A 57671-nucleotide genomic window follows, 5' to 3' on the forward strand; every position below is an offset into this window, starting at 1 on the left:
GCTCAATTGGCTGGTTTTACACCTCAGCCCGGTGTTTTTTATTTTCTTGACGCAGGCTATTGTTGTATACTAGCTTTCAAACTATAATATTTTCATGGTTCGGCTCCTTTGAGGGTCGCTTTATCGCGTCCGTCTCTTAGGCACTTATTCAATATAGCTAACCTACAAGAGAGTGTCAACTGTTTTGGCAAAGTTTTTTCGCCTTTTTTTGTGATGTCGCAGTAACGCTTATAGGATGAGGGTTTTAGGCTATAGTATTCCTTGCGGTAATTAGGGAAGTATATAGAATTGTGAGTAAATATGGTGTTTTACCTCCTTGGTTGGTTTTAGATCCGTTATTACGGGGCTGGTTGTTGGAAGATGTTGGTCGGGGCGATCGCACTACAAATAGTTTGTTAGCGGCGGATGTGAATTTAGGATCGGCGAGGTGGGTAGCGAAAGCACCTGGGGTAATTGCTGGCTTACCTGTTGCAGCTAGGGTATTTCAGCTTTTAAATGAAAAAGTTAGCTTTGAGGCTATTGCTGGTGAAGGTGCGCTCTGTGAACCGGGACAGGTAGTGGCAGAAATGTCTGGTTCGCTTGATGCTTTGTTGATGGGGGAACGGGTGGCGCTAAATTTAGCTATGCGCTTGAGTGGAATTGCCACTCTGACTAATAAATATGTAGAGCAAATTGCAGATTTACCTGCTCAGTTGGTGGATACGCGCAAAACTACGCCAGGGTTGAGGCTGTTGGAAAAGTACGCGACTGCTGTGGGTGGGGCGACTAATCACCGTATGGGCTTGGATGATGCGGTGATGATTAAGGATAATCATATTGCGGCGGCTGGGGGAATTGGTGAAGCTATTACCCTTGTTCGTTCTCAGATTCCTTATACGTTAGCTATAGAAGTAGAGACAGAAACTCTTGAGCAGGTGAAGGAAGCTTTGGAATATCAGGCTGACATTATTATGTTGGACAATATGCCTGTTGATTTGATGCGTCAGGCGGTGCAGTTAATTCGTCAACAGGATGGTAGGGTGAAAATTGAAGCTTCTGGCAATGTGACTCTGGAAACTATTCGGGCTGTGGCTGAGACTGGTGTTGATTATATTTCTAGTAGTGCGCCAATTACTCAGTCGAGGTGGTTGGATTTAAGTATGAAGATTAGTTGAGGTGTTTTTTTCACGCAAAGGCGCATTCGCGTAGTGTCTCGTAGAGAAGGCGCAAAAAGAATTTGAGAGGTGTCGTCTTTCGTCAAGCTCTTGAAGTGATGCAAGGGTTATGTAAAAATTGTGGTCTTTGGCATCTGAGGAATTGAGACATGGCGCGTCTAGCACTGCTGAGTGTATCTAATAAAACTGGTTTGATTGACCTAGCCCGTCGCTTGGTTGAGGAATTTGAATTTGATTTAATCAGCAGTGGAGGAACGGCTCAAGCCCTCAAGGATGCGGGGTTGCCTGTGACGAAAGTTGCAGATTATACAGGTTCGCCTGAGATTTTAGGTGGACGGGTGAAGACTTTACATCCGCGCATTCATGGGGGGATTTTGGCTAGGCGGGATGTTGCTCAAGATGTGGCAGATTTGGAAAATAACCAAATTCGTCCTATTGATTTGGTGGTGGTGAATCTTTATCCTTTTGAAGAGACTATTGCTAAACCAGGGGTTACTTTGGCGGAAGCTGTGGAGCAAATTGATATCGGCGGCCCGGCGATGTTACGGGCTTCTTCAAAGAATTTTGCTCATTTGACTGTGTTATGTGACCCAGCACAGTATGATGAATATTTGCAAGAGCTACGTCAAAATAATGGGGAAGCTTCTTTAGAATTTCGTCAGCAGGCGGCTTTGAAAGGATTTTTACATACGGCGAATTACGATCGCGCGATCGCATCTTACCTCGCAGGTACACCACAGCACACCCTAAGCGGGACAGAATTGCAATCTCTGCGTTATGGTGAGAACCCCCATCAAAGCGCAGCTTGGTATCAAACTGGAACTACAGCCACAGGATGGGCGGCTGCTAATAAGTTGCAAGGCAAGGAACTTAGTTACAATAATTTGGTAGATTTGGAGGCTGCACGCCGAATTATTGCAGAGTTCGCTGATACCCCAGCCGCAACTATTATTAAACATACCAATCCCTGCGGTACGGCGTTGGGAGATACTATTGTTGAAGCTTATCAAAAGGCTTTTAATGCTGATGCTACTTCGGCGTTTGGGGGTATTGTCGCTCTGAACCGTCCTATTGATGCGGCTACTGCTAAGGAGTTAACCAAGACATTTTTAGAATGTGTGGTTGCACCTGAATGTGATGCAGAGGCGCAGCAAATACTGGCGAAGAAGTCTAATGTGCGGGTTTTGACATTGGCAGATTTGAGTAATGGCCCTAAAACATTGGTAAAACAAATTGCCGGAGGTTTTCTTGTGCAAGCTGCGGATGATATTGTGGCTGATACCAGTCAATGGCAAGTTGTGACCCAAGTGCAACCCACAGATGATCAGTTAGAGGAATTGCTGTTTGCTTGGAAGGTTTGTAAGCACGTTAAATCTAATGCTATTGTAGTAACAAGCGATCGCACTACTCTAGGTGTAGGTGCAGGACAAATGAACCGTGTGGGTTCTGCGAAAATTGCTCTTGAACAAGCAGGAGAAAAAGCGCAAGGTGCAATTCTCGCTAGCGATGGCTTTTTCCCTTTTGATGATACTGTCAGATCCGCCGCCGCCGCCGGGATCACTGCTATTGTCCAACCTGGTGGAAGTCGAAATGACCAAGATTCTATCAAGGCTGCTAACGAACTCGGTTTGGCGATGGTGATAACTGGTGTGCGTCATTTCTTACACTAAGCTGAGGTCGGTCATGGGTAATTGTCTGTTACCATTACCCATTAGCAAAATATGATAAGTGTTTAATACCATTTCTCGATAAAACTGCACTTCATAATCTAGAGTATTAAGCTCACGCAAAGGCGCATTCGCGTAGCGTCTCGTAGAGAAGGCACAAAGGAAGAAAGGATCAACATATTCTTAAGTGCATCATTACAGAGAACTGGTATAAGCTGACATGATATAACTGCTGAATATGGTGCAGTTAGTAAAGTGTCACTTCTAATACTCGCCTTGTTTTGAAAGCGATGTTATTCTCTAGTTGTGTGAGGAGCAAGTTGAAATTAAAAGCGCTGGAAGTGGAAACACGGTAACACTTTAGGCGCTTTTTAATTTATGGGAGGACTAAAGTCCTTATTACGAACTCAATCTGAGTTATATCATGTCCGCTTAATCACTTATCATATCTTGGGGGTTGGTAATTGGTAATTGCTAATTGCTAATGGTAGAAAACAATTACCTATTCGCTATTACCCATTACCGACCCTAGCAACTATATCGTCAGTAATTAGCCGGACTTGATATTATTTGTTTTGCATGACGTTAGCTATTACTGTTGCTAATTCTGATGGTTCTACGGGTTTGGTAAGATGCTGTTGGAAGCCAGCCGCCATTATCTTTTGGAAGTTAGTCTCGCCTGCAAAGGCAGTAAGGGCGATCGCTCTTAGCCTTGTATCTGATGCTACTTCCATATCCCTGATTTGCTTAATTAGCATATAGCCATCGATATCTGGCATACCAATATCACTTAATAATATATCTGGTTTGGTTTGGGCGATCGCTTGCAATGCTTCCCTTGCTGAACTTACTGCCTTGACTTCTATACCATACTGTTCTAAAATAAGGCTGAGTAATTGCAAGGTATCCGCATCATCATCTACAACTACCATCCGCAAGCCTTGTAAATTTGGGGTAATATCAGCGAAGAAATGCTTTTCATCTAAATGAGAAGTGACAATTATGGGTAAGGTGACTGTAAATGTTGCGCCTAAACCTTCTCCAGGGCTGGTTACTTGTACAGAACCACCGTGGAGTTCCACAAGATGACGGACTATTGCTAACCCTAACCCTAATCCGCCAAATTTTCTAGTTGTTACCTCATCAGCTTGGCGGAAGCGCTCAAATACATATGGTAGAAAATCGGAACTTATACCTTTTCCTGTATCGCTGACTTCAATTTGAGCTAAAGAATCAACTGTTTTTAAGGTGATTTCTACTCTACCACCTTCTGGGGTGAATTTTACGGCATTAGTCAGTAAATTCCAGACTATCTGCTGTAAACGGTTGGGGTCTCCTTCTACTTTACAGCTACGGTCAGTTAATTTAGTTACTATTTGTATAGATTTACCCTCAGCAGTAAGACGCACCGTTTCTAATGCAGCCTCAATGGTAGCTACTAAGTCTACTGTACAGACATTCAAACTCAGCTTACCGCGTAGGATGCGCGATACATCGAGTAAATCGTCTATTAACCGCGCTTGGAGTTTAGCATTGCGTTCGATAACTTCTAGGGCTTGATGAGTTTTGATGGGATCTAACTTGCGACTTTTGAGGAGTTTTGCCCAGCCTAAAATGGGATTAAGTGGCGATCGCAATTCATGAGATACTATAGCTAAGAAATCATCCTTCATCCGGTTGGCTTGTTCTAATTCTATCCGGGCGGCGCGTTCCCGTTCCCAAGCTTGGGCGCGTTCTTCAACTGCTAACTTTTGATCATGAATTTCAGTACAGGAACCAAACCATTTGATAATTTCACCATCTTGATTAATTAATGGCATTGCTCGTCCTAAATGCCAACGGTATTCTCCATCTGCACGGCGTAAACGAAACTCAGTTTCATAATCTTTGCCAGTTTCCAGGCTATTTTGCCATCTTGTGATGGTTGATCGCACATCATCGGGGTGTAATATATTCAACCATCCTTCACCTTGAGCTTGTTGTGACGTTTTTCCTGTATAGTCGTACCAGCGTTGATTAAAATACTCATGATAGCCATCTGGATGTGTAATCCAGAACATTTGCGGCATGGTGTTCGCTAATGTACGAAACATTAATTCGCTTTGTTGTAGTTGAGATATCAACTGCTGGCGTTCCGTAATATCGAGAAAGGCTCCAATTACGCCTCTGACATTCCCATCTGTATCACGTAAAGGGGCAGCTTTACCATAAATGTGTCTGACATCATCTGCACTAAAGACAAATTCAAATTCTGCTTCTACCTCCTTCCCAGTAATTCCCGCCTGCTGCATTGCCAACTCATTCAGAGGAATATCTTGACCATTTTTTTGAATTTTAAATAAGAAAGGGTATTCCCCACTAGCGGGAGTAGCTGTCATAATTGAGCCGGGTGGCATCCGCATCATTTCATAGGCTGCGCGGTTAACACTCATAGAATGGCACTGAGGATCATGTGCTATCCAGACAGCCGCCGGTACTGTCTCCATAATGGTTTCCAGCTCTTCTGCTCTGGCTTTGGCTATGGTTTCGCTCTGCCGTAGTGCTGCTTCTACCTGTTTGCGATGGCTAATATCTATGTTGACAGCGATCGCATTAATAATTGCTCCGGTTTCGTCTTTAATAGGGATAGCGGAGTTGAGAATAGTTTTCCTCTCCCCATCAAATGTTTCTATATCAATCTCTTCGCCAATTATCGCCTTACCTGTAGCTAAGGTACGGGCAAGCGTCCAATCTTGGGATGCCAGGGGTTTGCCTGTATCCGCCCACCATCCTTTATACTCATGGTATTGATTGATATTATCCAGTAAGGGAGCATCTTCACCCCAAATTGCTTTGACGGCTGGGTTGATTTCTAAAAGCTGTCCTTGAGGATCAGAAATTAATACGCCTACAGGTAAGATATCGAGGATAGCTTGTAGGCGCTGACGTTCAATGTCAGTTTTTGGTTGTCCTGGTGCTATCTCTTGGGCTTGCTGACGCTGTGTGATATCGGTAAGTACAGCCAGCACAGTAGAGAATTGGTGATCTTGATCTACTAGGTAACTAATGGAAACAATTACCCAAAGCGGCGCTTGATCTTGACGTTGTAAACGTAATTCCCACTGCTGTTTAGTTGGTTGATGGTGTGGTTGCTCTAGCCATTGCTGAATTACTTGTCGAGGCTGAGGTTCTATAAAATCAAAAATGGAGCGATCGCCCATTTGTTCAATACTATAATTTAGCATCTGGGCTAGTCGAGGGTTGACATACTCTGTCTTGCCTTGCTTGTCGAATATCCAAATACCTTCATGGGCTGTTTCTAATAAATGCTGATAGCTGACTTTTAGCTTCGCCAACTTTGCCTCTGATATTTGCTTAACAGTAAGTCTTTGTGAATTTAATAAACTAAATAGTAGTCCTAGTAAGCATAAAACAATTAAATTTATTACCTCATTCCCTTGACTAACTACTAGTGAGTTAAAAGGCTCAATCAAGAAGTAATCTTTAACTATTATAGCCAAAACTGTAGCAACTATCCCAGGTGCTAATCCACCGTACCAGCTACTAAAAATTTCACAAGCAAGCAAAAGTGGCGAAATTTCTAGTTTTAAAGACCCTTCCAGAATTATGCCAAGTAACAGCGCCAATAATACCGACACAATAGATATACTGTAACATTTTAAATGAGAGCGCTGGATATATGTCATACTGCATTTAATCCTTGGCAGTAACCTGTTTACAAGACATAGAGTTTTCTTCTTATAATGGTCAACAGTCTTAAGATATATATTTTACTTCTAATTAAAAATTAAATAATTCTGGATTTATTAAGTGAAGGGAGATCAATAAACTACTTTTGTATATTATTGGAATCCGATTTGACTAGTGAAAAAATCTCAGTGTATATAATAATATCTGTAGGGTGGGCAAGACCCAACGCTAATTGACGACAGTGACCTCAAGCCCGAAAACCTGAACAATGCAGGGCAACCCCTACCAATATTTGAGAGCTTCAAGTATGAATCTTATCACGCAGGATAAAAAGTCAACTTTATTAAGAAAAGTTAATTACTAGTACCGATTTTCAAACTTAATTTAAAGAATTTATGAAGAGTCACACATTATACTTGCCATTCCCCAAGACAAGTGATAGATTCTACTTGTGTGTGAGGAGCAAGTTAAAAGTAGAAAACGCCTGGGGTGGAAACACGGCAACACTCCCAGGCGTTTTTTCATGATTTCAAAAACCCTGCCTATTTTGTGCAGAAAACAAACTGTCACAGGATAGATTTACTTTTAATAATAACCAGTGCTATGTTTTATTTGTGTGTGAGGAGCAAAGTCAGAAATAAAAAGCGTCTGGGGTGGAAACACGGCAACACTCCCAGGCGCTTTTTATTTGTGGGCAATATTCTTTGTGCGGTTAGCAAAGTGTCACACAATATACCTACTTATGGAAATTAGGGGTGATATCTTCTTATTTGTGTGAGGAGCAAGTTGAAACTAAAAAGCGTCTGGGGTGGAAACACGGCAACACTCCCAGATGCTTTTTGATTGGTGTAGAATATACCAGCTATGAATAGTTATGGCAGTAGCCAGATAGGTGAGGACATAGTTAAATCATAAAATCCTCATAACCAAGCAGCTTTTGAACCTGTCCCCTGCTATATCTAACTTTTAATAAAAGTCCACTCTAGCACCTTAATTGGGGCGGTTTGTAGTGCTTTAGTGAGTTCGGCGTTACTTTTAAACTTGACTTTATGTAAGTCACAAGCTTCGACATTGACAGTGAACTTATCATCTTCAAAAGGCCAAGGTTCGACGGTGACTAGATTATCGCTACGTTGCATAATATCATAGCGTTTACCATCTGGGCCTTTACTAATTTCTAAGAAACGTTCATCTGCTGGTAACTCTTTTTGGCATAGGATGAGAGAGAGGCGATCGCACCACTGCATAAAAGCATAAGCCGCAACTGTGTCATCCTTTTCTATACCGAGTTCTTCACGGTAATGCTGTTGATTTTCTAGTTGTTCATCTAAAAATTTATCGAATGCAGCACACTGTCCCCGTTTACTTTCATTCAAACGGCTAATGTGCATAGAAATTAACATAGCTACCCAGCGTCCCCGATAACGAGCATTCTTAGCTAGATCAGCTAGTTTTTTAAATGATTCCTCCGTGCTATCTGGCGTTAAGGTATCATTAGTCATTAAAAAATCTTTAGGCGCACCTGCTTCAGTGAGATTATCCTCTTCCCATTCTTTTTCTAAGTCATCATGGTGAGAAATTGCGGCTAAGGTTTCGTAGATCCTGGGTGGAGAGTTTTTACGTTTCCATTGTCCCGCTAATTGAGCTGCTAATAAAGCATGAGCGCGATGATAAATAACTTCCCATCCAGTCGGTGTTGCATTTACAATCACAAATTAATCTCCTCTGTTTTAAGTTGTGATTCTTAAAATAGATTCTAGGCAAATAAAATATTTAATAAGTTAGTTCTTAAAAGGAAAATACGTTACATATAGGAATCTGATTTGATTTCTGAAAAATCTCAGTATATGTAGTATTTGTAGGGTGGGCATTGCCCACCATATCATGGCTTTGGTGGGCAATGCCCACCCTACCTAAAGTAGTCTTCTCAAATAGTTACCCATTAAAATAACGTGAGTTCGACAAGCGTTGTTTTGACCTCACCCCCAACCCCTCTCCTACGAGGAGAGGGGAGTAAGACAGTGATTTTTTTCATTTCTCCTCCCTCTCCTTTTAGGAGAGGGAGGTTGGGAGGGAGAGGTTCATCGAACTCAGGTTAAAATAGATTTGTTGGGTAACTTAATTGACAAGTTGCTTAACAACCCAAACCTGTAACTAACTGAAACCCCATATCTTGAATTAGGAGTGTTTTTCCAAGGGGTTAGCTACATAATTGAATGTTGGCTCTGAGTTCCAGGGGCCGCGTTCATCATGACCGTTGCCGTTGGATGATAAGTTGTAATAGAGCGCTACGGTTTCGTCAGGTTGGACATTGCCAAAGAAGGGATCTGTTAATTTACCCAGTGAATCTAAAGCTTTCATAAACATCTGGGTATGAGAGATTTCCCTTGTGAGAAGATGAACTAAAGTTTGCTTAGTTCCCTGATCTGGTGATAACTTAATTAACTCTTCGTAAGTTTGACGCGCTCCAGCCTCAGCTGCAATGTTAGCTCGCAAATCTCTAACTACATCGCCGCCTTCATTCAGATAATTTGCTGTCCAAGCATTACCTTGACTATCTAAGAAGTGAGGCCCCATACCTCTTACAGCAAAGAGGGTACTTTTATAAGCCTCTGTTTGATCCACATTCTTTGTATGTGCTTCGATGAGTTTACCAACCATCTCTAAATGACTAAATTCTTCGATGGCGATATCTTGCAACATATCTTTAATCCCAGCATTTTCAACGTGGAATGATTGCACCCAATATTGTAATGCTGCGGATAATTCTCCTGTTGCTCCTCCAAATTGCTCTAAGAGTAATTGAGCAAAACGAGGATTAGCTTCATCTATATTTACAACATGAATTGGTTCTTTCTTGTGGTAAAACATCAACTGCCTCTTTGGTTAATTTTCACAAGTAAAATACTAAGCAAATACTTAGTAACTACTATTTAAGTAATTACAGTTAGTAAAAAAGCTGATTATTGATTTCTGCATCAAAATACTGATATTTCAGAAAGCATTTGATGAGAAGCCAGTTATTTTAATTCTAAAGATAGAAAAGACTGGCTTCTTGCGTTTTGTGCATTTTGATTGCTAAAATTAGACGCTTCTGCTTCTGCTGAGTAGTCCCCAAAGATAGATAGCAATGATGGCCCCAATAACGGCAATTAGAAGACCAGGAAGACTTAAAGAAGTAGCTGCAAGTTGTAAACTTCCCGTGGAAAATAGGCTATATAAACTACCACCAATAAACGCACCAACAATACCTAAAATGATTGTGGAGAGAATACCGCCGCCTTGTGAACCGGGATAAATAGCTTTGGCGATCGCACCAGCTAAAAGACCTAATATTACCCAAGCAATAATATTCATAATGACCTCAAAAAATTAACTCGCTTCTGTATCCAGATTACTAACTCTGCTTTACAATTGTTTCTTCCAAATGAGATAAATGGGAAAAACCAGAAGATAGATATAGTAATTAGGCTGGTGATTAACTAGTTACTGGTTATAGATAGGAGTTTGTTTGGTAAGATAACTTTCCAACTTGAATAATAGAGCAAGAATCTGTAAGCTTATAACTTGAGTTACTAGCTTTCTACTAGTTGTAAGAAAAGTAGGATTTAAGTCTAGAGAGTAATTTGTTCTTTCAACCAGCTAGTTGCTGTCAATATTAATAATTATATACTTTCTCAGTAGTTTTTTATAAAACTTAATTTCACAGAAAAATAAGCTTTATTAGCCTTTGATATTAATAGGACTTACGCAAGTGTCATAATCAAATTAACTGTAGGGTGCGTCAGCCCCAATAATTTCCTACACATTCAAGGATTTTTCACATCTGACACACCCTACCCCATGTGCTGTAGGGTGTGTCAGCCCCAATAATTTCGTACATATTCAAGGATTTGTCACATATGATGCACCCTACCCCATATGCAAGTTGCGTAAGTCCTGATTAAGTCAGGCTAATTACTGACAACTAGAAATTATTGTCAATACTGCCGCGTAAATAAAGACTGGGACTGGGACTGTGTGACCAAGTTTTGTACAACCACAGTGTACTGACTAGGACTAAGAGTGAATTATAAATATATTGTGTCCATAATGGCAGTAATAAAATTAGAGGACGACCACCAAAGATAAAAAAGAAATTGAAAATTCCAAAGGTGGAAAGGGTATAAATACGATGACGAATTATATCTGAAGATAGATTGAGATTGTAGTGATGACTGTAAGCTTTTGCTTGTTTTTCCACAAAGTACCCTAAAAAATAGGTAAAGGCTGTAAATCCTCCCAGTGTTATAGGCACAGCTATTAATTTGGGTATGTTAAGTTCCTGTCCAAATAAATAGAATCCAGGTTTCAATACTAATGCAAGCTGGTTAGTTTGTCGCACCCAAGCACCAGAAAAGTAATATTCCCAATTGCCTGCATAAAGGTAGTAGTAAACAAAGTAACCAATGACTAAACCGACGTAGCTGTAACGTACAAAGGATTCAGGTGGCTTCTTCAATTCTTCCCAATAGGCTCGTTCAGCGTCGATATCAACACAAAGGCTTTTACACCCAACACAGGCACTTTTTTCTTTACCCTCTGGGGAAACAATACGGCATATTGACGGGGTAATTAGTTGATTATTGTTGTTAGCCTTACTACTAAATAATCCCCCAAATGGACTATAAATTTTTTCTACCGGAGCCATTGGACAGAAATAATTACACCAAGTTTTGCCGCTATACAGGTAGCCAATGCTAATAGCGAAAATAATCGTGAACAATAACCATAATGCCAGAACTAGGCGATCGGCATCGAAAAATAATAAGCGACCACATAGTCCGGTAAATAACCATCCGAACTGTAGGTAAGCGTAATTTTTCCCCAACCAGGATTTTGGGCTAACTTTTACTAATGTGTAGTATGTTTTCCCTGTCCTTGAATGCCTACATTTGGTTTGACGTTGCCAACCCAAGGCGCGAGGAATTTGTGAGAGAAAGCTGAGAGGACAAATACGCCGCCACAGTTCATGCCCAAAAACAAGGACAATAAAAATTGATCCAGGTACAATTACACCCCACATTAGGGTTGTTCCTGGGGAATTTGCTTGTTCCAATAAGCATTTACCTTGTAGTTGAATACAACTAGGCAGTTTTGGTGGGAGCAAAGTTTGATTGAGTATAGCTAATGCTGGGAGCCAAGGGTCATACAACAAAGAAGCAATTATTGTCAGCCATGCAGAAGCTAACATACAGCGCACCCAGTGCATCTGACGTTCAGATATGCAGAAAAGCATATATCTATCCCACCAATAGTATTTTGTTAATCTAAAGTCCGAATAAAGTTGCGGATAATTGTATAAAAATTTGCTAGAAATTTTTATATATAGCAGGAGTCAAATAACAGACTCAAAGCTTTTAGCTATAAGGATTTTATCGTTCCCTTCAATCCGAGCTTATCTAGCGACTGCTATATATAAGAGGGTTTGTTTTTGATGTCTGAATGACATTTAAGTGAAGTATTGTCTATTATTATGATTTTTTCGTGCGAATAGTCATCCTACAGTTAACAAAGTTGTTCAATCATTAAATTAAAAGGTTATAGTTGCATTTATTATGCAAATTAAAGACTTTAAAAAATAAGGGTAAATCCACTTAAATCTTTAATTTTTCCTTTTCAATCTCTTACTCACAATATTTAGTATTCTTTTATCAAGACTGTCAGTATATTCAACTAAGTAGGTGGCTGTGAATATTTCGTGTTGGGAGAAGGCAGTGGTTCTCCTTAACACAAAACAGTCATTTCAGAGACTCCGTTGTTTTTCCCTTGGGTGTAGCCTCAGAATGAGAGTGATCATTTTAGAGAAAACGTCCCTTGGAGAGTGGGAAAATCTCAAATGTGAACCTTGAGACCTGCACAACAGGCAACCCCTAACTAAATTCTGTCTGGAAACTGCTGAATATGGCAATTAATTTTCCGAAGTGGCTGGCTGTATTAGTCACCATCCTTGCTTTGAACCTATTTATGCCAGCAATGGCAGCACCATTGGGATTTCATACTCCCTTGAGCGCAATTCATGCCCCGGCTGCTAATTTGGTGACTGCATACCCTTCTTTTTCTGATTTGGATTTGACTCCTTTGCAGCGTCAACGACTGCAAGCTGTGCTGCAACGTAGGAATAAAGAAATCCAGGCAGTTTTAGATGTTTCGCAACGTGATGAACTGAGGCATCGACTACAATCTGGTGATGGCTTGAATGAGGGTTTGACTGCACTGGAACTGCAACCAGAACAGCAGCATCTGATCAAAGCCATAGAACAGTTAACAAATCTGAAACTGAGGGCGCTGTTATCTCGATACTCATTATCAGGTGTGAGTAATTAAAGCTTGTCTGCTGATTTTGGGAAAAAAGCGATCGCCTCTGAAGGTATGTAGGACTTACGCCAGTGTCATAATCAAACTAACTTTAGGGTGCGTCAGCACCAATAATTTCGTACATATTCAAGGATTTTCCACATCTGACGCACCCTACCCCAACTGCCAGTTGCATAAGTCCTGGTATGATGAGAGCGATCGCTTTTTATTGCACTTTTGATATCATCATTTTATGGGTTGTTATTACCAAGATATTTAGCTTTTAACTCTTCTAACTCTTGATCAATTTCGCTTTTATTGGCTGAGTTATTAGTGGTAGGTTGGGGTTGTATATTTTGCGGTTTTGGTTGGCCCCCTACTAAAAATTGAGTTTTTAATTCTTCCAATTCTAAATCAATTTGGCTTTGAGTTTTGGCTACCGCTTTTGGGGGAGTGGGTTGTGGTGTTGGCGGAATTGTTGTTGCTGGGGGATTTTGTGCTGGAGACTTTTGGTTTAAATCCTTCAAGACTTCATCTACAGTTTGATAGCGCCTAGCGGGAATACTTTCTAACATCCTGTTGATGATTCGCTGTAAATCGCTACTAACTGGTGTTGCTAAATATTGCTGCCAAATCCAAGTACCATGATTAGTATCATAGGAATCGAAAGGCGATCGCCCAGTTAATAAATTAATACAAGTCGCCCCTAAACTATATATATCACTGGCAAACATTGCCCTACCTCTAATTTGTTCTGGGGCGACATATTCAGGTGTACCGATACTTGTACCAGTGTGACTCAAAGCTGTGCCAGTGGCAGATTTAGAAGCACCAAAATCTACTAATACTAATTTGCGATCGCTACTACGTAAAATAATATTTTCTGGTTTAATATCTCGATGAATTACTTGCCGAGCATGACAAAATTGTAGTACAGGTAATAAATCATTGAGTAACTGCCTAATCTGCGTTTCATTAAAAGCACCTTTGTGTGCTAGTTCCTGTGCTAAATTTAACCCGTCGATAAATTCTTGTACCAAATACTGGCGATCGTCTTGGGTAAAATAAGCTAAAAGTTCGGGTATTTGTGGATGTTTACCCAATTCATCCAACTGCACCGCTTCTTGGTTAAATAACTCCACCGCCTTTTGGACTGTGTTAGTACCTTGGGCTTGGGGATAGAATTGCTTAATTACACATCGGGGTTTGGACGGCTTATCCTCATCCACAGCCAAAAAAGTCCTACCAAAACCACCTTGTCCAATTGGCTTAACGGCGCGGTAGCGTTCTTTGAGGAGTAGCTTAGAACCACAACTCTGGCAAAACTTCACATCGTGAGGGTTTTCGGGTTTTGAACAACGGGGGTTAAGACAGTAACTCATTAGCAGGATGGCGTTTTAGTTCGCGCTTACTGTCTTTATTTTGCCCTGTGCTAGACAAGAGTGGTTATGTTCGCCAATGATATATAGTAGGGGACAGGTGATAGGGGACAGGTGACAGGTTAAAAAGCTGCTTTTTATTTGGATACATGACAACTTTTGCTACCCCAGAAATTACTTGATAAATCATTTCTTAATCAATACTAGAAGCACTATCACTAGAGGACAGCATCACCGGCTGCTGGTATAGGGGTACTGTGAAGGTGACTGTAGAACCTAGTCCTTCACCCAGGCTGTAAAAATGCACTTCGCCGCCCATCGTCTCTACAAGTTTCTGGGATATGGCTAGCCCTAAACCTGTACCACCATACTGACGGGTGCGGGAACCATCTACTTGAGAGAATAGTTGAAATAGTTTGTCTTGTTGATCTAAGGAAACGCCAATACCAGTATCGGCTATTCTGACTCTTACCATGCCAGGGAATTGCTTTTCTGGAAATTTTCCTTTTTTCAATACAACATCGGCGGTGACAGTAATACCGCCTTCATGAGTAAATTTAATGGCATTACCGACTATATTTAACATGACTTGCAGCAACCGTTGGTAATTGCCTTCAACGACAATTTCATCTGAGGTATGGGGTAACTGCATTCGGAAACTGAGATTTTTGACCTCTGCTTGTGGGCGCATGAAGTTGTCTACATCACAGAATAGCTCTTGTAGCTTGACGGGAGCGCAAACTAACTCCATTTTGCCGGCTTCAATTTTGGCTATGTCTAGGATGTCGTTGATAATGTTGAGCAGATGTAAAGATAATTGATGGGCTTCGGATAAAAATTGATTTTTTTCTTCAGCATCATCTGCCATACCCTCTAAAATCAGCTTGAGGAAACCTATCATACCGTTTAGGGGGGTGCGAATTTCGTGGGAGACGTTAGCGAGAAACTCACTTTTGAGGCGGGAGGCTTCTTCGGCTTTTTGTCTGGCTGCTTCTAATTCTTTATATAAGGTAGCATGAGCGATCGCAGTTCCTAACTGATCCGCTACTTCCTTAGCTAGTTCTATTTCGCAGTTAGTTAGGGGATAACATTCATCTTGCAAGCTGATCGCAATCAAACCATTAGCTTGGTCTTGATAACAGGTGGCTACTACTAATATGTTTTGTTGGGGACAAAGATCATAACCTGGAACTTCCATAATTATTGGTTCCAAGGTTGATAAAGCTTGAGCAAAGGCTTGTTCAGTAGTCACATCTATTTCCAAACCCAACATTGAAGCGCGGTCTGGTTGATGATATTCGGCAATTACACGCACTTTTGAGCTAGAGGGCTGGTAGGGACAGATAATACAGCGTTCTAGCTTGAGTGCTTTGCCTAGAGAGTCTACTGTTTGCTGCCAAATTGCGTCTAAATCTAATGTCCGGCGAATATTTCTGGTAATTTTGTTTACGAGTCTTTGGTGTTGCTGCGATCGCAATACTAGGTCTATTTGAGTTGGCGTAGTAATTGCTACATTCACTTCCTGGTTGTTCGCCTTAACTTGTAATAACCTTCCCATGACTAGGACAGTAGTAGCTGCCGTTCCCAACGGTGTCATAATCGGACTAATCACCAATTCCAACTCGAATAGATTTTGATGACAACTAAACCAGAAGGGAAACTTTTCTGGAACCAAATTTGTCATCACTTGATGCAATCTTTCCATATAGGAAACCTTGTCCACTGGGGCAAAGATTTCTTGTGAATTGCCATCAGCTACTATCTGCTCTGGGTTGAAACCCAAAAGTTCGCTTTTCTGCCAAAAAAAGGACAGGTAACGCCCTGTCCCATCCTGCACATATACCAACTCAGCGCCGAGGGTAGCTAATAAGCTATTAGCCTTATGATTAATTGATTCCAAGTTTTGGGAAAATCTATTTGGCAAGTGGGAATTGGCAGTGATAGTCATTGCATCGAATCGAGTTGGATGGACAAATGGCAACTCACAACAGTTTTACGAAGGCTGGACAAAGCTTGGCGTAAAATTTTATAGCTTAAACATACTGAGTATTGCGTACTTTAACTTTTGTGTCCTTGAGATTGACAAACTTCATATTTTTAGACTTGATTCTTCACAGCCTATTCATGAAGTCAATCATTCCATTCTCCACGGGGAGGAACAGGTACGCGATGGGGGCTGCGCGTCAGTTCATCATCTCTGAGAGCTTCGCCTCGCAACCATTGACGAATCGCTACCTCAATCACCTTACTGGGATCATTAGTCAGGTGCTGAATTTGTTCGAGTAATTCCGAATCCAGTTGGACAGCGATTTCTACCTTATCGGCTTGATTGGATTCCCCATCGGTAGCTCTTTCTTTCATATTCATAGGTTTATATACTCAGGAACTGTCTTGTAACAAGCTTTGAAAAGCGGTTGTATTCACTGTTCGGGTTATTTTACTGACAAAAGATTAAATGTTTATAATTACATAATTCCCCGAAATTTCCCCAAACTAACAGCATCAGATAGTCCAGTGGCAATTTTCATAGAACGTTCTAGACAATTAAGTCAGAGCGGAGGCTTCCTCCGTAGACGCTGAAAGCGGCTTGCCACAGGCATCTGAACTTTGTAAGCAGTCCAGAAGTTTTGTCAGTAAACCAGAGATTCCGAGCAAATACGGGTGGTAATTGCTCATCAGAAAAATGGGTTTGAAACCCCGTCTTTCTACAACGGCTTAAAGTTAAATGCTGGTTTTTAAATGGCGATAAGCCCTGGAACCAGCAAACCCGTTCTAGTCCCTTCCCGCAACACAGCTAAGATGTCTTGGCTTTACCCAACGCCTAACCAATTAGGCTGACAAATAGTCCAGACTAGGGAAGTATCTGGAAATGTGTTCTAAACTGTGTCTATGGTGCGGTATTCACCTCTTGCGTTGTCGCACATTGGTTTAGACAATCCCCGCCCTAAAAGTGCGGGGATGGTGAAATCTACACTATGTACTTATATATATTTATTGTACGCTCCTGGTAGATGATTACTAGCAGAGAAAAATAGACTTTACAGAGATTCTTAAAAAGTCTGTGAGTAATCTTTAAATTGGGGACTGGGGAAAGGGGAAGGGGGAAAGGGGAAGGGGAAGGGGAAGGGGGAAAGGGGAAGGTGAAAAAGAGAAGGGGGAAGGGGGAAAGGAGAAAGGGAAAAATAACAACTGACAACTGATAACTGATAACTGACAACTGACAACTGACAACTGACAACTGACTAATGACTAATAAAGCATTAAAATACATGAAGTAAATGCTCTTTTAACCTTGGTTGCTGCTTCAGCAAAGATTAGTATATGACTGACGTTCCCGCAGTTCGCATTCGCAATTTTTGTATTATTGCTCACATCGATCATGGGAAATCTACCTTGGCCGATCGCTTACTGCAAGCCACTGGCACTGTTGACGAGCGGCAGATGAAGGAACAGTTTCTCGACAACATGGATTTGGAACGGGAGCGCGGCATTACAATTAAGCTGCAAGCTGCCCGGATGAATTATCAAGCCAAAGATGGTCAGCAGTATGTATTGAATTTAATTGATACGCCGGGTCATGTGGATTTCTCTTATGAAGTGTCACGCAGTTTGGCGGCTTGTGAGGGCGCTTTGCTTGTGGTAGATGCGTCTCAAGGTGTTGAGGCGCAAACTTTGGCAAATGTCTATTTAGCACTGGAACACAATCTGGAAATTATCCCGGTTCTCAACAAAATTGACTTACCAGGGGCGGAACCAGACCGGGTAATCAGTGAAATTGAGGAAATTATCGGTCTTGATTGTAGCGGGGCAATTCTGGCTTCGGCTAAGGAAGGGATCGGTATTGATGAGATTCTGGAAGCGATTGTGGAACGTGTACCGCCAGCACCAGATACAACCAAAGAACGCTTACGGGCGTTAATCTTCGATAGCTATTATGACAGCTATCGGGGTGTAATTGTATACTTCCGGGTGATGGATGGGACGGTGAAGAAAGGCGATCGCATTTATCTCATGGCTTCGGGTAAAGAATACGAAATCGATGAGTTAGGCGTGCTTTCTCCCACACAAAAGCAAGTCGATGAACTCCACGCCGGGGAGGTGGGTTATTTAGCAGCCGCAATTAAAGCGGTGGCTGATGCGCGGGTGGGTGACACAATTACCTTATCTAACGCCAAAGCCAGCGAAGCTTTACCCGGTTACACAGAAGCCAACCCGATGGTGTTCTGTGGTATGTTCCCCATCGATGCTGACCAATTTGAAGATTTGCGGGAAGCCTTAGAAAAGCTGCGGCTAAATGATGCTGCACTGCAATATGAACCAGAAACTTCTAGTGCGATGGGTTTCGGCTTCCGTTGCGGGTTCTTGGGTTTGCTGCATATGGAAATTGTGCAGGAACGTTTGGAGAGGGAATATAACCTGGATTTAATTATTACAGCCCCGTCGGTGGTATATAAGGTTATTACCACCAAAGGCGAAGAACTGTATATTGATAATCCTAGCCATTTACCCGCCCCCAACGATCGCGAAAGGATTGAGGAACCCTACGTCCAAGTAGAAATGATTACGCCGGAAACTTTTGTGGGGACTTTGATGGAGTTGTCGCAAAATCGCCGGGGTATTTTCAAAGATATGAAATATCTCACCCAAGGACGTACCACCTTAACTTATGAGATTCCTTTGGCGGAAGTTGTCACCGACTTTTTCGACCAGATGAAATCGCGATCGCGCGGTTATGCCAGTATGGAATATCATCTCATCGGCTACCGAGAAAATCCTCTGGTGAAGTTGGATATCATGATTAACGGCGATCCCGTCGATTCCTTAGCCATGATAGTCCACCGTGATAAAGCTTATGGTGTGGGAAGGTCGATGGCGGAAAAACTCAAAGAGTTGATCCCACGTCACCAATTCAAAGTCCCCATTCAAGCATCCATTGGTAGTAAAGTTATTGCCAGTGAACATATCCCCGCTTTGCGTAAGGATGTGCTTGCTAAGTGCTACGGCGGTGACATCAGCCGGAAGAAGAAACTGTTACAGAAACAGGCGAAGGGTAAAAAGCGGATGAAAGCTGTAGGTACGGTAGATGTACCTCAAGAGGCTTTTATGGCGGTGTTGCGGTTAGACCAAAGCTAGAACACCGCTACTCAATCAGGGTGATACATTTTCTTCTCTCTGTGCCTCTGAGTCTCTGTGTTTAATTCACCACAGAGACACGGAGACACAGAGAGTTTTTATTTTGGAGGAAACTACCTAAGCAGTAGGCTTTTCATACAATCGTAGAAGACTGCTATTGACCATTGATGCTGCGTCACTAGCCAGCCAAGCTGTAAATTCGCCAATATCATCAGCACTAATCCACGTTGGTTGACTACGTTCTTTGCTGCTGCGGGTGGCTACCCAACTATGAACAATGACTTCATTAATTCGCACAGCGCTACCCTTGTTTTCCTGCATCAATACCTGAGCCAACATCAGTTGTCCAGCAGCAGGAATGCTGACAGGGCTGACATTAGGAATTGGTACTTCGGCGGCGGCTCCACCAATTAGGGTATAGCTAGCACCTTTATGTTCTTTGAGAACTGGTATAAAGGTGCGGGCGGCGATGAAGTGACTCGTTAAATTACTATCTAAATATTGTTGCCATTCGGTAATTGAGACTTCGGTAACAGGTTTGTTACCAAACCACCAACCGCCAAGGGAAGCAACTACGGCATCCAGCTTACCAAATTGTTTTAGCAGTTGGTCGCGGATACTTTCTGCACTATCTACTGTCCCAATGTCGCCCACGATGGGAATAAAGCGTTCTGGATGAGCCAGTTCGCCTAAATAATTGCGTAGTTCCTCAAGTTTCTCGGCTTTACGTGAAGGTACGGCTACTATAGCACCAGCTTTCAGGAATGCTCTGACAATACCTTCGCCAACATTGCCTGCACCACCAAGAATTAGGGTGATTTTGTTGTCTAGTTTGTTCATAATGTTTGTATGTTGTTATGCCGAATATCCAAATTGAGTAGGCCTCACGCATAAAAACGAAAAATCAAGGTTTGGGCAAGGGTGTAGGGGTATAGGGGTATAGGGGTGTAAATCTTTAAAACCCTTACACCCTGCCTCAACAGACAACTTTGATGCGTAAGTCCTGTTGAGGCAGTAATCACGCTGCGAGTATGCCACCATCAACAGCAAGGGTATGTCCGTTGACAAAATCGGTAGCGTCAGAACATAACCAAAGCACAGCATTGGCAATGTCTTCGGGTTTGCCCAAACGCCCTGCGGGAACAAAACTTTCAAAGGCTTTGGTATTACCACCAGTTGCTTGATTGAGCATTTCTGTTTCTATTGGGCCTGGTGCGATCGCATTTATGCGAATTTTGTGAGACGCATATTCTAGGGCTGCGGCTTTTGTCAGCATGACTACAGCTGTTTTTGAGGCATCATAAAGCGATAAGCCCGGTGATAGAGGGCGGAAACCATTGATAGAAGCTGTGTTGACAATTACGCCGCCATTGCCTTGTGTCAACATCTGAGTAATTTCGTGCTTCATACACAGAAACACTCCCTTAACGTTGACTGCAAAAACTCGGTCATAGGTTTGCTCAGTCTGCTCTGCCAGTAAAGCATTTTGTCCTAGCATCCCTGCGTTATTGAATGCAATATCCAACTGACCAAACTTATTGACAACGCTGGCAATAGTAGATTTTATCTCTGCTTCCCCAGAGACATCGGCTTTAATAAATAAACCTTCACTGCCTTCCTGATGAATTGAGCTAACGGTTTCATTGCCTTCTTCCTCCCGCCGCCCCACGACAACAACTTTAGCACCAGCACGAGCTAAAGCGATCGCCGTAGTTCGCCCAATCCCAGAAGTACCACCAGTGACAAGAGCCACTTTGTTTTCTAACGAAATCATCCAAATTTCTCCGCTTTCACCCATAAAGCAGTGTGCCTGATTTGGATTGTGCTGCACAAGTAGGTACTTTCTGGTAATATAGTTACCTCATGGTATCCAACAATCACCCCATAGTTCTTAGCGCCGACTGTCCTATGCGCCAGATGCTCGATCTGGTTGGCGATAAATGGACACCGCCGATTCTGTATCTTTTATCTTCTGGTACTAAGCGTTACACTGATTTTCAACGGCAAATACCCGGAGTTTCCAAAAAAATGCTGACACAGACCCTGAGAAGGTTAGAGGCGACTGGTGTTGTGCAACGAACTGTCTACCCAGTTGTGCCGCCAAAGGTGGAGTATAATTTGACTCCTTTTGGTGAAAAGCTGATTGAACCAATAGCTGCTCTGGCTTCTTGGGCTTGGCAGCACCAAGAAGAATTACGACTGGTTTACGAACGTCAGCAGGTACGATAAGGGAGCAGGGGGAGTAGGGGGAGTAGGGGAAGAAGACTTTAATCAGCTTCTACACTTTCACTCATGGAATAATTTAATTTCTGGAAGTCCCTTGATAAAAAATTTGCATATTTTCCCGAATAGTTCAGGAGCTATTTGAATAAATTATAAAGATACAGCTAATAACAAGCTACTAATTTAAAATTGTTTCTTTTGATAGATATCATTGAGAAAGCTGACAATATAAGCTTTTCTAATTTTAAATCTTCAATTTTCTATTTCTGATAAGCGTGGGGGGTAGGATACCTAGTTCTATTTGGGCTTTCAATCAGGTACTCTAATAAGCTTCATCTATTATTCACGGATTTGCCCAGCTTTAATAATTTTTGCTCACTTGAACCCAAAAAAATGTAAAAAAATCCGAAAATTTTAGTAAGTCAATTTGCCGCAAGTGCCGCCCTCATATTTTTAGATATATATAAGGCATTGGAGAGTCTGCTTCATGAAGATACTGGTACTAAGTTGGGAGTTTCCGCCGAGAATAGTTGGAGGTATTGCCCGTCATGTGGCGGAGTTGTACCCAGAATTGGTCAAACTGGGGCATGAAATCCATTTAATTACGGTGGAAGTTGGTCAAGCTTCAATGTATGAGGTGGTGGAGGGCATACAAGTACATCGAGTACCAGTATCTCATAGTAATGACTTTTTTCACTGGGTGGCGAATTTTAATCAAAGCATTGGACATCATGGAGGGAAGTTAATTAACGAGGAAGGCCCGTTTGATTTAATTCACGCCCATGATTGGTTAGTAGGGGATGCGGCGATCGCTCTCAAGCATAACTTTAGAATTCCCCTAATTGCTACTATCCACGCTACAGAATCTGGTCGTCATAATGGTATTTACAATGATACCCAACGTTATATCCACGGCAAGGAAAACTTACTAGCTTACAATGCTTGGCGGATTATTGTCTGTACGAATTATATGCGGCAAGAAGTGGCAAGAGCGCTTTCAAGCCCTTGGGATAAAATCGATGTGATTCATAACGGTATCCGCCCTGAAAAGAAACAGCATCATGAAGATTTTCATGCTCAAGAGTTTCGTCGCCAATTTGCGGGGGATCATGAGAAGATTGTCTACTATGTGGGACGGATGACCTACGAAAAGGGTGTATCAGTTTTACTGAATGCAGCGCCTAAAGTCCTGTCAGAAATGGGTGGCTACGTGAAATTTGTGATTGTTGGTGGTGGTAATACTGACAATCTTAAACGCCAAGCATTGGATTTGGGAATTTGGCACAAATGCTACTTTACAGGTTTTCTCACAGATGAATATTTGGACAGATTCCAAACTATAGCTGATTGTGCAGTATTTCCCAGCCTTTACGAACCCTTTGGGATTGTAGCTTTAGAAAGCTTCGCCTCGCGGGTTCCCGTAGTGGTGTCAGATACAGGCGGCTTCCCGGAGGTAGTGCAACATACCAAGACGGGGGTAGTAACTTGGGTGAATAATCCTGATTCTTTGGCTTGGGGAATTTTGGAAGTTTTGAAAAATCCTGGTTATCGTCAATGGCTGGTGGATAACGCCTATGAGGATTTGCAACGCCGTTTTAGCTGGCCTAAGTTAGCCCAACAAACTGAGGCTGTATATCAACGAGTGGTGGAAGAGCGATCGCAAGTTGAATGGTAACAAAATGTAAAGACAAGCTGAGGTTTTTGCAGATTCACTGAGAGAATTAATCGCTACTTTTGCGTTATGCGGCGCTAACAAACAGTACAAGCCTTGTACGCTGGGAATTATAGCCTTGGGAGTGCGAAATTAAGCAATAAGCTACGATTTTTAAACTACATAATTACTTATTAGTTAACAGTTGACGCTCAACAGTCAACAGTCAACAAGAAAGAATATGCAGTTTAAATGTCAGATAGCTTAGTTGCAGTTTGCTTCAAAAGGTTCTTATGACAAGGGCATTCCCAAATATAGCAAAGTGCTTGAAGAATTTTATAGCTCGTCTTACAGCATACCTGAAACTCTTGTTTCAGGGAAACACTGTCGATGTTCTTCCTGCCTTAGCTGGCCCTGTCCTTAACTTGGGTGGGGGTGGCCCGGATGTGGAAGCGGCTATTCAATGGATGATTAACCAAGTCAGAGGAACCGGTAGAGTCAATGTTGTAGTCTTACGAACTTACGGCAGCGATGACTACGATCATCTCATTTATAGCATGAGCGGTGTCAACTCTGTACAGACGTTAATTGTCAGCAATCGCCAAGATGCCAACAGAGATGATATTGTACAGAAAATCCTTAATGCTGATGTAGTATTTTTTGCTGGTGGCGACCAATGCCAATATATCCGTAGTTGGAAAGACACCAAACTAGAGGCGGCTGTAGCATCAGTTTACAGCAGAGGCGGGGCTGTGGGTGGCACTAGCGCGGGCGCAATGATTATGAGTGATTTTGTATATGATGCTTGCGCCCGCGAAGACCCCGTAGAAACGAAAGATGCGCTAGATGATCCTTACGAAAATATTACTTTTAGCTACAACTTCTTTAAATGGCAGCATTTGCAAGGGACTGTCATAGACACCCATTTTGATACCCGTAAACGCATGGGTCGAATCATGGCATTTATCGCCAGACAAATTCAAGATGGTGTGTGTCAAACTGCGTTAGGGATAGCTGTTAGTGAGGAGACATCAGTTGTTGTAGATAAATATGGTAAGGCGAAAGTGATGGGGAGAAATGCAGCATATTTTGTTTTGGGCGACCATCCACCAGAGATATGCAAACCGCGAACACCACTCACATATTACGACTACAAAATCTGGCGAGTCCCCAGTGGCGACACTTTTGACCTGAATAACCCACCAGCTAGGGGTTATTATTACCGGAGTGTGAAGCGGGGAAGGTTTGATGCAGACCCGTATTGAGGGGTAGGGGAGATGAGGGAGATGAGGGGGATGAGGGGGATGAGGGAGATGAGGGAGATGAGGGAGATGAGGGAAAAACAAAAAGCCTTTCCCCTTTCCCCAGTCCCCAGTCCCCAATCCCTAGACCAAACTCGCCTGTTTGCGTAAACTTTGAATAGTAGCGATCGCGTGTTTCGCTACTAGATCAATTTCCTCTGCTGTATTAAACCTTCCAATACCAAAGCGAATTGAGGCGTAGGCTAGTTTTTCTGGGCTTCCCAAGGCGCTGAGGACGTGGGAGGGGGCGGTTTTGGTGGAGGAACAGGCTGAACCAGAAGACACCGCTACTACTGGTTGTAAACCTAACCCAAGCGCAGCACCATCTACGCCTTCAATACTAATATTCAAGTTTCCGGCTAGGCGTTGGCTAGGATGTCCGTTGAGGTGAATACCCTCAAGTTGTGATAGTTGTGACCACAATCTTTCTCTTAACTGGGTGAGGCGTTGATTTTCTGTAGTTTGTTCGCTGAGGGCGATTTCTACGGCTTTGGCAAAACCGACAATTTGCGGTGTGTACAGCGTCCCGGAACGCATTCCCCGTTCATGTCCACCGCCATGTTGCTGGGGTGCGAGTTGGACTCTGGGGTTGCGTCTTCTGACGTATAATGCACCGATACCTTTCGGCCCATAGACTTTATGGGCGGTGAGGGACATCAGGTCGATGTTCATTGCTTCTACATCTAAGGGGATTTTGCCAATGGCTTGGGCTGCATCTGTATGGAAAATTATATGGCGATCGCGGCACATTCCCCCAATTTCTGCCAAAGGTTGCAACACGCCAATTTCATTATTAGCAGCCATCACCGATACTAAAATCGTATCATCACGCAACGCTTTTTCTAATTCTGTTAAATCAATTAATCCATCTGCTTTGACTGGCAGAATAGTAATATCAAAACCCAAAGTTTTCAAATAGTTACAAGGGTCAAGTACAGCATGATGTTCAGTTGCAATGGTAATAATATGCTGACCTTTGGGAAAATAAGCTTCAGCTACACCTTTAATTGCTAAATTATTCGCTTCCGTCGCCCCGCTTGTAAAGACAATTTCTTCTGGGGTAGCGTTAATAGCTGTTGCTAAAATCTCCCTTGCTTGTCTCACAGATGCTTCTGTTTCCCAACCGTAAATATGACTAATACTCGCCGGGTTGCCAAATTTTTCTGTAAAGTAGGGTAGCATAGCTGCTAACACCCGCTCATCTACAGGTGTGGTAGCGTGACAATCAAGATATATTGGACGATTAGACATGACTTCTAACTTAATAGTTGACTAAAATTTTTCAAAATTACCAGAACTTCATATAGTTCATTTTTTCGTTTTAATAATGTAAATTCATCTGATATATCATAAGTGGGAGTATGCGTCTTAATCAATTTTATAAACATAAAATGACTACCATTAGTCAGCAATCCAAACACAGGCTTATCTTGATTAGGACTAGCCAGCATATAAGCCAATGCTTGAGGAATATTTTCTAAAAGAGATATCCCAGCCCTTTTCGATTCAATTACTAGCAACCAAAACTGCTTTTGAATAACTAAAATATCTATTCTTCCTCTGATAACCTCTCCTTCATCTTCTACAGAAATTTCTATAGATTCCTCAGTTCCAATAGCAAAAGGCTGACTATAAAAGCCTGCCAAGTCTAATAAAGGTGACAAGACAACCATTTTAACAGCATTCTCTAGAATTGGTGGTCTTTGGGCTAAGTTTAAGAAATTTGATTTAACTCTATCTAAATATTGCTTTTCTACATCTGTAATTTCTGGCAAATTATCTAACCATTCTGTGAAGAAAGCCTCATCTTCTACTCGTTGCAACCCAAATCTTTCTTTTAGATAGGCAAGCCCTATATTTTTTGCTTGGATGATTTGAACCATAGTTTAAAAAATAGATACTACTGGCGTGTCTAGACTAAAATATTGCATTAGCCAACAATTTATCGTCTTACTCATCTGCGTTCATCTGCGTTCGATTTTTTTCCCAATCTAATGCCGCATTTTAGTTTGGTCACGCTACTACTTATTGTAAGTAAATTTTCACCAAATAATTTTAATGATAAAAATATGCAAAGCGCAGTATAACATCAATTATTGTAGACTGCGCTGATATTGTTGATAAATTATTTTAAATATTTGTTAACTCTTGTAATTTTTGCAAAACGGCTTGTGCATGACCTTTAGCTTTAACATTAGGCCAAGCATAGGCGATAATTCCATCAGGTGAGATTAAAAAAGTTGAACGGGCGACACCCATGTATTCTTTGCCCATAAATTTCTTTAAGCGCCAAGCACCGTATGCTTCTATCAGTTTATGTTCTGGGTCGCTTAGAAGAGTGATAGACAAACTATGTTTATCGATGAATTTGCAATGTGCTTTACCAGAGTCAGGACTTACACCTAAAATTTTCGCTTCTAATTGGCTAAATTCTTGATATAATTCTGTAAAATCCTTGGCTTCTGTGGTGCAGCCTGGGGTGTCATCTTTGGGATAGAAATAAATTACAACCCACTGATTATTAAAATCACTCAGACTGACTAAATTACCATTCTGGTCAGGGGTAGAAAAATTAGGCGCTGGCTGTCCAGGCTGGGGAATGTTGCTCATAATTTTACTGGTGTAAATAGCGGAATATGCAGGCTTTTAGATTGTACATAAATTAGGCGATCGCTCATTCTCCACTTGACATTTTTAGCAAATCTGTAGGGTGGGCAGTGCAGCGCCAAGAATCAGATATAATCCTACAGGTCTAAAAATTGTGGCGCTGCTGTCGGCGACGTTTACCCCGAACTTTACTCATTAAGAAGTTAAATATACTCGGTTCAGAAGACGCTGTTGATTCTGGCTGATTTTGTTTCCTACTTCTCCAATAATCTACAGAATATATATTGAAACCATGACCAGCAAGCAAAATAAACAGCACAATTCCGTAACTTAACATGGAAGTGGCTGCACCCCAATTCTGTACCGATGTTACGCCTAACTTCAAAATTATCATGAGTACAAAAGTGACAATTAAAGCGCTGCGTGTTGCTAAACCAATGGTGATTAATATACCCACAATTAATTCTACTGGAGGAACTAAATAGGAATTAATTCTTACCAGAAATTCAGGAAAATAGGAATTTTCTAATTGTTTAACTGTGGCTTCCACAAAGCCGGGAATATTCCCAATGCGAGTAAATCCATGATTAAAATAATTTACGCCTATAAGAATGCGTAAAAGTAAATAGGCGATCGCAATATCTTTCTGCTTGAGACTTAAATAATTTCTACTGTCAGCCATGATTATTCACTCCAACCTTAACTAAGTTTTATTGCAGAGATGGAAATCAGCGTGACTCTTGCAGATAATGCAAGTCTGTTTGCGAATTCTGCACATTTGTCCGTTTAGAAGAAAGGATTAAACGAACGTGGCGATCGCTAGATAAATAAGTATGTAGCCAAGTCAGTAAAACTAGCAAGCGGCTACGGTAGCCTGGAAGATAAACTAAGTGAACTCCCAGCCACATCAACCAAGCCAAGAAACCTGTAAACGCCAACGCCCCAATTTTACCCACACCTGCATAACAGCCAATAATCGCCAATCTACCTTTATTGAAATAGTTAAAAGGCTTTGGTGATTTCCCCCGCATTTGCAGGCGAATATTCCGCGCTACCGCCACGCCTTGCTGGAGTGCTTCCGGCGCAACCCCAGATAATGACTTACCATTCTGTTCCACATAAGCCAAATCCCCAACTGCATACACATTGGGATGTTCCAATACTTGTAAGGTGGGATGAACTACTATTTTGCCTTTATGCGCCACAGCTAACTCCTCGGAAACTCCAGGGAGGTTGGCTTCTAAACCAGCAGTCCAAATCACGGTTTGAGATGGGATTATCTCTTCGTTGTCCAAGTGAACAAATCCATCGGTAACTTGACTGACTCTAGTTTGCAAATAAACTTCAACCCCTAGCTGACGCAATTTTTTGTGTGTGTAGATTCCTAACTTTTTTGGCAATTCAACTAACAAGCGATCGCCCGATTGTACTAAAATAATTCTTACTTCCTTAGAATCTATCGTGGGATAATCCCGGCGCAAGCAGCCCCGCACCATCTCAACTAATGCACCCGCCAACTCTACACCAGTTGCGCCACCCCCAACAATAGTAAAAGTTAGCAGTTTTTGCCTTCTATCTGCATCAGCTTCTTGAATAGCTTGTTCAAAACAGTCAAAAATCTGATTTCGTAGCGCTACCGCTTCCTCTAAACTCCTCATAGAAAAAGCAGATTCTTCAGCACCGTTAACACCCCAAAACTGAGTGCGGCTACCAGTCGCCAACACCAGAAAGTCATAATTAATTGCAGCGTTAGCTGTTTTGACAACTTGCCCAGAAAAATCAATATGCTCAACCTCAGCCATGAGAAACTGAACTTGAGGCTTGTGATATTTAAACAAGGAACGCCGTAAAATCGTGCGGATGGGGTAAGCAATATACTCTGGTTCTATTTGCCCTGTGGCTACCTGATAAAGTAACGGCACAAAAGTATGGTAATTATGGCGATCGATTAGTAATACATCTGCACCAGAATTAGCTAAAGATTGGGCAGCTTGTAAACCACCAAATCCAGCACCAACAATAACAACGCGGCGATTCCTCATCATTCCCCTCTTGATTGAGTTGGCTGGTCAAACTCTTTAATTTAAAAAAATGTAACAAATAAATAATTTTATTATAGATAACTTGTTAGAAATTACACACCTACATTCATATACCCTTAATTTTTTGTTTTCATGTGTAAGTCCTAGTCTGTCAAAAATTGACATTTACTGTTAATCATGGCAGTATCTTAAATAAAAGCAGAATCACTCTTTATTGCCGCACCATGAACGTACATCTCGGCGAGACATTAGATAAATTTGTGGCTGAACTCATCGCCAGTGGGCTTTATCAGTCGCAAAGTGAGGTGATTCGTGAAGGGTTACGTCTGCTCAAAGAACGTGAGGATTTACGAAAACTCAAACTTGAACAATTGCGGCGTGACATTCACAAAGGAATTGAGCAGCTTGAGAACGGAGAGTTTAGCACCTACACCTCGTCTCAAGACCTTGCTGAAGAAATTAAGACGACAGGACGCAAGAAACTCGCCTCCTCAAGAAATAACTCCCAAAAATGAAGCAGCTAAGAGTGAGCGTTGAGGCAAAAGGCGATTTGGCTGATATTTGGTGGTACATAGCCCAAGATAATGAAAGCGCCGCAGACGCTATTATTACCAAAATAATAGAAAAATTTGATGAACTGCTGGTAACTCCTGATATTGGCAGAGCGCGTACTGAGTTAGCACCATCTCTTCGCAGTATTGCTGTAGGAAAATACCTAATCTTTTACCGCTCTATTACAGAAGGTATTGAAATTGTGCGCGTTATTCACGGTGCTAGAGATATTCAGAGTTTTTTTGAGGAACCATAAGCTATAGCACTGACGTAGTGACTTAAAAAAGGAGTCCAATTGGACTCCTTTTATCATTACAAAAAGATTTTACTAAGTAATTTGTAATTACTTAATTGTTACCTTACCACCAGCTTCTTCAATCCGCTTCTTAGCGTCTTCAGCAGCTTCTTTAGCAATAGCTTCCTTGATAGGCTTAGGAGCAGCTTCTACTAAATCTTTAGCTTCTTTCAAACCTAAACCAGTGATTTCACGGACAATCTTCAATACAGCAATCTTCTTATCAGCAGGAACAGATTCGAGAATAACGTCAAATTCGGTTTTCTCTTCTACAGGTTCAGCAGCAGCAGCAGCAGCAGGAGCAGCAACAGCTACGCCAACAGGAGCAGCAGCACTTACACCGAAAGCTTCTTCAATTTGCTTAACTAATTCAGCAGCTTCCAGCAAAGTCAAGGATTTTAATTGGTCTAAAATTTGATCGGTTGCAGCAGACATTGATATAACTCCTGTAATGTTGATTTAGTTATTTTGTCAGTTGTCAGTGGTGAACTTAACTACTAACAACTAATACCGTGATTAGGCTGCATCGTCAGAGCCGCCATTTTCTTTGTCAGCCAGAGCTTGCAATGCACGCGCCAAACCACCTGGAACTTCGTTGATACCCACAGCCAACTTGGTCGCCACAGCATTGATAGCTCCAGCAATTTGACCAATGAGTTGTTCCTTGGAAGGTAAGTCTCCTAGAGCCTTAACATCTGGCTCTTTGAGTAAGCGTCCTTCCAAAACTCCACCGCGAAGTTCAGTCTTCTTGCTAGCTTTTTGGAAATCTTGGTAAGCTTTAATTGCTCCAGAGAAATCTTCTTTAACTAACAAAAATGCGGAAGAACCTTTGAGCAACTCTGATAAAGCTTGCCATTTTTCATCATCCTGAATGGCAATCCCCATCAAAGTATTTTTAGTTACTTTGCAGACAGTGCCAGTAGGACGTAGCCGCCGCCGTAAGTCAGTAATTTCGGCAACTGTTAGACCTTGGTACTCAATTACTAGTGCCAAAGTTGACTCGCTCAAAGTTTCTTTGAGGTCAGCTACGATTTCTTTTTTATTTTCTAGCGTTCTACCCATATCGGTTTCACCTCCTCAAAATAATCGTCGATTCTCTTTGATGATTTTCTGCTGACCTGACTTTTCACGGGATCTGGAAAACCCCTCTCCAAACCTCTCCCCTACCAGGAGAGAGGCTTTGATTTCTCCCCCTTCCCTACTAGGGAAGGGGGCTGGGGGGTTAGGTTTGGCGTTACCTCCACATAACATGAAAAATCAGTTTGCTGACAAGGGCAAACAATAAACCCCAGCTATCTCAGCCGGGGTTAAGTATCAAGACTCTTGTTTCTAAGGTGACGCACAATAATTTTGTCACCTCCAGTCATAGAGCTTTCACCTCGGCAGGATATTAAGCATTAGCACCTGCTGTCTCCGGCTTTGCATATTTAATTTTGGCAATTGGCAATGGTATCTTACCGATTACCAATTACCAATTACCCGTTACCAAATTTATGCTGCTTCCGTCAGTTTAAAATCTCTCAGAGCGTTGATATCGACTTTAATAGATGGCCCCATTGTGGCAGACACATAAAATGTGCGCCAGTAGCGACCTTTGGCTCCTGAAGGGCGATTACGGTCAATCGTTTCTTGCAATGCCTTCAAGTTTACCAACAAATCTTCAGGCGAGAAGGATGCCTTACCAAACATAACATGAACGATGCCTGTACGGTCAGCCCGGAACTCTAATTTCCCGGCTTTAAATTCAGCGATCGCACTTGCTATGTCAAATGTGACTGTACCACCTTTGGGTGATGGCATTAAACCACGAGGCCCTAAAAGCTTACCAAGTTTTGCCACCTGTGGCATCACATCTGGTGTGGCAATCAACTTGTCAAAGTCCATTCTGCCTTTTTGGATTTCGTCGATTAGTTCTTCCGAACCAACTACATCCGCACCAGCGTTGGAGGCTTCTGTAACTTTTTCACCACGAGCAATTACTGCTACTCGCACAATTTGCCCTGTACCTTTAGGCAATGCAACTGTAGTCCGTAATTGTTGGTCTGTATATTTTGGATCAATACCTAAGCGAATATGCGCTTCTGCTGCTTCGGGGAATTTAGCTGTAGCTGTCTCTTTCAACAGACTTAGAGCATCTAGCGGCGCGTATTCTCTATCTTCTACTTTTGCTTGCAATTCCTGCAAGCGACGTGATACTTTCTTGCCCATTTTTATCTCCTGGGGTTATTGGCGAAGCTTGGCTTCTCCCCCGATAAATTTTAATTATGACTGCTGAGTTATAAGTTCTGAGTATTTAATACTTAACTCATCACTATGAACTCTCAATTTTCCCTATTCTGTAATGGTAACGCCCATGTTTTTGGCAGTTCCCGCCACAATTTTCATTGCTGCGTCGATGTCGTTGGCGTTGAGGTCAGGGAGTTTGGTCTGAGCAATTTCCCGCAGTTGTGCTGTGGTAATTGAGCCGACCTTTTTCTTATTGGGTTCGTTGGAACCTCTTTCAATCTTTGCCGCTTTGCGAATCAATACTGATGCTGGTGGCGTTTTGAGTACAAATGTGAAACTCCGGTCTTCATATACCGAGATTTCTACAGGAATTACCATTCCAGCTTGGTCTGCTGTTTTGGCGTTGTACTCTTTGCAGAACATCATGATATTAACACCATGTTGACCCAAAGCCGGGCCAACTGGGGGTGCTGGGTTGGCTTTTCCAGCATTCAGGGCCAATTTAATGACCGCTACTACTTTCTTCGCCATTTTTTATTAGCTCTGTTTTTCTACCTGATTAAATTCCAGTTCTACTGGTGTGTCTCGCCCGAAAATCGAGAGCAAGGCTTTTAGTTTACTCCGTTCTGGACTAACTTCAATCACCTCGCCTTCAAAGTCCTTGAATGGGCCAGAAAGCACGACTATCTTATCACCACTAGCCATGTCAATTTTGACAACTGGCTCTTGTTCTGTGGTTTGTTTGAAGATTCGTTCTACTTCAGAATGGCTTAGGGGTAACGGCTTAACGTGTCCACGGCCTTTGCCTGTCCCACGTTTTTGTTCTGCTCCCACAAAGTTGATTACATGGGATGTGTTGCGTACCACCTGCCAAGTATCATCATCCATCACCATCCGCACTAACACATAGCCAGGAAATACTTTCTCTTCTGTGTGGCTGCGGCTACCATCCTTACGGATTTTAACTGCTGGTGTGTGAGGAATTTCTACTTGGACAATCTTCTCAGCTACATCAAAAGTTTGAATGCGCTGTTCTAAATTGGTTTTGACTCGTTTTTCGCAACCGGAGGCTACTTGCACTGCATACCAGCGTGTTTCTTTTGGCGCTGTTTCTGCTGTTTCCTCTGACTGCGGCGAGTTAATTGGTTCGTCTGTCGCAGAAGTCATCAGAATACCTGCTTTGCTACCCAACCAAACAATCCATCGACTAAATAGATTAAGGAGGCGGAGAGTGTCACCATGAGCAACACGGCTGCTGATTCGCTAATTAGTTGCTTGCGACTGGGCCAAACTACTTTATCTAGTTCTTCTCTGGTTCCTTGAAAGAAGTTGCCAAAGTTAAACCCGCCAGCATTCTCTACGATTTCTGCCTCATTTTTCTTGGCCACGGTCTTCTATCCCCCGTCTTTAGTCAATACAGCTATACTCTGCTTATTTTCATCCAGGTTGACAGCTTCAACTCCATCAAATTAACTGGAAGCAAAAAAGCTGCAAGTATAAAACAACTACACCCGAAATCAATAGCACTTCTTGCCATTTTAGCAGATGTACTATTGGTTCGGGCTGTGTTTTTTACTTTCGAGCGCGCCCTGGAGGACTTGAACCCCCGACATCAGGTTTTGGAGACCTGCGTTCTACCAACTGAACTAAGAGCGCACAAGCTGGTTTGGTTTTAGTTTGTCAAGCTTTTTCTAGCTTAACTTCACTAACATATCATTCTAACATAATTTTGTCGAGGGAGCAAGCGGCAGATGCCGCCGATTCACTGAGATTTCTCCCATACCCTGAACAAAAATTATAAAGAACGGTCGAAGCGTTGCTTAATCCGGGTAGCCTTACCTACGCGACCGCGTAGATAGTACAGTTTAGCACGTCTTACTTTACCACGACGCAATACTTTAATGCTATCAATGCGGGGGGAGTGTAACAGGAATACCCGTTCTACACCAACGCCTTGGAATACGCGACGGACTGTAATGGTTTCGTTAATACCACCGTTGCGTCTAGCAATGACCACGCCTTCGTATGGCTGGACACGATATTTGTCGCCTTCTTTGATTTTCACACCGACTCTTACAGTGTCGCCGATATAAATTTCGGGCAGGTTAGATTTTAGTTGTTCCGCTTCTATGGAACGGATGATCTCTTGAGCGCTCATGGCCTGTTTGCTTCAAAAACTCACAATCATCCATCATAAATCGAGAATCGTGTTTCAGTCCACTGCTTTGATGATAGATAATTTTACAGATACGCCAGCCTGGAAATAAAAGCTATATTGCAAGGAAAATTTGTTACAGGTGTGATACTTATGAAATTTAGCGTTGTCATTACCACTTATAACCGTGTAGACTTGCTGCGTCGGGCGATTGATTCAGCGTTGCAACAGACTGTACCCTGTGAGGTGGTAGTTGTTGACGATTGTTCAACGGATGAGACCCAAAGCTATGTGAAAAGTTTGGGTAATTCTGTTGTGTATCATCGCAATGAGGTCAACCAAGGCCACTCCGCAGCCGTAAATACTGGTGTGGAAAAGGCTAGCGGTGATTGGATTAAATTTTTAGATGATGACGATTATTTAGATGTTAAGTGTATAGAACAGATGTGTGAGGCGATCGCACTTTGTCCTGATGCGGTAATTTGCTCTTGTATCGCCGCACAGGTGGATAGTAACGGTGTTGAGTTGAGTAGTACACCCAAAACTGGCCCTGGTTTAGCTTTTTACATTCCCCAAACCGATGTTCATTACGGTATGCTGTTGGAACTTGTGCCATTTGGTACACCAGTGCAAGTTGCTTGTCGCCGTGACGCTTTCTTGAAAACTGGCGGTTGGGATGCTCAACTGAATACCAATTGTGATGATATTGATTCTTGGATTAAAATTGCCCAGTTTGGTCATGCCATTTTCCTCAATCAGTGTCTAGCTTACCGGACAATTTGGCCTGGTGCTTATAATCAAAAGTTTTCTTTGCAGCAGCGTTTGAATACGAATATTTTAATGAAGGAAAAAATTTATGCTTTGGTGGATGAAAAACATCGCTTGCAGATTCCATCTCTTGATGATATCAAGAATTACTTAAAGCTTCATTGGTCTATAGTGGCATTGAAACAGAAAAATTTGTCTAGCTTTTTGACGATTTTAGATACATCTATACTTTCCATTTCTGCTTGGAAATTATTGCTGAATACTGTCTATTCACGCAAATCGCAAATGAATAATGAACGTGTTAATAAATTGGTCTTGATTGAATCTTAGGTTATTGTTTGTAGTCAAGGCTTTAGCCTTTAGTTGCACGTTGGGAAAGGACTAAAGTCCTTACTACAAACATTTATAGCTGCGATCGCGGAATACGCTGATCCAAACCGATGTATCAATCAGCAGCATGACGATTTTCACGCAGGGCTTTGTGGTCAAAATCTGGTGCAAAGTGAATTTGTCCAGCAAGGTCAAGAAGATTTTTTTTGCGGCGCGATCGCACTAGTTCTTGCACAGCCAGGTTTACTAGTTCTTCTTGAGTATTTAAGTTGGTAAGTTGTAAAGCTTCTTTAAGAAGCGATTCATCAAGGTTAATTGTAATTTGCATAGAATGACTATGGGTTTAAGTATAACTATACTCTTCATATTTTCAAGAAGTCTATGAAGTGAATTATTCAATACAAATTTTCATTTATACGATATGTTTGGGAGGCGCTTCTGATAGAGGAAATTCTTCAATATAAAGTTTTGTTGCCTCTTTTACGCCTGCGATCGCCTGTTCAATAGTTTCTCCTTGATCCACAGTGCCGACTTCTGGACACTCGGCTATATACATATGCTCTTCTTTGTAGATAATCACTGTAAAGCTACGATTTTTCATAACTAATGTCAGCAGTAATTTAGGTTTAGTTGAAATAATGCTCCTATTTCATCATGATAAAGCAAGCGATGAAAAAATTAACTATGAATGCTCACCGATAACATACATAGGACTCATTTTTGAGTTTTGAAATATACGTAGGGTGGGCAATGCCCACCAAAGATATCTGAATTTCCTCAATTGTTCCCTTCAGCATGATAAAGCTTTGGTATTAGGGATAGTTAATTGGCTAATCCAACATTACAATACACTTATAGTTCTTCCAAAAAAGAATTTACAGCTTTTTGTTTCCACTCTGAAATCTGAATTGCATTTTCGGCAAGGTACTGATTGAGCGATGTGTGGGAAGCTGTTAAAATCTTTCTTGCCATTTCTTTAATAAAATTAAACTTTTCTTCTACATAACTTTTTGATACAACTAACGAATTGAAAAAGGGACGGGTTAAACCAGGTGCAAGTGTATTACGATTTTGTGCAATGTATGAAGATGTATAAATTCCTCCATGATGAACTAACAGGTTACGATCTCTAAGTAAATTGTCATAGATTTTTATTTCATCTTTAGAAAAAGGAGAAATCATAATTAATGCTCTGTAAAGCGCATTAATTTTTTGTGCCGTGCCAAAGTCATATTTTTCAGCAACAAGGAAGCCAATGTTGTAAAACAGTGCAGTTCCTAACTCAAGTGCTTTTGTGGGTTCAATACTGATATCCTGACCATTTTTGGATAAGTTATTAAGCAGTGATGGCTCTATATTAATAATTGATGCAAAGTGATCTTTGCAAAATGCTTCAAAATAGGATACTAGACCAATCACACATAATTCATTTATATGAGAGCTAGTATTTTCTGATTGGTTCAAATAAACTTTCTCTAGCCCATTAAGGGTATAATCAAAGAAAAACGGGGCTGTCGGTACTCCACCCGAAAACAAATCTAGCCAGTCACCTGAGTTCTGTTCTGCATACATGGCTTGAAAATTGAGAGATAGCTGTGAAGTAATATTTTAACTTAATAAATCTAGCTAATTCAAAATCTCTTTTACTTGCGACTGGTAACTTATCGAACTCAAGAAAAACTTGAAACGGTTAGTACGGCACAAGATTATTAGAATGTGTTAAGAACAATGAAAGCAAATTTTGATACATATGTCAACATGATCGCCACTCTTCATCCATGCACTCTCATCACGTTAAATTAGAATAACCCAACAATACCTGAATACTGTTGGGTTATTCTACAGTCAGTCTTGCACCTAAACGATCGCCCCACCACTTAAAACTTAAATCTCTTCGTCCACCTACGCCAGAAAGTAAACCTCGGCTGACTCCAACCTCCACTTAGTACATCGTGGAGAAAGGTGTAGAAGCAAGGGATAATAAATAAGGTGAGCATAGTTGCGATCGCCATCCCAAAAAAGACGACAATTCCTAAAGGTTGTAAAAATTCCGAACCTTCGCCAATACCCAATGCCAGAGGAAACAGTCCTAAAATTGTAGTGACTGTGGTCATCATAATTGGACGCAGGCGTTGAGGTGCGGCTTTGAGGATGGCGGTTTGACGGGTACAACCTTCTTCTTCCCGAATTTGGTTGGCTAGTTCTACCATCAAAATCCCGGCGTTAACTACAATACCCACCAGCAACACTGCACCAACTAGAACGGTTGCACCAATGGCTGTTTGAGTAATATACAAACCGAAAAGACCCCCAGCTAGTGCGAGTGGTACTGTAAACATAATTACCAAAGGGTCAATCAGAGAATTGTACTGCACAGCCATGACGACGAAGATTAAAAATGTCGCCAACGCACCCAAGGTTTTGAGAGAGTCTTGCAGTTGCTGATTAGTTTCTTGGGCTGAACTTGGTAAAAATGTCACTCCTTCAGGTAATTCTAAACCTTGAACTATCTGATTGACTTGTGCTAAAGCATCACCAAGACTGGCTCCCTCACTGAGATTCCCGGCAATAATGAATACTTGACGCTGGTTGATACGCTGAATTTCTCCTGGTGCTTGACCTTCTTCGATCCGCGCTACATCTAAGAGGCGGACTAGTTGGTTATTTTCTGTGAATAATGGTAGCCGTTCTAGTTGGGAAGTACGTTGGATAGACTCTTGATTTAACTCTACTCGCACATCGACTAGGCGGTTCCCCCGTTGAATTTGCGTAGGAACTGAACCTTCGATCGCAGTTTGAATGGTTTGACCAATTTGTTGTGCTGTTAGTCCCAAAGCTGCAACTCTTTCCCAGTCGGGACGAATTTGCACTTCTGGTTGACGGGGGTCAGCATCTGGTCGAAATCTTGCTAATGTGGCGTTTTCTTCCAAGGCTTGCAGAACTTGTCTACCTGCTTGTTGTAGGCTTTGTTCATCTGTACCTTGTAAGATGACATCAATTTCTGAGCCTTGCGCTGGGGTATTACTCAAAATTAAACCACGTACTTGTCCAGGGCTGAGGCGGAGTAAGATTCCTGCGAGATTGAGCTTGTTAAACTCTTGATTGACTTTTTGGACGTAAGCTTCGACATCTTGTCCTGGTTTGAGAGAAATTGTACTATTCGCCCTTAAAGGGTTTTCTGTGGTGTTGCTACCAAATAAAAAACCCCCGACAGTTGTGAAAGCATAGTCAGTCTCAGGTTGTTTGATGATGACTTCATCCACAGCCTGCATGACTTTTTGGGAGGTTTCCAAGGGTGTACCTGGGGGAAACTGGACTCTGAGGTTGGCTTGTCCTGTGTTGATGCGAGGTAAGATTTCTTGAGACACTTGACCTGCCATAAAGACAGTACCGCCACCTAAAATGATTAAGGCAACAGCAATGACAATGATTCTGTAGCGTAGGACTTGCCTTAACAGCCGACCATATAGGATTGTGGCATCTTCAAAACGGTGATTGAACTGTCGCAGTAGCCAAAATTCACTGACACGACTCGACCAAGGAATGGCTAGGAGTCGGGAAGAAAGCATGGGAACTATGGTAACAGCGACAACTAGAGATGCGGCTACGGCAAAGCTGATGGTTAAAATCAGTTCGTTAAATAGTAGGGCGATAAAACCGCCAATTAATAGGAAGGGTACGACAGAAACTAAGTTAGCCGCAGTAGCAGCTACTAAAGCAGATTCAACTTCTTGAGAGGATGCGATCGCAGTTTCAATAAAATATTTAGCATTGGGTTTTCTTTGTCCCTCTCCATCCGCTAATGTCTCCCGTTCTTTTTGGTTGGGAGTCATACCTGTTCTTTCGGCAATGTTTTCTAAAATGACTACGGATGTATCAATTGCTTGACCAATTCCCAACGTCAAACCTGCCAAACTGAAGACATTCAGTGTCAAGCCGAATAACTTCATTAGGGCGATCGCTGCTAAAGTACAGAGTGGGATTGCCAAACTGATAATTAACGTTTGTCTGAGCGACCCTAAAAATAACAATACTGCTGCGGCTGCCAACAATGCCCCAGAAACAGCCGAAAAAATCACATCATTGAGGGAATTACGGATGAAGCGAGATTCATCTGTAGTTGGCGTTAAAATCATATCTTCTGCAATTAAGCCAGACTGGCGTAACTCTTCTATGCGCCGTTTAACTCCATCAACTACTGTAATTGTGTTGGCATCAGGTTGCTTTTGAATCGATACTTTAACTGCTGGCTGACGGTTGAGGTAAACAAACAGTCTTTGTTCTTCTGTACCATCATTGACTTCGGCAAAGTCTCGCAGATATACACGTCTGGAAGATGGGGGAACAGTAGAGTTAGCCGAAGATGTGGCGGGAGATGAAGCGACTTCAAAGGAAAGGTTTTCGATTTCACTAGCGTTTTGAAAGCGCCCAAAAGTACGAGTTAGTGGTTCGGAATTTTGTCCTAAAATCCTACCACCTGACACATCTTGGTTTCGCGCTTGTAATTGCACAAGTACATCGTTTAAGCCAATTCCCAAAGCTTGTAACCGATTTAAGTCAACCAGTACCCTAACTTCTTCTTCCGCCGCACCAGAGACATCGACTGCGGCGACTCCAGGCACAACACCGAGTTCACGGGATAATTCCTCATCCGCAAATACTCGTAAATCTTTACCTTGCAAAGATGTAGAAGTTAGGGCTAATTCGTAGATTGGTTGTTGGGAAGGGTCGAATTTGAATATCCGTGGTTCTTCTATTGTGTCTGGTAGCTGTCCTCTACCCCGGTTAAAAGCAGCAGTGGCATCATTGAGGGCTTGGTCGATATCGCCTCCCGGCTGGAAGAATAAATCCAAACTTACCTGTCCCTCACGGGTGCGAGAAAAGACCTGGACAACGTTCTCAGTAGCTGATAAGGCTTCTTCTAGAGGTCTGGTAATTTCATCTATTGCTACTTCCGGTGAAATACCCGGTGCTTCTAAGCGTACACCAATCCGGGGGTAGGTAATTGATGGCAATAAATCTACTTGGATATTTGTAAGAAAAAATATTCCCACAACAACTACCGTCAGTGCCAGCATCAGTGTGCCGATGTGTTGGCGAATTGATATAGCACTGAGACTAAATCCACCATTTTTATTTACTTGCTGCATTAGGTCGGTTCGCTCCAATTCAAAATAATTCGTAATTCGTGAATTAGGTTCGTCGGGTTATTTTGAATTTCCCTGTGGGGTTCGTTCGGAAAGAATCGAAAGGCGTACAGGTTCACCATTTTTTAATGGTCTACCACTACGCGCCACATAGCGCTCTCCTGGTTGTAAGCCGGATAAAATTTCTACTTTGCCATCAACCCTTTTTCCTAAAGTGACGGCGCGAGCTGTGACTGTGGGTTTACCTTGATTATCTGTAACTACGTATAATGTGCCGTTTTGAGGTTGTGATTGTCGCTGTGTAGTTGCGGATGATTGCTGATTTCTGCCTTCTGTTTGTATGGCTGTTTGTGACACTACTACTCTTTCTGGTGTTTGGTTGGCAAAGTTAACCCTTGCTAGCAGTCCGCTACCTATGTTGCGTTGACTGTTGGGAATTACTACTTCTACTGGTATCAAACGAGCTGTAGCATCGGCGGCGGGGGAGATGCGGATGACTTTACCGTTAATTGTTTGGTTGGGGAAGGCATCTAAGCGGACTTGTACAGGTTGTCCAAGGCGAATTTGTCCTAGTTCTAATTCGGAAACTTGCACCACTACTTTAATTTGGCTCAAGTCGGCAATTTTGAGAACTTCTCCACCTGCTTGTAGGAGATTACCCGGTTCTGTAGCTTTTTCGGTGACGACACCAGTAATAGGTGAGGTGAGACTGGTATAGGAACGGCGCTCTCTGGTTTGGGCAACTACTGCTTGTTGGGCAAATACTCTACCTTTAGCAGCAGCAACGACTTGTTGTTCTGTGCGGACTTGCTCTGTGGCTGCACGTAATGCTTGGGCGGCTGTGTTGGCTTCGGTGCGGGCTTGCTGGGCTGCTTGTTCGGATATGGCTCCTTCTTTAAATAATCTCTCTTGGCGTTTGGCATCGGCTTCGGTTTGTGCTACTTGTAGCCTTTCTCGTTCTACTTGAGTGCGGGCATTACTTACTTGCGTTGTCGCTCTGGCTACTTCCGACTGGAGGGCGGCGAGTTCGGCTTCTGCTCGCTTTAATTCTGTAGTTAGTAATACATCATCTAATCGTCCGATGTTTTGCCCTTGTTTAACGGTTTGACCTACATCTGTGTTGAGGGATAATAGTCTGCCTTCTACTTGCGATCGCAATGATACTGTGCGGAAGGGGATGGTTGTACCTGTATACTCTGGTTGTGTCTCTATTCTATCTGTACTGGCGATCGCTACATCTACAGCTGCTGGGCCGCCTCTTTCTCTACCACCCCGTTGTTGTGATTGAGCTTCGGCTGCTTCTTTGGGTAGAGAGCCACAACTTGTTGTTAATACTCCCACACTCAACATACCAGTAAATAATAAGATAAATTTTGCAGATACTCTCTTAGGCACTGCTTGTCTGTGGGCATTTCCCTTGACCAATTCTTCCTTGCTTGTTAATAAAGAGGTTATAGCTGGGTAAGTTTGCTGCTTCATGATTTTTGCTCTAATGTTGTTGTTCAAAATCATTTATAGTTCGCTTTTGTGACGAAGTTGTTACAATAACAGCCTTTTTTACCTAGCGATTTTTTATGTACAGTACCGCCTGCAAAATAAGCTCAAGACTAAATTCATTTTCTGAACCTGCTTTTTTGGGTGAAGAATTATTACTTTTGGCATAGAAAGTGAGAATAATCTTTGATATGTGAGTGAGCTATATATTTGGTATGAGTTTTTCTCGGTGGCTTGGTTTTTACCACTTAGGTTAGTAGAAAAACTCAAACTAGTTTCTCATTTTTTAGTGTGAAACACAGATATTTAGTAAATCTAAATATACATAAATATTAGCAAAAATACTAAAAATGTCACAGCAAATCTTGAGTGATTCTTAAATATATTAAAAAATCTTAAGATAAATTGTGTTTTGTTACAAGCTATGATTTGAATGAAGCAATTATTTTATGTAGAGGAGGAAAATTAAGAGTGACATCAACGCTTAAACTCGTACATACGGCTGATGAGTCCCAAATTATTCATTTCTTTCAAGAGTCTGTTGGTCAGTGGCGTTCGGAAAGACGTTACTATACTCTCCCCGATGGAGAAACCAAGGAGATGGAGAGTATCATCAATATCCGATTTTTAGAACAAGGCTGCGATGAACTGCGAAAACTGGCTCAGATACATGAGTTATCTGAGTCAGTGATTTTAGTATGTGGTGCAGAAGTCAATTGGATCAGTACAGATGTTCTAAAAGCTAGAACTGAGTCGCAAGGTTCAACGCTATTTGGCGCTTTAGGAAACACCTTGTACCGCGATCGCGGTTTTGCCACCTCCAAACCAGTCACCGCCAAGTATAATTTTCCCAATACCCAGACTCTATATTTGCGAACCGAATATAATGATTCATTATTTGAGGAAGAATTAAAGTTAATAGGTAGCAAATACCGCACAAGACAGACCATCATTTCTCGCGCAGGTGAACAGATAATGATAGGTCAGTATTTAGAAAAGAGAATAGTTTAGTAGTCCATAGTCCATAGTCCATAGTCCATAGTCCATAGTCAACAGTCCATAGTCCATAGTCAACAGTTCATAGTCAACAGTCCATAGTCCATAGTCCATAGTCAACAGTTCATAGTCAACAGTCCATAGTCCATAGTCCATAGTCCATAGTCCATAGTCAATAGTCAACAGTCTATAGTCCATAATCCATAGTCCATAGCCACTGATTTTTACTATGGACTAATGACTAATAACTAATTATGCACTTGTTGGGGAGTCAGATTGATCAAGTGCAGTACGTGCATTCCAAGACAGCATCACGCGAGATACTCCGGTGAAGAGAACGCTAACACCTACTAATGTTCCCAACAACCAAGGTGCGTTAAAAGGCCATTGGAACCAAACCATTGCACCCAAGATTAAGGTAATGATACCGTCGCCTAAAACCCAAGTCCAGTTTTGTTGAGGGCGGATGCGGAAGGCTAAAATTAGCTCGAATATACCCTCTGTTAATAAAAAGCTACCCAACAATAAGGTGAGGGTTAAAATACCTGTTCTGGGGTAAACAAATAACATTACACCTGTGGCGATGTAAAGACCACTTAATAAGAGTTTCCAAAGGAAACCACCTTGCTGACGGGTTTGAGTAGCGTAAACTAATTTGGCGAATCCTGACGAAATGAGGATCAAAGCAAACCAAGTTTCGGCGAAGATTGTAGAAACGGTGGGTATAGCGATCGCAATAATTCCTAAAACAATCAACAGAACGCCAATTACTAGCGACCCATTGATATTTTTATTGATGTCATTAGAAATGTTGCTTGTCATACAAATATTCCCCTATGCTTTAGCGAACCTAAGATAAGGCTAGAAAATTTTGGCAAATCTCGACAGACCCCTAAGATATAAGCCTTCTAGCCAATTATTTTAGTTTTGGGAAATACAGGACTGACGCAACTGGCTCTTGGGGTAGGGTGTGTCAGATAATGATTATTATTTAGAGGCTATTTATAAAGTAAATATTAAGTAGTGGCGCGACCGGACTAAAATGTTGCATTAGATGGGGAAAAATCGAACGCAGATGCACGCAGATGCACGCAGATGAACAAGATGATAGATTGTTGGCTAATGCACAAAATTAGTCCGGTCATGCCAGTAGTGGCGTGGCAAGCTTAAAATGTTGCATTAATTAACCACAGAGGCACAGAGACACAGAGGTTAGAGAGGAAACTTATTGCACTATTTTAGCCTTGCCACGCCAGTAGTAGCGCGACTGGACTAAAATGTGGCATTAGGTTTGGGGAAAATTGAACGCAGATGTTGGCGCAGCCTTTGCTACGCAACGCTACCGCGAACCCGAAGGTTACGCAGATGAACGCAGATGAACAAGATGATAGATTTTTCGCTAATGCACTATTTTAGCCTTGCCACGCCACTACAATTTAAGGTTTACTGAGACGGATTACTATTAACAATTCAAAATTCAAAATTCACGCATTCGCGCATTAAAGACGTTTTGCCTACAGCACGCTACGCGAACAGTTGGGGATTTAAACCCCAACTGAAAATTTGCTACGTACAGACGTAGGGGTCTTTAACCCTCGGAATTACGATAATAATTATTATTTAGGACTTACGCATAAAAACGAAAAATCAAGGGTTTGAGCAAGGGTGTAGGGGTATAACTTTAGGGTGCGTCAGTACCAATAATTTCGTACAGATTCAAGGATTTTCCACATCTGACACACCCTACCCCAAGTATCAGTTTTATGTTTTACCAGTGTTGGCTACAGTGGGTTGAGCTGCAAGTAGGATTGATGAGAGTATGGTTCTTTCTCCTGCATGAAAAAATGGATTTAGCTGTCAGTTAACGGCAAACTCAATAGTCCTCTTGGTGAAGCGGTAGAAGCCTCTGTCACAAGCAAGTTCTGTTATGCTTCTCAAGTTGAGGTAATGAAGTCAAAGCTAACTGTTCTAAGTTCGCAAGTCTCATGACTGGAGAAAGAACGGAAATTGGATTTAAGATTGATTCCGTTAAGACCGAGATATTCAGTCTTGGCGATCGCAAATTTTACAGACGACCAATATTAGTCAGTCCCAAGACAATACCAACACCAAGAACATGACCGAAAGCCATTGCACCAATAAAGGTGGGAATGCTTATGGGTAGTCCGGGAAATTTGGGGCCGACTTGGGGCTTTTCGATTCGCAGAGCGAACAACAGCGCTACCACACTGCTAGCACTGATGATAATTGCTACGGTAGGCGACCATTGGGGGGTTGTGGGTACGGTTGCACTAGCGGCTGCGAGTAAGGTTGATGTAATCAATTTCTTGTCTCCTAAATTTACTAAGACAAAGATAATCTAGACCTAGAAAATTATAGAGTTAGTTAGGACACAACGAACTTTTTCAACCAAATTCATTTTTATTTCATCACATCGAAAATGCTTATGCGTGTGAAAATTTGCGGTATCACTCAACCACAACAGTCAGTAGCGATCGCTTCTTTAGGCGCAACAGCGCTAGGATTTATCTGTGTACCATCCTCTCCTCGTTACGTTACCGCCGCACAAATAAGGGCAGCCGTGACACCTTTACCAGAAAATATTGATAAGATTGGCGTTTTTGCCAATAGTAGTCTTGCCGAAATTACTCAAACAGTTCTTGATTCTGGGTTAACTGGTGTCCAGTTACATGGCGACGAAACCCCAGAATTTTGTGAACAATTACGTGAATCTTTACCTCAAGTAGAAATTCTTAAAGCCATGAGAGTACGTAATCTTGAGCATCTAGAACAAGCAATTATTTACACCAAATATATAGATACCTTATTACTTGATGCCTACCATCCGCAACAATTAGGCGGTACAGGTCAAACCTTAGATTGGCAGATGTTACAACAATTTACTCCCAGTTGCCCTTGGTTACTAGCTGGAGGACTCACACCAGACAATGTTTTAGAAGCTTTGAGCCAAGTTAACCCTGATGGAATTGATTTATCTAGCGGTGTCGAACTCCAGCCAGGGGATAAAGATTTGGATAAGGTGGCGTTGTTATTTGAGAGGCTAGGGCGAACAGTTAACAGTTAACAGTTAACAGTTAACAGTTATCAGGTAATGTTCACTGTTCACTGATAACTGTTAACTGACACACCCAATACCTACTAGAAAGATGCTTGATGACGAACCAAGTTAAAGAACTCTTCTCTAGTTTTGTGTTCTTCTTGGAATACACCTAACATGGCACTAGTTACAGTCCAAGAGCCTGGTTTCTGCACACCCCGCATCACCATGCACATATGACTAGCTTCCATGACCACAGCAACACCCTGGGGTTCCAAAATTGTTTGTACTGCTTCGGCAATTTGGCGAGTTAGCCTTTCTTGTACTTGCAAGCGGCGGGAATACATTTCCACAATCCGGGCTAATTTACTTAGTCCTACTACTTTCTGGTTAGGGATATAGGCAACGTGCGCTCTGCCCATGAAGGGTAACATATGGTGTTCGCACAAGCTAAAGAAGTTGATATCACGAACTAGTACCATCTCGTTATGACCTTCATCAAAGACGGCTCCGTTCAGTAATTCTTCCAGAGATTGGTTATAGCCGCTAGTCAGAAATCGCATTGCTTCTGCTACGCGCTTCGGTGTTTTCAGTAGACCTTCTCTTTCTGGGTCTTCGCCAACGCCTACTAATATTGACCTGACAGCATTCATCATTTGCTCCATGTGTTCTTCTGAAGGCGGATGCAGTTCAGGTTCCCTTCCATCGTGGGTGTTGCGGTCGGGTCTGGTGTTGATGGCTTCTGCCAAGTCGGGAATTAAGGGTGATTGAAAGCGATTTGAACCGTTGGAACCGTTGGAACTAGCGATAGTCATGATGTCAGTCTTGGTTATGGTTTGGTCGTTGGTAGTTAGTCATTTGTTATGGGTAAGCAACAAATAACTGTAGGTAAACAAGGGAAAATTTATTAAAGCGCACCAGCGCTGGGCATAATTGTTAATTCATCAATTACTGCTTGTGGTGGTAACAAGGCAGTGTGGAGAATTGACTGCGCCACAATTTCCGGGGTAAGCATTTGAGAACGGTCAAAGTCAGCATTTACGGTTTCTGTGTCCCAAAGTTCAGTATTAACAGCACCTGGACAAATGGCAGTGACGCGAATGCCGTGAACACGTTCTTCTTGTGCCAAGGTTTGAGAGAGTGTCATTAATCCTGCTTTGCTCACACTATAGGCTCCCCAGCCAGGAAAAGCTTGTTTTGCAGCAATCGAAGACACATTTATGATTATGCCTGTATGCCGATCGCGCATTTTTGGCAAAATCCCTTTAATACACTCAAAAACACTGGTCAGATTCAAGTTAATTACTTGTTGCCAGTCTGCTAAGGGCGTTTGGCTTAAATTACCCGTATATGCTATTCCGGCACAATTTACGAGAATATCTATATCTCCAAAGTCAGTGGCGATCGCTTGTATCTTGTCCTCTACTTGTGATACATCCGCTAAGTCTACACTATACGCTTTAGCTACGACTCCCGTATGTTTTGTTGCCTCTACTACAGATGCCAATTTCTCTTGGGAACGGCTCACTAACGCCACATCTATTCCTGCTTTCGCAAAAACTAATGCCGTTGCTTTGCCAATTCCACTGCTTGCCCCAGTAATCAGAGCGCGTCGTTTCTGCTCCAAACTCATGCTTTCTCCCAGTCTTTAGGCAGTTTTGCAAGCCCTTGCCACCCAATTATCGAAATTTTTTGACTCAAGAAGATTAAGTTTAGCTTAAATTTCGATGATATTCCCTGACAAATGCTATTATTTTTTGTTATTATTAGCGTTCTATCCAATTTTATTTTGCATAATAATGATACTTGCTAGTCTAGAAACTAGCTAGATGATTACAATTAACTAGCAAATACTTTGACATTGCCACGCATCTACATTAGGTGGCTTGTTTAAACATAAATACCTGTGGCTGAGAAGATTGTTAAAAATCTTTAAGTTACCACAGGTAATTATAACACTGCTTTTCCAGAATAAGTCAATTAGGGGAATTATTAAAAAGAAATTCTCTTCCTTGGGATTGTTGACAGTTGACTAGGGCAGAGAATAGAGAGATATACACAGGGGACAGGCGGGAAAGGTGTTTGGTACGAACTCAGCAATCAGCAATCTCCCTATGAATGAGTAACTTCTGCAAACACACCTATTTTACGGAACTTATCGTAACGCAGTTGGCGACGTTCTTGAGGTGTTAGGCGGTTGAGTTCTTCTAGATTATCTAACAGAGCTTGTTTTAGGGTTGTAGCGGCTGTTAGGGGGTCAGAATGAGCGCCACCAATGGGTTCAGGGAGAATTTGGTCAATAATACCTAAATTTTTGAGGTCGTGGGAGACGATTTTTAAGGCGACGGCTGCTTGGGGGGCTTTGCTAGCGTCTTTCCAGAGAATTGCGGCGCAGGCTTCGGGGGTAGCTACGGTATAAACAGCGTGTTCAAACATTAAGAGGCGATCGCCTACACCAATACCCAAAGCACCGCCAGAACCACCTTCACCGATGACGGTGCAGATAATTGGCACATCTAGGGAAAACATCTCCCGGAGATTATAGGCGATCGCTTCCCCTGCTCCTTGCCGTTCCGCTACCACTGTGGGTAGAGCGCCTGGGGTATCGATAAATGTTAAAATTGGCATCCTAAATTTATTGGCGTGTTCCATCAGCCGCATGGCTTTACGATAGCCGCCAGGGGTTGCCATGCCAAAATTGCGGGCTATATTATCTTTGGTATCCCGTCCTTTTTGATGACCCAACATCACCACAGGTTGACCGCTTAACCGCGCCACACCACCAATTAAAGCTGGATCATCACCGCCACAGCGATCGCCATGCAACTCCATCCATTCATCACTAATGGCTTGGATGTAATCAAGAGTGCTAGGGCGACGGGGATGACGCGCTACTTGTAGTCGTTGGGCTGGGGATAGGGTGCTAAAAATTTCCTCACGCAACTGCATAGCGCGTGTTTCTAGCTTGCGAATTTCCCCAGACACATCTACGCCATTTTCCTCTGCCAATTGCCGAATTTGATCAATTCGGTTTGCCAGTTCTGCTAGTGGCTTTTCAAAATCCAACAGTAGTGGTTTACGCTCAGTTGTAGCCATAGTTAGGGATGAGGTATTAGAGATCGGGTATTAGGGATGAGGGAGATGAGGGAGGTGAGGGAGATGAGGGGGATGAAGGAGAAGAGGGAGACAAAGTAACTATTGATTTTTTTCTACTTCCCTATCTCCCCCTACTCCCCCCACTTCCTCATCTCTCTTTTCCCAGTACCTAGACTAGCAGTGGTCTAAACCCATGTTTTACTGATGCTTGACCAATCTGCTCCATTTTGTCTACGGTAATCTGATTACGCCCCCAAGAAAAGTTCGTGTACAACTTCTCAAATTCTAAGAGCATAGATTCCGCAAAACAAGCAAATAACTGGCGTGCCGGCACATCCATATTGACTATTTGCATAATTTTCCAGTCAATATCCAGCGAATGTTCTACAATACCACCATTTAGCACATAAACGCCAGGATGCTGAATTTTTGTCCCTAAATTTTTCGGATAGCCACCATCAATGAGAAGACAAGGCTGCTTCAAAACTGTAGGATCGATTTCCACACCTTTAGGCATACTGGCTACCCAGACTACAATATCAGCTTGAGGCAGCGCTTCATCTAAGCTCATAATTTTGCCGCGTCCGAGTTCGGCTTGCAACTCTTGCAGACGTTCTTGGTTCCGAGCGATTAACAGCAGTTCTTTGACATCAGTTTTGGCATCCAGCCAGCGAGTAACGGCGCTACCAATGTCACCAGTAGCGCCACATATGGCGACTGTTGCTTGGGAAAGTTCTATGCCGAGTTGTTTTGATGCTTGTTCTACCTGCCGACAAATAATATAGGCTGTGTGAGTGTTGCCTGTAGTGAAGCGTTCAAACTCTAACTTAACATTGCGGACTTGGCTGAACTGCTCCAATTTAAAGTTTTCAAAGATGATGGAGGAGAAACCACCCAAGGCTGTAATATTGATGCCATGCTTTTGTGCATGAGCCATAGCATTGAGAACTTTGCGGGTTGCGGCTTTAATCCGGCGAGTTGCTAGCATCTCCGGTAAAAAGCAAGACTCTACATACTTGCCTTCAATTACCTCTCCAGTAATGCTGGTAACTTTAATGTGATCAACTATCTGCGGTGGGGCGCTGCACCAAAAATCTAGCCCTTGGTCGGCGTATTCGGGGTATCCCAGTTCTTGAGCTACCGCTTGAGCGTGTTCTAGACTTGTTAAATGTCCAATTAGACCAAACATGGAATGATATATTAAGCGTGTGGCTTGGCGAATGCGTACAATCAGTTAGTAATATCAAGTTTGGCTAATTACTTATAATATGGTTGTTTTGGTCGGTAATAGGTAATAGCTAATAGGTGAGTCCAGTCCTGTAGGCGGGTTTCCCGCGCCCTGGGAACTGGCGAACCCGGAGGGTAATTGTTTTGAGCCATTACCGATTACCGATTACCAATTACCAACCCCAAAAATATGATAAGTGTTTAAGCGAACCTGATATAAGAGATAATACCTAACTCTTAAAAATACTATAGAAAGTGTCAGCGTCATCAAGTACTCTAGGTTTGTAGTAAGCACTTCAGTGCTGAGAAATGCAGGACTAAAGTCCTTACTACAAACAAAGGCACTATTTATGCTGCTTTAAGTCCATGAGCTGACAAACGCATAATCTCTCTAGTAGTAAAGCCAATGTTGCCCAAAGCCTCGCCATACTGAATCATAAAGTCTTCAACTAGGGCTTCTTTTTCCATAGCTAAGATTGCAGCATCTTGCTCGACTTGATTGAGCATTTTCCAGACTATGGGGAGGTTTTGACTATTCGCTGCTTCTAATTCTGCTTTTGATGCGGCAAAATTTTTCTGTAACCAAACCTCGCCGAAGTTGAGGTGACTGTATTCATCTTTAACTACACCCTCAGTAATTTTCCGGGCAAAGTCGTCAGCCACGGGGATGTAGATGTTGTAGGCGGCGATCGCAAAACATTCGATAATCAAAGACTGAATCAACAGGCAAGTTACAACTTTACCTTCAGCCGCCGCTTTTTGGAAGTTACCGTGCAGTCCGGCAAAAAACTCTTTAGCAAACTGCATATCTGGGGCTACTTCTAAGTTCTTCCCACAAGCTTCAAAGCCTTTTTTGTGGCGGCTTTCCATCTTCGATAGCCGAATTAAGTCTTCTTTGTGTTCTGGCAGCAGTTGGGCTAGTTGGATATAGTTTTCGTAGGCTTCTTGTTCACCTTCAATGACGATCGCATTGATACGACTATAGGCATCTTTATATTTTTCGCTCTTGAAATCAATTTCTAAATCTGCTGCGACCTGCTGCATGATATCTTTACTCCTGTAACCTGAATTATTTGATACCAGACTTTAATTTACCCTATGAATTTAGGGTAATACTGATTGTTGTTTAATTTTACTTAACAAATGCCTATGTTATAGATTAGCTGTTGGTGGTGTCTTTATTACTACTACTAAAGAAACAAGTGCTTGGCTATTTAACTCATGTCCAAACTAAACTGGAATTGGAAATCTGCTGATTTTTGGAGTCTAGCAGCACTACTGCTGGGGGCATTCATTGTGTTATTGCCACTGTTTGTGGTCTTTCTCACTTCCTTTGCACCTCCAGGTTCAAGTATAGAACTTTTACCTAAAAATAATTGGTCTTTAGCAAATTACCGCGATGCTTGGCAACGAGGTAAGTTTTTGTTGGCATTTGCTAATTCTACCTTGGTAGCGATCGCAGTGACGGCATTTCAAATTCTGACTTCGGCTTTGGCGGGTTACGCTTTGGCAAGGTTGAAATTCCGGGGTAGGCAAGTGATACTTTTAGTTATCTTAGCGACTCTCATCATCCCCTTTCAATTATTGGTGATACCCATCTTTTTGTTGTTGAAGTGGGGACACCTCATTAACACCTACGGAGCGCTAATTTTACCAACGGCTGTGAATGGCTTTGGCATTTTCCTCTTACGTCAATATTTCCAGACAATTCCCGTAGAGTTGGAAGAAGCCGCAACTATCGATGGAGCCAACCGACTACAAATTTTATGGCAAATCATGTTACCCTTAGCCCGTCCGGCTTTGGTGACGCTGTTTCTGTTCACATTCATCGGCGAATGGAATGATTTATTCAAACCCCTAGTATTTACTACAAGACCAGAATTAAGAACAGTCCAGCTAGCCTTGGCAGAGTTTCAGGAACAGTTTACCAATAACTGGCCTTTGATGATGGCAGCAGTCACCATTGCTACTGTACCTGTGATGGTGCTATTTCTCATCGGTCAGCGTCAGTTTATCCGGGGTATTGCTACTACTGGGATTAAGAATTAGGGAGTGGGGAAGCAGGGGAGAAAAAATAATGACTTATCACTAAATTAAGTAAATTTTCTTAAATAAATGTATTATTTCATGACTTCGATTAGTTAATTACTGAGTTTATGAAAAAATAAGCTGAGTCAGCTAGTATCTGACTTTTCACGGGATCTAAAAGACCCCTCTCCAAACCTCTCCCCTACAAGGAGAGAGGCTTTAATTGCTCCCCCTTCCCTTGTAGGGAAGGGGGCTGGGGGGTTAGGTCTGTCGTTAACTTTTCCACATGACGTGAAAAGTCAGAGCTAGTATCCATCAAGGATAAAATTCATGGATTCCTACAACAAACAACAACCACAAACAGAGATTGGTAAAAAATTAGTGGATATTGATGCCAATATTGTGAGCAGAAATAATGTGAGTAAACTTTCGGTTTGTATTCCTACTTTAGCAGTTGCGATCGCCAGCACATTAACTTTGGTTTCAAACTGTGCTTTAGCTCAAATTGTTCAGGAAAATAGATTACCTAATCATTCTGGCATTACTACACAAAATCATATTTCTATTGCAGGCAACAATAGAACCGGAGACAACCTTTCCTATAATTCTGGGGTTGTTTCCCTACCTCAAGGAATTACGGGTGAATTTAACAATACTGTAGAGGCGAAAAATATTGTGAGCCGCGCTATTGGGAATTTTGTTAATACATCAGTAGATAATTCTCTAGGAAATCACAATACATCAAGTGGTGATTTAAGAGAACAAGCTAACCATCAATTAAACGTAAAATATCCTATAAAAGTAGCTGGCTGCGTTATGACTCCTCAAGGTACAATATGTGATTAAAATGTTAACTTAAACTATAGCGGTTCTCGGTCTAGTGAAGTACAATTTTAACCTCTCTCCAAACCTCTCTCCTAAAAGGAGAGAGGCTTTGAATTGTTCCCCCTTCCCGCTTCGGGAAGGGGGTTAGGGGGTTAGGTCTATTTGCATACCTGTACCTCACTAGATTGAAAATGGCTATAAATGGGCATTTAGTAATAAAATCTTGTAGTGGCGTGGCAAGGCTAAAATGTAGCATTATTTCTTTCTTGTGGGATGGGCATCTTGCCCGTCCGGTGCAGGCAAGATGCCTACACCACAATATTTATTTTTATTGCACTACTTTATTATTGGGGAGTAGGGGAGAAAAACTGATGACTTAATTACTAGATTAAGTAAATTTCTCTAAAATTATATATTAAATTTTAACAGAAATGAGTTAATTACTTAGTTTATGAAAAAATAAGCTGAGTAAGCTAGTATCCATCAAGGATAAAATTCATGGATTCTCACAACAAACAACAACCACAAACAGAGATTGGTAACGAATTAGTTGATGGCGTAAAAAATATTGATGCCAATATTGTGAGCAGAAATAATGTGAGTAAACTTTCGGTTTGTATTCCTACTTTAGCAGTGGCGATCGCCAGCACCTTAACTTTGGTTTCAAACTGTGCTTTAGCTCAAGTTGTTCAGGAAAATACATTATCTAATCATTCTGGCATTACTACACAAAATCATATTTCTCTTGAAGGCAACAATAGAACCGGAGAGAAACTTTCCTATGGTTCTGGGGTTGTTTCCCTACCTCAAGGAATTACGGGTGAATTTAACAATACTGTAGATGCGAAAAATATTCTCAGCCGCGCTATTGGGAATTTTGTTAATACATCAGTAGATAATTCTCTCGGAAATCACAATACATCAAGTGGTGATTTAAGAGAACAAGCTAACCATCAATTAAACGGAAAATATCCTATAAAAGTAGCTGGCTGTCTTCCAACTCCGCAAGGTTTGGTATGTGATTAAAATGTTAACTTAAACTAAATGGGCGGTTAGAAACCGCTTCTACACAAGCAAAACCTGCCTCCGCAGGTTTCACAACCTTGATTTTTAGTTAGTCCGCGTAGGCGGAGGCGCGTTTGTATAGCCGCTCATTACATTCGCTCAGGGTTACGTTGACGTAGACAATAAGTTTGTCTATTCAAATTATAAATAAACGCCTATGCTTCTACATCCTTGTCCAAACTCTTGATTTTTCATTTTTATAGATAATTACTTCTAATTAGTAAATTTTTGTATCAGTTCGCATAATTTTGACAATACTACCTGATGATTTAACATAACGTGAGTTCAACAAGCTTTGTTTTGACCTCACCCCCAACCCCTCTCCTACGAGGAGAGAGGAGTAAGACGGTGTTTTTTTCGTTTCTCCTCCTTCTCCTGACGGAGACGCTACGCGAACGCCTTTTAGGAGAGGGAGGTTGGGAGAGGTTCATCGAACTCACGTTAACATAGGTAATCAAAAAATTAGCTAACTCAACTACTAGCTTTTTAAGGATACACAAGTCATGGATTCTCAAGCACAACAACAGCAGCAAACAGAAGTTACTAATGAATTAGTAGATAGCATTGAAAATCTCTATGATAATTTTCTTAGTGAAGATGGTTCTTTAGTAAATAGTGTTCAAGAAGAACAAGCCTCCACAAGTAATGAGCCAGAACAAGAGCAAGTCAACCAAGAAACACAAGAAGGTTCTCCTGTAAAAGCAGCCGAGTTTGGCTGTGTTGAAACTCCTCAAGGCCGGATATGTGATTAATGAATAAGGTACTTATTGATGAATATAAGTATTAAAATCAACATCAATAGCAAATCAATTTTAAGAATGACGTTACTATACGTCATCGATTATAAGTAAACAACAGCCTAATAAGCTGTTTTGAGGCTTAATAAATCAGCAATCATATAAAAAGCTTAATATACCGTAGGGATATATTTTTATATTCTTACGGTATATTTTTTATATATAAACATATAATTAAATTTGCGAGATATTGCGGTGACAAAATATTGAGGGCTATGTAAATTAATTTACATTAATTTAATATTTTCAGCCTTGAACAGGTGGTAGTGATTAAAGGATGTAATAGCTCAGATGAGTAATATTTGGGTCTGGATGCCAAGTGCAGGGGTGGCGATCGCCAGCACATTAACTTTTGTGACAAATTGTGCTGTTGCCCAAGTTGTCAAAGATAATACATTACCTAATAATTCTCAAATTAGTACACAGAGTAATATTATTACTATCGAAGGTGGAACTAGAGCCGGAGATAATCTTTTCCACAGTTTTGAGCAGTTTTCTGTACCACAAGGAATTACAGCCGAGTTTAAAAATGCTATAGATGTCAAAAATGTTATTGGCCGAGTGACGGGTAATTCTATTTCTCAGATTGATGGCATTTTGAAAAATCAATATAATGCCAATCTTTTTTTGATTAATCCTAATGGTATTATTTTCGGTTCTAATGCTTCTTTGAATATTGGCGGATCATTTTTAGCGACTACGGCGGATAGCTTAAATTTTGCTGATGGGAAAAATTTTAGTGCTAAGAATGCTTCCAGCACATCATCTCTTTTATCAATTAGTGTACCCATTGGGTTACAATTCGGTGCAAATCCGGCCCCTATTCGTAATCAATCTCAAGCTAGCCCTAATGGTGCTAGAAATAGTCTTCTTGGGTCAGTCGGTCTACAAGTACAGCCAGGTAAAACTTTAGCTTTGGTTGATGGGGGACTAATTATAGAAGGAGGAAATCTTACCGCTCCTTTGGGGCGCATTGAACTAGGAAGCGTAGGCGGTAATAGTTCTGTTAGTCTAAATCCGGTCACTCAAGGCTGGAGTTTGGGATATGAGGGTGTGCAAAACTTTCAGGACATTCAATTAATAACGCGAACTAATGATGGTTTTGTATTTCCATCTCAGGTAGATGTTGGTGGTAATGGAGGCGGGAATATTCAAGTCCAAGGGAGAACTGTAGAACTGAATGGCCGTAATGTACGCTTATCAACTCAAACGCTCGGTTTAAATAATGCGGGAGACATCACTATTAACGCTAATAAACTAATTGTTAGCAATGGAGCGCAAATAAGAACTGTTACTTTTGGGGAAGGCGCAAGTGGCAATTTGGCTGTAAATGCTTCTGAATCTGTAGAGGTAATTGGTGGCTTTCTTGTACCAAATTCAAAAATTGTTGAAACAAGTGCATTGACAACTTCAACTGCTTCTGCTGGTAAAGCGGGCGATATAAGAATTAATACTAAAAGATTAATAGTTCAAGATGGAGGAGAGATAACTACAAGTTCTGGTGGGTCTTTGAATTTCAATCCTAGAAAAATAATATTAGCTACAGGCTCAGGCGGAGATTTAATAGTCAATGCTAGTGATTCTGTAGAAATAAGTGGCAGAGCAAGAAATGTTCTTAGTCAATTATCAGCTTATACAAATAGTTACGGAGACGCTGGTAAGTTGACAATCAACACAGGAAAATTGACGGTAAAAGATTTAGGTCAAATAGCTGTGGGTAGCACAGTTTTAAGATTTGGTGGACTAATAGGTGATAGCAGTAGTTTAGGATCTGCTGGTGAACTTAACATCTCTGCTCGTTTTATAGTTTTGGAAACCCAAGGGAAACTTTTATCTAGTAGTGAATTAGGTCAAGGCGGTAATATTAACATACAGGTGCAAGACTATTTACTGATGAGCGGTAAGAGCCAAATCTCTACCAGTGCGGGTATAACATCAGGGCGAGGTGATGGAGGTAATATACGCATCAATGCACCTAATGGCTTTATTATTGCTCCGCCTAATCAAAATAGTGATATCACCGCCAACGCATTTTCTGGTACTGGTGGCAAAATTTTTATTAATGCGAGTAGTGTGATTGGGTTCGCTCCTCGTACTCGTGATGATTTAATAAAATTATTAGAAACTAACAATCCTGAGCAACTCAACCCAAATAGATTTCCTAGTAATGACATTACCGCCTTTTCCCAGGAAAACCCCTCATTTGATGGAATGGTAAGAATCAACACGCCAGAAACTGACCCCAGTCAAGGATTAATCGAATTACCTAAAAACGTGATTGATACTTCTACTCAAATGGCTACTAGTTGCAGTTTTACCGCCAACTCGAAAAAAAGTTCCTTTGTGTACACAGGACGAGGCGGAATTGCATCTAGTCCTACTGACCCGCTAATGAGTGATGCAGTATTAGCAGATTGGATTGTACTACC

At 41.8% G+C, this 57671-nt stretch carries 53 protein-coding genes, 1 tRNA gene and 1 other annotated feature (1 of these 55 running past the window's edge); of the genes, 17 read left to right on the forward strand and 37 right to left on the reverse strand.

The genetic code is table 11. The features are described from left to right. Positions 1-290: 290 nt before the first annotated feature. Both nadC and purH read left to right on the forward strand, forming a co-directional pair. Positions 291-1154: a carboxylating nicotinate-nucleotide diphosphorylase gene (gene nadC, locus H6G83_RS20805; RefSeq protein WP_190475811.1), complete on the forward strand. Its 864-nt coding sequence runs from the start codon at positions 291-293 to the stop codon at positions 1152-1154. A 149-nt stretch (positions 1155-1303) separates the two neighbouring features. Beyond that, on the forward strand, positions 1304-2824 hold the full coding sequence (gene purH / locus H6G83_RS20810; RefSeq protein WP_190475813.1) for a bifunctional phosphoribosylaminoimidazolecarboxamide formyltransferase/IMP cyclohydrolase: 1521 nt from the start codon (positions 1304-1306) through the stop codon (positions 2822-2824). Here the strand turns inward: purH and H6G83_RS35990 are convergent. The 6 genes from H6G83_RS35990 to H6G83_RS20835 form a co-directional block, all read right to left on the reverse strand. Further along, on the reverse strand, positions 2816-2944 hold the full coding sequence (locus tag H6G83_RS35990) for a hypothetical protein (protein ID WP_277876384.1): 129 nt from the start codon (positions 2942-2944) through the stop codon (positions 2816-2818). The genes purH and H6G83_RS35990 overlap by 9 nt on opposite strands. Positions 2945-3387: 443 nt before the next feature. Beyond that, positions 3388-6507, reverse strand: a complete 3120-nt coding sequence (locus tag H6G83_RS20815; RefSeq protein WP_190475815.1) for a hybrid sensor histidine kinase/response regulator — start codon at positions 6505-6507, stop codon at positions 3388-3390. Between the two features lie 963 nt (positions 6508-7470). Further along, the gene (locus H6G83_RS20820; RefSeq protein ID WP_190475818.1) at positions 7471-8223 is read right to left on the reverse strand and encodes a DUF3891 family protein; all 753 of its coding nucleotides are present in this window, start codon (positions 8221-8223) and stop codon (positions 7471-7473) included. A 466-nt stretch (positions 8224-8689) separates the two neighbouring features. Beyond that, entirely contained in the window at positions 8690-9382 is a 693-nt protein-coding gene (locus H6G83_RS20825) for a manganese catalase family protein (RefSeq protein ID WP_190475819.1), read from the reverse strand. Positions 9383-9595: 213 nt separating this feature from the next. After that, positions 9596-9868 (reverse strand): GlsB/YeaQ/YmgE family stress response membrane protein, encoded by a 273-nt coding sequence (locus tag H6G83_RS20830; RefSeq protein ID WP_190475821.1) that lies wholly within the window; start codon positions 9866-9868, stop codon positions 9596-9598. Positions 9869-10478: 610 nt separating this feature from the next. Then, a complete protein-coding gene (locus H6G83_RS20835) occupies positions 10479-11789 on the reverse strand; it encodes a hypothetical protein (protein WP_190475824.1) in 1311 nt (436 codons plus the stop codon). Positions 11790-12454: 665 nt separating this feature from the next. On the opposite strand from H6G83_RS20835, the gene H6G83_RS20840 reads away from it, so the two are divergent. Beyond that, complete coding sequence (locus H6G83_RS20840) at positions 12455-12877, forward strand: hypothetical protein (RefSeq protein WP_190475826.1); 423 nt, start codon at positions 12455-12457, stop codon at positions 12875-12877. Between the two features lie 221 nt (positions 12878-13098). Here H6G83_RS20840 and H6G83_RS20845 read toward each other — a convergent pair whose 3' ends face one another. The 3 genes from H6G83_RS20845 to H6G83_RS20855 form a co-directional block, all read right to left on the reverse strand. Then, entirely contained in the window at positions 13099-14229 is a 1131-nt protein-coding gene (locus H6G83_RS20845) for a serine/threonine-protein kinase (protein WP_190475828.1), read from the reverse strand. A 190-nt stretch (positions 14230-14419) separates the two neighbouring features. Continuing rightward, entirely contained in the window at positions 14420-16174 is a 1755-nt protein-coding gene (locus H6G83_RS20850; RefSeq protein WP_190475830.1) for a sensor histidine kinase, read from the reverse strand. Positions 16175-16356: 182 nt separating this feature from the next. Next, on the reverse strand, positions 16357-16593 hold the full coding sequence (locus H6G83_RS20855) for a hypothetical protein (RefSeq protein WP_190475832.1): 237 nt from the start codon (positions 16591-16593) through the stop codon (positions 16357-16359). 954 nt (positions 16594-17547) lie between these two features. Between H6G83_RS20855 and lepA the strand changes: the two genes are divergently transcribed. Beyond that, positions 17548-19359, forward strand: a complete 1812-nt coding sequence (gene lepA, locus H6G83_RS20860) for a translation elongation factor 4 (RefSeq protein WP_190475834.1) — start codon at positions 17548-17550, stop codon at positions 19357-19359. A 117-nt stretch (positions 19360-19476) separates the two neighbouring features. On the opposite strand, the gene H6G83_RS20865 is transcribed toward lepA, so the two are convergent. Together H6G83_RS20865 and H6G83_RS20870 are read right to left on the reverse strand one after the other, a co-directional pair. After that, a complete protein-coding gene (locus H6G83_RS20865; protein ID WP_190475836.1) occupies positions 19477-20199 on the reverse strand; it encodes an SDR family NAD(P)-dependent oxidoreductase in 723 nt (240 codons plus the stop codon). A 178-nt stretch (positions 20200-20377) separates the two neighbouring features. Further along, positions 20378-21133 carry a glucose 1-dehydrogenase gene (locus tag H6G83_RS20870; protein WP_190475838.1) on the reverse strand — a complete coding sequence of 252 codons (756 nt, stop codon included), beginning with the start codon at positions 21131-21133 and terminating at the stop codon, positions 20378-20380. 89 nt (positions 21134-21222) lie between these two features. On the opposite strand from H6G83_RS20870, the gene H6G83_RS20875 reads away from it, so the two are divergent. The 3 genes from H6G83_RS20875 (at position 21223) to H6G83_RS20885 (ending at position 24498) form a co-directional block, all read left to right on the forward strand. Beyond that, positions 21223-21588 (forward strand): winged helix-turn-helix transcriptional regulator, encoded by a 366-nt coding sequence (locus H6G83_RS20875; protein WP_190475840.1) that lies wholly within the window; start codon positions 21223-21225, stop codon positions 21586-21588. Positions 21589-22069: 481 nt separating this feature from the next. Continuing rightward, the gene (locus H6G83_RS20880; RefSeq protein ID WP_190475842.1) at positions 22070-23257 is read left to right on the forward strand and encodes a glycosyltransferase family 4 protein; all 1188 of its coding nucleotides are present in this window, start codon (positions 22070-22072) and stop codon (positions 23255-23257) included. Between the two features lie 269 nt (positions 23258-23526). After that, positions 23527-24498, forward strand: a complete 972-nt coding sequence (locus H6G83_RS20885; protein ID WP_190475844.1) for a cyanophycinase — start codon at positions 23527-23529, stop codon at positions 24496-24498. A 120-nt stretch (positions 24499-24618) separates the two neighbouring features. Here the strand turns inward: H6G83_RS20885 and H6G83_RS20890 are convergent, their stop codons facing one another. The 5 genes from H6G83_RS20890 to H6G83_RS20910 form a co-directional block, all read right to left on the reverse strand. Then, positions 24619-25785 (reverse strand): cysteine desulfurase family protein, encoded by a 1167-nt coding sequence (locus H6G83_RS20890; protein ID WP_190475846.1) that lies wholly within the window; start codon positions 25783-25785, stop codon positions 24619-24621. Between the two features lie 5 nt (positions 25786-25790). Next, positions 25791-26417, reverse strand: coding sequence for a type I restriction endonuclease (locus H6G83_RS20895; RefSeq protein WP_190475848.1), 627 nt, complete (start codon positions 26415-26417; stop codon positions 25791-25793). A 247-nt stretch (positions 26418-26664) separates the two neighbouring features. Then, positions 26665-27144: a thioredoxin-dependent thiol peroxidase gene (bcp, locus tag H6G83_RS20900; protein WP_190475849.1), complete on the reverse strand. Its 480-nt coding sequence runs from the start codon at positions 27142-27144 to the stop codon at positions 26665-26667. Positions 27145-27286: 142 nt separating this feature from the next. Beyond that, positions 27287-27823, reverse strand: coding sequence for a DoxX family protein (locus H6G83_RS20905; RefSeq protein WP_190475851.1), 537 nt, complete (start codon positions 27821-27823; stop codon positions 27287-27289). Positions 27824-27869: 46 nt separating this feature from the next. Next, a complete protein-coding gene (locus H6G83_RS20910) occupies positions 27870-29183 on the reverse strand; it encodes an NAD(P)/FAD-dependent oxidoreductase (protein ID WP_190475853.1) in 1314 nt (437 codons plus the stop codon). 224 nt (positions 29184-29407) lie between these two features. On the opposite strand from H6G83_RS20910, the gene H6G83_RS20915 reads away from it, so the two are divergent. Beyond that, positions 29408-29698, forward strand: a complete 291-nt coding sequence (locus H6G83_RS20915; RefSeq protein WP_190475855.1) for a type II toxin-antitoxin system ParD family antitoxin — start codon at positions 29408-29410, stop codon at positions 29696-29698. Then, on the forward strand, positions 29695-29991 hold the full coding sequence (locus H6G83_RS20920) for a type II toxin-antitoxin system RelE/ParE family toxin (protein ID WP_190475858.1): 297 nt from the start codon (positions 29695-29697) through the stop codon (positions 29989-29991). The genes H6G83_RS20915 and H6G83_RS20920 overlap by 4 nt, the downstream gene beginning before the upstream one ends. Before the next feature lie 87 nt (positions 29992-30078). Here the strand turns inward: H6G83_RS20920 and rplL are convergent, their stop codons facing one another. The 8 genes from rplL to rplS form a co-directional block, all read right to left on the reverse strand. Continuing rightward, complete coding sequence (rplL, locus tag H6G83_RS20925) at positions 30079-30465, reverse strand: 50S ribosomal protein L7/L12 (RefSeq protein WP_190475860.1); 387 nt, start codon at positions 30463-30465, stop codon at positions 30079-30081. Between the two features lie 81 nt (positions 30466-30546). Continuing rightward, positions 30547-31092, reverse strand: a complete 546-nt coding sequence (rplJ, locus tag H6G83_RS20930; RefSeq protein WP_190475862.1) for a 50S ribosomal protein L10 — start codon at positions 31090-31092, stop codon at positions 30547-30549. 209 nt (positions 31093-31301) lie between these two features. After that, positions 31302-31465, reverse strand: a sequence feature (ribosomal protein L10 leader region). Between the two features lie 56 nt (positions 31466-31521). Continuing rightward, complete coding sequence (rplA, locus tag H6G83_RS20935) at positions 31522-32238, reverse strand: 50S ribosomal protein L1 (RefSeq protein WP_190475864.1); 717 nt, start codon at positions 32236-32238, stop codon at positions 31522-31524. Positions 32239-32361: 123 nt separating this feature from the next. Beyond that, a complete protein-coding gene (gene rplK, locus H6G83_RS20940; protein WP_190475866.1) occupies positions 32362-32787 on the reverse strand; it encodes a 50S ribosomal protein L11 in 426 nt (141 codons plus the stop codon). A gap of 6 nt (positions 32788-32793) precedes the next feature. Next, the gene (nusG, locus tag H6G83_RS20945) at positions 32794-33423 is read right to left on the reverse strand and encodes a transcription termination/antitermination protein NusG (protein ID WP_190475868.1); all 630 of its coding nucleotides are present in this window, start codon (positions 33421-33423) and stop codon (positions 32794-32796) included. Next, on the reverse strand, positions 33423-33644 hold the full coding sequence (gene secE / locus H6G83_RS20950) for a preprotein translocase subunit SecE (protein ID WP_190475870.1): 222 nt from the start codon (positions 33642-33644) through the stop codon (positions 33423-33425). Before secE ends, nusG begins: the two co-directional genes overlap by 1 nt. A 195-nt stretch (positions 33645-33839) precedes the next feature. Next, positions 33840-33912 (reverse strand) — tRNA-Trp (locus H6G83_RS20955). 139 nt (positions 33913-34051) lie between these two features. After that, the gene (gene rplS / locus H6G83_RS20960) at positions 34052-34414 is read right to left on the reverse strand and encodes a 50S ribosomal protein L19 (protein ID WP_190475872.1); all 363 of its coding nucleotides are present in this window, start codon (positions 34412-34414) and stop codon (positions 34052-34054) included. Between the two features lie 150 nt (positions 34415-34564). On the opposite strand from rplS, the gene H6G83_RS20965 reads away from it, so the two are divergent. After that, complete coding sequence (locus tag H6G83_RS20965; protein ID WP_190475874.1) at positions 34565-35509, forward strand: glycosyltransferase family 2 protein; 945 nt, start codon at positions 34565-34567, stop codon at positions 35507-35509. 115 nt (positions 35510-35624) lie between these two features. Here H6G83_RS20965 and H6G83_RS20970 read toward each other — a convergent pair whose 3' ends face one another. The 5 genes from H6G83_RS20970 to H6G83_RS20990 form a co-directional block, all read right to left on the reverse strand. Beyond that, positions 35625-35837: a type II toxin-antitoxin system VapB family antitoxin gene (locus H6G83_RS20970; RefSeq protein WP_190475875.1), complete on the reverse strand. Its 213-nt coding sequence runs from the start codon at positions 35835-35837 to the stop codon at positions 35625-35627. A gap of 84 nt (positions 35838-35921) precedes the next feature. Beyond that, entirely contained in the window at positions 35922-36110 is a 189-nt protein-coding gene (locus H6G83_RS20975; protein ID WP_190475878.1) for a type II toxin-antitoxin system HicB family antitoxin, read from the reverse strand. A gap of 251 nt (positions 36111-36361) precedes the next feature. Next, positions 36362-37081, reverse strand: a complete 720-nt coding sequence (locus tag H6G83_RS20980) for a hypothetical protein (protein ID WP_190475880.1) — start codon at positions 37079-37081, stop codon at positions 36362-36364. Positions 37082-37386: 305 nt separating this feature from the next. Next, positions 37387-40659 (reverse strand): efflux RND transporter permease subunit, encoded by a 3273-nt coding sequence (locus H6G83_RS20985; protein ID WP_190475882.1) that lies wholly within the window; start codon positions 40657-40659, stop codon positions 37387-37389. A 57-nt stretch (positions 40660-40716) separates the two neighbouring features. Continuing rightward, positions 40717-42135, reverse strand: coding sequence for an efflux RND transporter periplasmic adaptor subunit (locus tag H6G83_RS20990; RefSeq protein WP_190475884.1), 1419 nt, complete (start codon positions 42133-42135; stop codon positions 40717-40719). Between the two features lie 486 nt (positions 42136-42621). Between H6G83_RS20990 and H6G83_RS20995 the strand changes: the two genes are divergently transcribed. Then, positions 42622-43161, forward strand: coding sequence for a phycobiliprotein lyase (locus H6G83_RS20995; protein ID WP_190475887.1), 540 nt, complete (start codon positions 42622-42624; stop codon positions 43159-43161). A gap of 237 nt (positions 43162-43398) precedes the next feature. On the opposite strand, the gene H6G83_RS21000 is transcribed toward H6G83_RS20995, so the two are convergent. Both H6G83_RS21000 and psaK read right to left on the reverse strand, forming a co-directional pair. Further along, on the reverse strand, positions 43399-43968 hold the full coding sequence (locus tag H6G83_RS21000; RefSeq protein WP_190475889.1) for an HdeD family acid-resistance protein: 570 nt from the start codon (positions 43966-43968) through the stop codon (positions 43399-43401). Between the two features lie 1243 nt (positions 43969-45211). Next, a complete protein-coding gene (psaK, locus tag H6G83_RS21005) occupies positions 45212-45469 on the reverse strand; it encodes a photosystem I reaction center subunit PsaK (protein WP_199328534.1) in 258 nt (85 codons plus the stop codon). A 123-nt stretch (positions 45470-45592) separates the two neighbouring features. On the opposite strand from psaK, the gene H6G83_RS21010 reads away from it, so the two are divergent. Continuing rightward, positions 45593-46231 (forward strand): phosphoribosylanthranilate isomerase, encoded by a 639-nt coding sequence (locus H6G83_RS21010; RefSeq protein WP_190475891.1) that lies wholly within the window; start codon positions 45593-45595, stop codon positions 46229-46231. Between the two features lie 74 nt (positions 46232-46305). Here H6G83_RS21010 and folE read toward each other — a convergent pair whose 3' ends face one another. The 6 genes from folE to H6G83_RS21035 form a co-directional block, all read right to left on the reverse strand. Beyond that, a complete protein-coding gene (gene folE / locus H6G83_RS21015; protein ID WP_190475892.1) occupies positions 46306-47019 on the reverse strand; it encodes a GTP cyclohydrolase I FolE in 714 nt (237 codons plus the stop codon). A 92-nt stretch (positions 47020-47111) separates the two neighbouring features. Next, entirely contained in the window at positions 47112-47837 is a 726-nt protein-coding gene (locus H6G83_RS21020; protein ID WP_190475894.1) for an SDR family oxidoreductase, read from the reverse strand. 479 nt (positions 47838-48316) lie between these two features. Continuing rightward, a complete protein-coding gene (locus tag H6G83_RS21025) occupies positions 48317-49300 on the reverse strand; it encodes an acetyl-CoA carboxylase carboxyltransferase subunit alpha (RefSeq protein WP_190475896.1) in 984 nt (327 codons plus the stop codon). Between the two features lie 169 nt (positions 49301-49469). After that, positions 49470-50489, reverse strand: coding sequence for a long-chain acyl-[acyl-carrier-protein] reductase (locus H6G83_RS21030; RefSeq protein WP_190475898.1), 1020 nt, complete (start codon positions 50487-50489; stop codon positions 49470-49472). Between the two features lie 68 nt (positions 50490-50557). Then, entirely contained in the window at positions 50558-50680 is a 123-nt protein-coding gene (locus tag H6G83_RS35995) for a hypothetical protein (protein WP_277876386.1), read from the reverse strand. Between the two features lie 195 nt (positions 50681-50875). Further along, on the reverse strand, positions 50876-51571 hold the full coding sequence (locus H6G83_RS21035; RefSeq protein ID WP_190475900.1) for an aldehyde oxygenase (deformylating): 696 nt from the start codon (positions 51569-51571) through the stop codon (positions 50876-50878). A gap of 177 nt (positions 51572-51748) precedes the next feature. Between H6G83_RS21035 and H6G83_RS21040 the strand changes: the two genes are divergently transcribed. The 5 genes from H6G83_RS21040 to H6G83_RS21060 all read left to right on the forward strand — a co-directional run. Then, on the forward strand, positions 51749-52576 hold the full coding sequence (locus tag H6G83_RS21040) for a carbohydrate ABC transporter permease (RefSeq protein ID WP_190475902.1): 828 nt from the start codon (positions 51749-51751) through the stop codon (positions 52574-52576). A gap of 309 nt (positions 52577-52885) precedes the next feature. Continuing rightward, the gene (locus tag H6G83_RS21045) at positions 52886-53401 is read left to right on the forward strand and encodes a hypothetical protein (RefSeq protein WP_190475904.1); all 516 of its coding nucleotides are present in this window, start codon (positions 52886-52888) and stop codon (positions 53399-53401) included. Between the two features lie 477 nt (positions 53402-53878). Continuing rightward, positions 53879-54406, forward strand: a complete 528-nt coding sequence (locus H6G83_RS21050) for a hypothetical protein (protein WP_190475906.1) — start codon at positions 53879-53881, stop codon at positions 54404-54406. 542 nt (positions 54407-54948) lie between these two features. Continuing rightward, positions 54949-55197 carry a hypothetical protein gene (locus H6G83_RS21055; protein WP_190475909.1) on the forward strand — a complete coding sequence of 83 codons (249 nt, stop codon included), beginning with the start codon at positions 54949-54951 and terminating at the stop codon, positions 55195-55197. A gap of 336 nt (positions 55198-55533) precedes the next feature. Beyond that, positions 55534-57671, forward strand: partial view of a two-partner secretion domain-containing protein gene (locus H6G83_RS21060; protein WP_190475911.1) — the 5' portion only. 286 nt of this gene lie beyond the right edge of the window; the window shows 2138 of its 2424 coding nt (coding positions 1-2138); the start codon lies at positions 55534-55536; the stop codon falls past the right edge of the window.

The organism is Anabaena azotica FACHB-119 (assembly GCF_014697625.1).
Lineage (GTDB): Bacteria > Cyanobacteriota > Cyanobacteriia > Cyanobacteriales > Nostocaceae > Trichormus > Trichormus azoticus_A.

What these genes read in the sequence shown, in the direction of transcription:
- purH (WP_190475813.1), top strand. Translation starts at nt 1,304, where the DNA reads ATGGCGCGTCTAGCACTGCTGAGTGTATCTAATAAAACTGGTTTGATT.
- H6G83_RS20815 (WP_190475815.1), bottom strand. Translation starts at nt 6,507, where the DNA reads ATGACATATATCCAGCGCTCTCATTTAAAATGTTACAGTATATCTATT.
- H6G83_RS20825 (WP_190475819.1), bottom strand. Translation starts at nt 9,382, where the DNA reads ATGTTTTACCACAAGAAAGAACCAATTCATGTTGTAAATATAGATGAA.
- H6G83_RS20830 (WP_190475821.1), bottom strand. Translation starts at nt 9,868, where the DNA reads ATGAATATTATTGCTTGGGTAATATTAGGTCTTTTAGCTGGTGCGATC.
- H6G83_RS20835 (WP_190475824.1), bottom strand. Translation starts at nt 11,789, where the DNA reads ATGCTTTTCTGCATATCTGAACGTCAGATGCACTGGGTGCGCTGTATG.
- H6G83_RS20840 (WP_190475826.1), top strand. Translation starts at nt 12,455, where the DNA reads ATGGCAATTAATTTTCCGAAGTGGCTGGCTGTATTAGTCACCATCCTT.
- H6G83_RS20845 (WP_190475828.1), bottom strand. Translation starts at nt 14,229, where the DNA reads ATGAGTTACTGTCTTAACCCCCGTTGTTCAAAACCCGAAAACCCTCAC.
- H6G83_RS20850 (WP_190475830.1), bottom strand. Translation starts at nt 16,174, where the DNA reads ATGACTATCACTGCCAATTCCCACTTGCCAAATAGATTTTCCCAAAAC.
- H6G83_RS20855 (WP_190475832.1), bottom strand. Translation starts at nt 16,593, where the DNA reads ATGAATATGAAAGAAAGAGCTACCGATGGGGAATCCAATCAAGCCGAT.
- lepA (WP_190475834.1), top strand. Translation starts at nt 17,548, where the DNA reads ATGACTGACGTTCCCGCAGTTCGCATTCGCAATTTTTGTATTATTGCT.
- H6G83_RS20865 (WP_190475836.1), bottom strand. Translation starts at nt 20,199, where the DNA reads ATGAACAAACTAGACAACAAAATCACCCTAATTCTTGGTGGTGCAGGC.
- H6G83_RS20870 (WP_190475838.1), bottom strand. Translation starts at nt 21,133, where the DNA reads ATGATTTCGTTAGAAAACAAAGTGGCTCTTGTCACTGGTGGTACTTCT.
- H6G83_RS20875 (WP_190475840.1), top strand. Translation starts at nt 21,223, where the DNA reads ATGGTATCCAACAATCACCCCATAGTTCTTAGCGCCGACTGTCCTATG.
- H6G83_RS20880 (WP_190475842.1), top strand. Translation starts at nt 22,070, where the DNA reads ATGAAGATACTGGTACTAAGTTGGGAGTTTCCGCCGAGAATAGTTGGA.
- H6G83_RS20885 (WP_190475844.1), top strand. Translation starts at nt 23,527, where the DNA reads ATGACAAGGGCATTCCCAAATATAGCAAAGTGCTTGAAGAATTTTATA.
- H6G83_RS20890 (WP_190475846.1), bottom strand. Translation starts at nt 25,785, where the DNA reads ATGTCTAATCGTCCAATATATCTTGATTGTCACGCTACCACACCTGTA.
- H6G83_RS20895 (WP_190475848.1), bottom strand. Translation starts at nt 26,417, where the DNA reads ATGGTTCAAATCATCCAAGCAAAAAATATAGGGCTTGCCTATCTAAAA.
- bcp (WP_190475849.1), bottom strand. Translation starts at nt 27,144, where the DNA reads ATGAGCAACATTCCCCAGCCTGGACAGCCAGCGCCTAATTTTTCTACC.
- H6G83_RS20905 (WP_190475851.1), bottom strand. Translation starts at nt 27,823, where the DNA reads ATGGCTGACAGTAGAAATTATTTAAGTCTCAAGCAGAAAGATATTGCG.
- H6G83_RS20910 (WP_190475853.1), bottom strand. Translation starts at nt 29,183, where the DNA reads ATGAGGAATCGCCGCGTTGTTATTGTTGGTGCTGGATTTGGTGGTTTA.
- H6G83_RS20915 (WP_190475855.1), top strand. Translation starts at nt 29,408, where the DNA reads ATGAACGTACATCTCGGCGAGACATTAGATAAATTTGTGGCTGAACTC.
- H6G83_RS20920 (WP_190475858.1), top strand. Translation starts at nt 29,695, where the DNA reads ATGAAGCAGCTAAGAGTGAGCGTTGAGGCAAAAGGCGATTTGGCTGAT.
- rplL (WP_190475860.1), bottom strand. Translation starts at nt 30,465, where the DNA reads ATGTCTGCTGCAACCGATCAAATTTTAGACCAATTAAAATCCTTGACT.
- rplJ (WP_190475862.1), bottom strand. Translation starts at nt 31,092, where the DNA reads ATGGGTAGAACGCTAGAAAATAAAAAAGAAATCGTAGCTGACCTCAAA.
- rplA (WP_190475864.1), bottom strand. Translation starts at nt 32,238, where the DNA reads ATGGGCAAGAAAGTATCACGTCGCTTGCAGGAATTGCAAGCAAAAGTA.
- rplK (WP_190475866.1), bottom strand. Translation starts at nt 32,787, where the DNA reads ATGGCGAAGAAAGTAGTAGCGGTCATTAAATTGGCCCTGAATGCTGGA.
- nusG (WP_190475868.1), bottom strand. Translation starts at nt 33,423, where the DNA reads ATGACTTCTGCGACAGACGAACCAATTAACTCGCCGCAGTCAGAGGAA.
- rplS (WP_190475872.1), bottom strand. Translation starts at nt 34,414, where the DNA reads ATGAGCGCTCAAGAGATCATCCGTTCCATAGAAGCGGAACAACTAAAA.
- H6G83_RS20965 (WP_190475874.1), top strand. Translation starts at nt 34,565, where the DNA reads ATGAAATTTAGCGTTGTCATTACCACTTATAACCGTGTAGACTTGCTG.
- H6G83_RS20970 (WP_190475875.1), bottom strand. Translation starts at nt 35,837, where the DNA reads ATGCAAATTACAATTAACCTTGATGAATCGCTTCTTAAAGAAGCTTTA.
- H6G83_RS20975 (WP_190475878.1), bottom strand. Translation starts at nt 36,110, where the DNA reads ATGAAAAATCGTAGCTTTACAGTGATTATCTACAAAGAAGAGCATATG.
- H6G83_RS20980 (WP_190475880.1), bottom strand. Translation starts at nt 37,081, where the DNA reads ATGTATGCAGAACAGAACTCAGGTGACTGGCTAGATTTGTTTTCGGGT.
- H6G83_RS20985 (WP_190475882.1), bottom strand. Translation starts at nt 40,659, where the DNA reads ATGCAGCAAGTAAATAAAAATGGTGGATTTAGTCTCAGTGCTATATCA.
- H6G83_RS20990 (WP_190475884.1), bottom strand. Translation starts at nt 42,135, where the DNA reads ATGAAGCAGCAAACTTACCCAGCTATAACCTCTTTATTAACAAGCAAG.
- H6G83_RS21000 (WP_190475889.1), bottom strand. Translation starts at nt 43,968, where the DNA reads ATGACAAGCAACATTTCTAATGACATCAATAAAAATATCAATGGGTCG.
- H6G83_RS21010 (WP_190475891.1), top strand. Translation starts at nt 45,593, where the DNA reads ATGCGTGTGAAAATTTGCGGTATCACTCAACCACAACAGTCAGTAGCG.
- folE (WP_190475892.1), bottom strand. Translation starts at nt 47,019, where the DNA reads ATGACTATCGCTAGTTCCAACGGTTCCAACGGTTCAAATCGCTTTCAA.
- H6G83_RS21020 (WP_190475894.1), bottom strand. Translation starts at nt 47,837, where the DNA reads ATGAGTTTGGAGCAGAAACGACGCGCTCTGATTACTGGGGCAAGCAGT.
- H6G83_RS21025 (WP_190475896.1), bottom strand. Translation starts at nt 49,300, where the DNA reads ATGGCTACAACTGAGCGTAAACCACTACTGTTGGATTTTGAAAAGCCA.
- H6G83_RS21030 (WP_190475898.1), bottom strand. Translation starts at nt 50,489, where the DNA reads ATGTTTGGTCTAATTGGACATTTAACAAGTCTAGAACACGCTCAAGCG.
- H6G83_RS35995 (WP_277876386.1), bottom strand. Translation starts at nt 50,680, where the DNA reads ATGGCTCAAAACAATTACCCTCCGGGTTCGCCAGTTCCCAGGGCGCGG.
- H6G83_RS21035 (WP_190475900.1), bottom strand. Translation starts at nt 51,571, where the DNA reads ATGCAGCAGGTCGCAGCAGATTTAGAAATTGATTTCAAGAGCGAAAAA.
- H6G83_RS21040 (WP_190475902.1), top strand. Translation starts at nt 51,749, where the DNA reads ATGTCCAAACTAAACTGGAATTGGAAATCTGCTGATTTTTGGAGTCTA.
- H6G83_RS21045 (WP_190475904.1), top strand. Translation starts at nt 52,886, where the DNA reads ATGGATTCCTACAACAAACAACAACCACAAACAGAGATTGGTAAAAAA.
- H6G83_RS21050 (WP_190475906.1), top strand. Translation starts at nt 53,879, where the DNA reads ATGGATTCTCACAACAAACAACAACCACAAACAGAGATTGGTAACGAA.
- H6G83_RS21055 (WP_190475909.1), top strand. Translation starts at nt 54,949, where the DNA reads ATGGATTCTCAAGCACAACAACAGCAGCAAACAGAAGTTACTAATGAA.